The organism is Methylosinus sp., from assembly GCF_036560965.1.
In the GTDB taxonomy this organism is placed as follows: domain Bacteria; phylum Pseudomonadota; class Alphaproteobacteria; order Rhizobiales; family Beijerinckiaceae; genus Methylosinus.
Genome location: NZ_DATBQF010000022.1, coordinates 1 through 55556 on the forward strand (window position 1 = coordinate 1; position 55556 = coordinate 55556).

Sequence of the window (55556 nt, forward strand, 5' to 3'; positions counted from 1 at the left end):
CGAATTTCTATCGCCCGGCGGAAGTGGATATTCTGCTCGGCGATTCGTCCAAGGCGCGCAAGGCGCTGGGCTGGGCTCCCGAGACCTCGCTCGAGCAGCTCATCCACGAGATGCTCGACGCCGATCTCGAGCGGCTGAAGCGGGAACTGGCAACGCGATGACCGAGGAAGCGGCGTCCATCCCCGCGGGCCGTTTCGAACGCATATTGGTGACCGGCGGCTCCGGCTTCGTCGGGCGCCATCTGCTCGAGGGACTGGCGCGCGCCTATCCCGACGCGCAACGCATGTCGCTCGCGCGGGCGGGCGAGGCCCCCGCGCCCGGCTGGATTCCGAAAGCCTTCGACCTCCTCGATCCCGCGACGGTCGAGGCGACGATCGCCGAAGCGCGGCCGGATCTCGTCATCCATCTCGCCGCTCAATCCTCGGCGGCGAAATCCTTCACCGCCGCGGAGGAGACCTGGCGGGTCAATTTCATCGGCTCCTGCAATCTGGCCGCCGCGCTCGCGCGTCATGCGGCCGAGGCCGTCGTGATGTTCGCCTCGACGGCGGACGTCTATGGGTCGAGCCTCGGCGAAGGCGCGGCGCAAGAGACGATGATCCCGCGGCCGCTCAACGCCTACGCCCGCTCCAAGCTCGCGGCGGAGGCCATGCTCGCCGACGTGCTGCCGCAGACCGCGCGGCTCATCGTGGCGCGGCCCTTCAGCCATATCGGCCCCGGACAGGACAAGCGCTTCGCCGTCGCCTCCTTCGCCGCGCAGATCGTCGAGATCGAGAACGGCCACGCCGAACCGCGCCTTTCGGTGGGCGATCTGTCGGTGCAGCGCGATTTTTCGGACGTGCGCGACGTCATCGACGCCTATCTGCGGCTCATCGCCATCGCGCGCGATCTTCCCGCGCGCAATGTGTTCGACATCGCCTCCGGAGAAACGCGCTCGCTCGCGTCCCTGGTCGAGAGAATGCGCACGCTCGCGCGCCGCGATTTCGAGATCGTCGTCGATCCCCAGCGGCTGCGGCCGGCGGACATACCCTTCGCCCATTGCGCCGCCGCCAAGCTGCGCGCGGCGACCGGCTGGCGACCGCAGCGGACGATCGACGAGACGCTCGTCACCCTGCTCGATTATTGGCGCGCCGTCGCCGCCGAAGCGCCCAAATGACCGAGAGCGAGCGCGAGCGGCGTCTCGAGGAACGCCTCCGCCTCCTCGAGCATCAGCTCGACTATCTCAGGGCCGAGCTGCTGCATCTCGTCCATGAGCGCGAAAAAAACGTCTATTCCGCCGCTTGGCTGATCTTCCGTCCGCTGCGGCGCGTCGAGGCCGCGCTCGTCGACGCCGTCACGCCGCTGTTGCGCGGCTTCTTCCGCAAGCCCGCCGCGCCGGCGGCCGAGACCATCGTCGGCGCGCCTCCCGCGACGCGGGCGACGACAAAGCCGCAACGCCTGCTCGTCGATGTGACGGCCACCGCGCAGCGCGACGCCGGCACCGGCATACAGCGCGTCGTCAAGAAGATCACCCAGGCGCTCTATCGCGACGAGGCGCTTCCCATCCCGGCGATCGCCGTGCGCTGCGAGGGCGGCCGGCTGCTCACTTGCGAGGCCTTCGTCGCCGCTCTCATCGGCGGGCCGGCCGGCCGGGATCGGGAAATCGAGATCGAGCCCGGCGATCGCTTCTTCATGCTCTCCGACAGCTGGAACGCTTTCGAGGCGTTTCAGCCGGCGTTCGCCCGCATTCGCGCCGGCGGCGGCGAGATCGTCACCTGCATTTTCGATCTCATACCGGTCCTCCACCCGCACGCCTGCCATGAGGTGACGCCGCCGCGCTATGAGGCATGGCTGCGCCGCGCGCTGATCGAAAGCGACGCCTTTCTCGCCATTTCGCGCACTGTCGCCGAGGAGCTCGCGGACTTCGTCGAGCAAAATCGCCTGCCGCATCGGCCCGGGCTTTCGATCGGCTGGTTCCATTGCGGCTCGGACATTGCGGACGGCGCGCCGGCCGCGCCCCGGCCGGAGATCGCCGCGGCGGCCACGGGCGCCATGGTCCTGAGCGTCGGAACAGTGGAGCCGCGCAAGGGCCATCGCGTCGCGTTGCGCGCCTTCGAGGCGCTCTGGCGCGCGGGCCGCGACGCGCGGCTCGTCCTCGTCGGACGGCGCGGCTGGTTCGAGGAGGCGATCACCGCCGAAATCCGCGGCCATGCCGAATTCGGGCGACGCCTCTTCTGGTTCGACGACGTCGGCGACGCCGAGCTGGCCTTTCTCTACGATCGCAGCGCGGCGGCGCTGGTTCCCTCCTATGCGGAGGGTTTCGGCCTGCCCATCGCCGAGGCGGCGCGCCGCGGCCGCCCGGTGATCTGCAGCGACATTCCGGTGTTCCGCGAGGTCGGCGGCGCCGGGGCTCTCTATTTCCGCGTCAATGATCCGCACGCCCTGGCGGAGCGGATCATCGACGTCCTCGACGGCCGCGTCATCGCCGATCCTTCCGCCGTCAGCCGCTCCTCCTGGGCGGAGGCCGCACATCGCGTCGCGCAAGTGATCGCGACGGAGGATTGGAGCCGCAAGCTGCCGTGAGCCGTCGCTCACGCGCGGCGCGGGTCCTTGTTCCGCCGCGCCGGAAAGCATGATAGAGATGCGGTTGCGGCGGCGGCGCCTGCGGCTCTCTCGAACCGCAGGCTTCGCCGCTTTTGCGCCAGCGGGGGCGCCTGTCGCGACCCTCCGCCGACCAGGCTCCAACCCGATAGGCCGTTATATGTCGATCTCGTCGTCCATAAGCCTGCCGCCGACGCCCAAAGCGCTCCTCGACCTCATCAAGCTCGAGGCCGGCCCGGCGCCTCTGCCGGCTTCCCGGCTGGCGTTGTGGATCAGCCTCGGCGCCTATGTCGTCACGGAAGCCGGCGGACAGTTGCTCGCCAACGACATTCTTCTCCCCTCGGTCGTCTATGGGCTGCTGAGCGCCGTTCTGCTGGCCGCTCTGACCTTCGGCGCGCTGACCCTCGCCGGTACGCGCGACCGTTTCCAGCAGACGCTCATCGCCCTCGCGTCCACGGGCGCGATCATCGGCCTCGTCTCCATCGTGCTGTCGGCCGCCGTCGCGCAGATATTTCCGCCGCCGATGCCGGCCATGAAGCTCGTCGGCTTCGTGCTATTTCCGCTGGTGATGTGGAAGTTCACCGTCTATTTGTGGATCTTCCGCCACTCCGCGCTTCGCTTCATCCCGGCCTTCGCGCTCTCGGCGATCTATATCGGCTTCATACTGCTGATCCTGTCGCCGCTTCTGGTGCGCCTCTTCAGCTTCCTCTGACGGCTCGGCGCCCCCCGCCGCGCACGGTCGCGGCGGGGGCGCATTAAGCAAGCATTAAGTATAATCGCTTACTCATCGTTCATCACCCGCGTCGCGGCCCGCTCGAGGCCGCCCGGCGCGAAGCGAGGATGAACCAATGAGATTTTCCGGTTCCAGCGCCGGGGCGGGGCTTTTTTGCGCGGCCCTGGGCCTTTTGAACGCCAGCCCCGCGGCGGCCGCGGACATGCCCTTCCTCTCCCCGCCCGAGCAGGAATACGAGCCCGTCGAGCTGGGAACCGGCTGGTATCTGCGCGGCGACATCGCCGCGGTTCGCTCGCCCGTGCTGAACATAGACGGCTCCCAGACCTCGAATAATTTCGTCAACAATTGGTCGGCCGGCATCGGCTTCGGCTATCGCTACAATTCCTGGCTGCGCACCGACCTCACCGCCGATTATCAGCCGCTCTACAACCGCTCCAGCGGGTCTGCCGTCTCCACGCCCTGCCAGATCGGCGCCGTCGGCATGCCCGCCGGCGGCCCCTACTCCGACTCCGTCGGGGTCTACACCGACTGCTACCCCTTTTCGCGGAGCCGCGCGACGACCTCGGTCTTTCTCGGCAATGTCTATGTCGACCTCGGCACCTGGGGCGGGATCACGCCCTATATCGGCGCCGGCGCCGGCGTCGACGTGATGTTCCAGAAGTCCCAGGTGCAATGGTCGCAGGGCAATCTCGTCCCCTATGCGGGCGTGACCTGGACCGACCCCTACACGCTCGGCACCTATATGGCCAATTGGGATCGCAGCACCTCCAACACCTATCTGAAATTCGCCTACGCCTTCATGGGCGGCTTCGCCTATGACATCACCGACCATTGGACGGTCGATATCGGCTATCGCTATCTCAATCTGGGCACGATCTCCGGCAAGGACGCGCTCGGCGTCGCCCATTCGCGCAAGCTCGACATTCAGCAGGTGCGGCTCGGCTTCCGCTATCTGATCGACTGACGGTCCGCCGAAATCCTCCATCGCGGCGCCCCTGCGCCCTCCCGCGCCCCGCGGGAGGCCCGCCTCCCCGCTTCGCGCGCGCCCCGGGCGGCGGGACGCACGGCCAAGCCCCGGCTCGTGACCGACAGCTCGCGCACGACAGCCTGCCCGACTTGACGCGAAGACGTGTTGCGCGTAGCGCAGGCTCCGAAAATCCATGCCCCGGGGAGGCAGCACAAAAATGCCCATCCAAAAGCCCGGCGTGAAGCCGGCCGATCCGCGTTTTTCTTCAGGTCCTTGCTCCAAGCGTCCCGGCTGGACGCTGGACGCGCTCTCGGGCGCGGCGCTCGGCCGCTCGCACCGCTCCCCTGCGGGAAAAGCGAAGCTGAAGGAAGCCATCGATTTGACGCGCGAGGTCCTGCGCGTGCCGGCGAGCCATCGCATCGCCATCGTCCCCGCCTCCGACACGGGCGCCGTCGAGATGGCGCTGTGGTCGCTGATCGGCGCGCGCGGCGTCGATGTCGCCGCCTGGGAGAGCTTCAGCTCGGATTGGGTCACCGACATCATCGAGCAGCTGAAGCCGGGCGCGGCCCGCAGCTTCGTCGCCCCCTTCGGCGAATTGCCCGACCTCTCGAAGATCGACTTCGACAATGACTTCGTCTTCGCCTGGAACGGCACCACCGCCGGCGTGCGCGTGCCGAACGCCGATTTCATCCCCGCCGATCGCAAGGGGCTGACGATCTGCGACGCGACCTCGGCCGCCTTCGCGCAGCCGCTCGACTTCGCCAAGCTCGATGTCGTCACCTACTCCTGGCAGAAGGTGATGGGCGGCGAGGCGGCGCATGGCATGCTCATCCTCTCTCCGCGCGCCGTGGAGCGGCTCGAGAGCTACACGCCCGCCTGGCCGCTGCCGAAGATTTTCCGCCTCACCAAGAGCGGCAAGCTCGTGGAGAGCATTTTCGAGGGCGACACCATCAACACGCCCTCCATGCTCTGCGTCGAGGATTATCTCGACACGCTGAAATGGGCGAAATCGATCGGCGGGCTGGACGCGCTCTTCGCGCGGGCGAACGCCAACGCCGCGGTGGTCGCCGATTGGGTCGAGAAGACGTCCTGGTTCACGCATCTCGCGCAGGATCCGGCGACGCGCTCCAACACCGGCGTCTGCCTCGTCTTCGCCGACCCCGCCATTGCGGCCAAGTCGCGGGCGGAGCAATCGGCGCTCGCCGCGCGCATCGTGGGCCTCGTCGAGAAGGAAGGCGCGGGCTTCGACTTCGGCGCCTATCGCGACGCCCCGCCCGGCCTGCGCATCTGGTGCGGCGCGACAGTGGAGGCGAGCGACGTCGCCGCGCTGACCCGATGGATCGACTGGGCCTATGCCGAGGCGGTGGCGCAATCGGCCAAAGCGGCTTGAGACGAGGACCGCTCGTCACGATCTAACGAAGGGGACGGGCGCCGCGTGAGCGCGGCGCCGAGGGGGCGTGTTCTCGTGGCGAAGTCTCGGGCTCGGCCCGAGGGAGGCCCCTCATGCCCATACGCGTGCTCGTTTCCGACGCGCTCTCGCCCGCAGCGCTGGAGCTCTTCCACTCGCGCGGGATAGAAGCCGACAGCCGGCCGGAGCTGGGCAAGGACGCAACCGCGCTGGCCGCCGCCATCGGCGCCTATGACGGGCTCGCCCTTCGCTCGACGACGCAGGTCGACAAAGCGCTCCTCGCGCGAGCGGAGCGGCTGACGGTCATCGGCCGCGCCGGAGTCGGCGTCGACAATGTCGATACCGCCGCGGCGACGGCGCGCGGCGTGATCGTGATGAACACGCCCTTCGGCAATTCCATCACCACCGCCGAGCATACGATGGCGCTGATGCTGGCGCTCGCCCGCCAGATTCCCGCCGCCGACGCCTCCACCCGCGCCGGCAAATGGGAGAAGAGCCGCTTCATGGGCGTCGAGCTCGCCGGCAAGACGCTGGGCGTGATCGGCTGCGGCAATGTCGGCGCCAATGTCGCCACGCGCGCGCTCGGTTTCGCCATGCGCGTCATCGCCTATGACCCTTTTCTCACGCCAGAGCGCGCGCGGCGGCTGGGCGTCGAGCCGGTCGATCTCGACACGCTGCTCCAGCGCGCCGATTTCATCACGCTGCACACGCCGCTCACCGCCAAGACGCGCCACCTGCTGAACGCGCAATCGCTGCAAAAGACCAAGCGCGGCGTGCGCATCGTCAATTGCGCGCGCGGCGGGCTCGTCGACGAGGCCGCTCTCGTCGCGGCGCTGGACGAGGGCCATGTCGCGGGCGCGGCGCTCGACGTGTTCGAGACCGAGCCCGCGCGCGAGAATCCGCTCTTTTCCCGCCAGACTGTCGTCTGCACGCCGCATCTCGGCGCTTCCACCGTCGAGGCGCAGGAGAAAGTCGCCGTGCAGATCGCCGAGCAAATGTCGGATTTTTTGACGCGCGGCGCGATCGTGAATGCGGTGAACTTCCCGTCCATCGGCGCCGAGGAGGCGCCGAGGCTCGCGCCCTTCGTCGATCTCGCCGAGAAGCTCGGCTCCTTCCTCGGCCAATCGACCGAATCGCCGATCGAGCGCATCACCGTCGCCTATGAAGGCGCGGCGACGCAGCGCAATGCGCCGGCGATGACGGCGGCGGCTGTCGCGGGCGTGCTGCGGCCGGCGCTCGCCGAGGTCAATCTCGTCTCGGCGCTGGCGATCGCCAAAGAGCGCGGCATAGCGATCGACGAAGCCACCAGCTCCGGAACGAGCGATTATGATTCGCTGATCGCCGTATCGGTGAAGACGCGCGAGGGAGAGCGAAGGCTCGCCGGCTCGCTGTTTCACGACGGCAGGCCGCGCATCGTCGCCGTGGAGGGCGTCCGCGTGGAGACGGAATTCTCCGAGCGGATGATTTTCGTGTCCAACGCCGACAGACCGGGCTTCATCGGACGTTTCGCCGGGCTGCTGGGCGCGGCGGGCGTGAACATCGCGACTTGCGCGCTGGGACGGGACCGGCCGGGCGGCTCCGCCGTGGCCCTGGTCGCGATCGACGAGCCGGCGCCGCGCGAGACGATACGAGAAATCGCCGCGCTCGCCGGCGTGCGCTTCGCGGCGACGCTGCAATTTTGAGGATGCGGGAAAGGGAGAGAAGCGGCGCTGTTATTTCGAGGCGGCGCTCTATGCCTCGCGCGAGGAAGCCGATGCTCCTGCGCCTGCTCGTCCCCCTCACTCCGCCTCATTGTCGCGACAACGAGGCGGAGGAGGCGGATCGAGTGTGACTTTTTTTGAAAGTCGGCGATCGACGCCAAGCCGCGAGCTCCACGAGAAGGATGGGCGAAGCTGCAGGCGAAAGGCGGGAGATCGTCGAGCTTTACTGAATCATCTTGACGGTGCGGCCGACGCCCGGGTCGCTGCCGTTGCCCGTGCCATTGGTGCCGGCGGGGGAAATCCAGTCCGGAACCTTCGTCAGCGCGATGATGACGAAAGCGACGATAGCGACCATCCACAGAACAGTCTTGCCGATCTCAGCGCTGCTGTGTCCGATTGTTGACATGTGACGATCCTCCGAATGTTGGTGCTTTATTTTGCTTTTTTTGCACTAGATGCGCGACAAAGCGTCGCATCGGCGTCAGCCTACACCAACTTTTTTCGGGATACAATGCGGCATGTGCGCGCGCGACAAAATTAGTCAGGGTCCAAAAAGAGAAGCGAAAGCGCGACGCGAAAAGGCGACGCCGGGAGCCCGACGGCTTCCGGATCGCCTCGCCTGTCTCGGCGAATCGCGTCAAATCGAGATGGAGGGGATCAGTCCCGGCGGGTCAGATAATATTCGAGCATGGCCACGGCCGCCTTGCGGTCCGCCTCGCTCGCCCGCGCCAGAGCCCGGGAATGCAGCTCGACGATCCATTGATCGGTCGGCCGATCGCCGGCGGCCTCGCGCGCCAGCGTGAGATACATGAGGCCGCGCGCGCGCTGCGGCGGGCCGCCGGCCTCGCCGTTGAACATCAGATGGCCGAGCAGCGCCTGCGACGGCGCATGGCCCTTGCGCGCGGCGAGATCGAGCCAATTGGCGGCCTGGCGCGCGTCCTTGGAGACGCCATTGCCGTCGAGATACATGCGCGCGAGATTATATTGAGCGTCGGCGTTGCCGAAATAGGTGGCGGCGTAGCGGAAGAGATCGAAAGCGCGGCCGGCGTCCGGCATGATCTTCGCGGCGGTGATCCCCTCGAGATAATAGACGCCGACGGCGACGAAGGCGCCCGCCGCCATCAGCCGCTCGCGCGGGCTCGGCTCGTCCTCGCCGAAATGATCGACGAGCTTGGCGAAATAGGAATAGGCCTTGGCGTCGTCGCGGGCGACGCCGTCGCCATCGGCATACATGCGGCCGAGCTTCCATTGCGCGAGCGATTCGCCGCCGTCCGCGGCGTAGCGCAGCGCCTCCACCGACTTCTTGGCGTTTCCGGCATGGTAGCTCTCGAGCCCGGCGCGCAGAGCGGCCTGAGGGTCCTTGAAGATGGTCAGCGGCTGGGTGGCGGCGGCGAGGGAGCGCGGCTCCGACGCGTCGAAGGCGACGGCGTGGCCCGCCAAGAGAGATCCGACTGTCGCGCAGCCCAGCGCGAGAAGCAGCGTCGAACGACGCCCGCGCGGCTCTACCGTCGACGCAATCGCCTGGAGAAACACGATCATCGAGGATCTGACTTTCTCAACGCCGCCGGCGTTCCGAGAACGCCGCGCAAAACACCGCCATGCGTCACCGCCGAAAATCGGCGACAGGCGTTCGGAAACGAGAAGAGCGTTCTCCCGCGACGAGCCGGCGCGGAAAGCCTCTCCCTTGTCTTCGATGACCTTGTGACGGGGCGAGATTAGCGCAGCGTTTATGGCTGAAAAGGGGCATCTCGCCCTTTGCGCGGCTCGCGGAAAACTATCTCGACGACTGTTGCAACAAGGTCACAAATTTTAGCGTTTCGCCGCATGCTCGGCGCCCCTGCGACGCATCCGGCTACGCATTGCGACATAGAAACGACCCAGTCCATCGCATCGCCGGACGGGACCGCGCCGGCGCAGGCGCCCGAGGCGCTCCTCGGCGTGCTCCTCCTTATGCTGCTCCTCCCCCTGCTGCGCCCCGGCCTGCTGGCGCTCGTGGCGCGAGGGGCCTATATCCTTCGAGACGCATGCCTCGAACCGAGGCGGACGGAACAGAAAGTCTTTGGAATGCGCGCCGGCTCGCCCGAGATTTCGGCCACGCTCGTTTCGGCGCGCGGCGACATGCGCGGCTCGGTGCGCGTCCCGCGCGAGACCGTCGGCTTTCGCCGCCTGTTCATCTTCCTCGGCCCCGGCTATCTGGTCGCGACCGGCTATATGGACCCCGGCAATTGGGCGACAGCGCTCGCCGGCGGCTCCAAATTCGGCACGGCGCTGCTCTTCGTCGCCGTTCTGTCCAGCCTCATGGCGATCGTGCTGCAATCGCTGACGGCGCGGCTCGGCCTCGCCACCGGCCTCGATCTCGCCAGCGCCTGCCGCCGCCGTTTTCCGCGCTCCGCCTCCGTGGCGCTGTGGCTGCTGGCGGAGGCGGGCATATTGGCGACCGATCTCGCCGAGGTCATCGGCACGGCGATCGGCCTGCAATTGCTGTTCGGCCTGCCGCTCGCTCTCGGCGTCGTCGTCACCCTGCTCGACACTTTCCTCGTGCTCGCCTTCGAGCGCCTCGGCTTCCGCAAGATCGAGCTCTTCGTCGTCGCCATGCTCGGGATCATCGCGCTGGCCTTCGGCGGCCAGCTGCTGCTGGCGCGGCCCGATCTCCACGCGGTCGCCGCCGGCCTCGTCCCCAGCCGCGCGCTCATCGAAAATCCCGAGATGCTCTATATCGGCCTCGGCATTCTCGGCGCGACGGTGATGCCGCACAATCTCTTCCTGCACTCTTATATCGTGCAGACGCGCGACGTCGGCGCCTCCTCGGCGGAGCGCCGCGAGGCCATCGACTTCGCCATTTTCGACAGCACTCTGGCGCTGATCTTCGCGCTCGTCATCAATGGCTCGATCCTGGTGCTGGCCGCCGCCGCCTTCCATGCGACGGGCCATACCGATGTCGTCGAGCTCGGTCAGGCCTACACGCTGATCGCGCCGCTGCTCGGCGCGCCGATCGCCGCCAAGCTGTTCGCCATCGCGCTCATCGCCTGCGGGCTCAACTCCACGGTGACGGCGACCCTCGCCGGGCAGATCGTGATGGAGGGCTTCATCGAGCTGCGCATGAAGCCGACGCTGCGGCGCCTGGTGACGCGTCTCATCGCCATCGTCCCGGCCGTCGCCGTCACGCTGCTCTCGGGAGAAGAGGCGACCGGCCGGCTGCTGGTGCTGAGCCAGGTGGTGCTGAGCTTCACGCTGCCCTTCGCGGTCGTGCCGCTGGTCTGGTTCACCGCCTCGCGCCGACTGATGGGCGAGCTCGCCGCGCCGCGCGTCACCACCGCCGTCGCCGCCGTCATCGCCTTGGCCATTGTCGCGCTGAACGGCAAGCTGCTCCTCGACGCGCTCGCCGGCTGATCTTCACCTTCTCTTGACCATGCGGTCCGGCGAGGCGGCGTTAACCATGCGCGCGCCGGAACGATCTTGTTTCGCGTGACGTTCTTCCCCGGCCGAGGCGGCGCTGGGGGCCGCCTCGGCAGAAGGGAAGAGAATGGCATGTTTCGACATATGGTTTATGCGGCGGCCCTCATCGGCGCTCTGATGCTGCCCGGCGCGGCCTCCGCCCGCGGCCACCATCATCATGGCCGCCATCACCACCATCATCATCATCATCACCACCACCACCATCACCACCATCACGGCCGCCATGCCGGGGTTCATCACGGCTGGGGCTACAACGGCTGGGGTCATCATGGCTGGCGTCACGCCGGATGGGGCGGCGGTTACTATGGCCGGTCCTATTATGCGGGATCGCGCTATGCGCCGGCGTCCAACGCCTGCTGGCGCTGGTGGAACGGCCGCAGGCGCTTCGTCTGCTGAGATCGGCTCGGCGCCGGGGGGGCGAGCGAGCCGGCCACCCCCGCGCCTTATATTAAAATTCGACGCCGATCTGCGCCTTCACACCGGCTTGAAAATGGTGCTTGATCAAGGTCATCTCTGTGACCAGATCGGCGATGGCGACGAGTTCCGGCTTGGCGTTGCGACCGGTGACGACGACGTGCAGATTGCCGCGCCGCGTCTTCAGCGTCTCGATCACCTCGTCCAGCGGCAGATGCTCATAGCGCAGCGCGATCGACAATTCGTCGAGCACGAGCAGCCGAATCGACTCCTTCGCCATCAGCTCCTTCGCCTTGTCCCAGGCGCGGCGGGCGGCCGCCTCGTCGCGAGCGCGATCCTGCGTCTCCCAGGTGAAGCCCTCGCCGAGCGTGTGCCAGAAGAGCAGCCCCTCCGAGAGCCCCCCCTCCCCCTTGCCGAGCGTCTCGAGGATGCGGCGCTCGCCGCTCTCCCAGGCGCCCTTGCCGAATTGCACGACGCCGACCGCGAGACCATGCCCCATCGCCCGTAGCGCGAGGCCGAAGGCCGCCGTGGACTTGCCCTTGCCCGCGCCCGTATGGACCATCAAGAGGCCTTTCTCGGCAATGGTCTTGCCGGCGACCTCGGCGTCCTGGACCGCCTTGCGCTTCTCCATCTTCTCACGATGGCGGCGGGCGGCGTCCTCTTCCGCGAATTCCGACATGATTTGCGCCTCCTCGCCATTTGACGGCTCTTGCTCGCCGTCATATGACTGTTGGCGACGGTCCTCCGCAAGGAGGCGAACAGGGAATGCGGTGAGGGGCTCGTCCCCGATGCCGCAGCTGCCCCCGCAACTGTGAGCGGTGAGCTCGCGCCTCGAGGCCACTGGGCGAAAGCCCGGGAAGGCGGCGCGTGCGGCGACCCGCGAGCCAGGAGACCTGCCGTCATGTGACTGCCGTCACGCGAAACCACGAATGCCGCCGGTGGGGCGGCGAGGAGCCGACAATGATCACGAAGACCCTTTCCGCCGACGCGATTCTCTCCGCCAGCCGCCTCGAGTCGCTGCGCGCCGCCCTCGTCGTCTTCACGCTCGGCGCCGGGCTCGTCTATCTCGCCGGCTTCTCCTATCCGAGCGTCGCCCACAACGCCGCCCACGACACACGCCATTCGCTCGGCTTCCCCTGCCATTGACGCAGCGGTGATCCAGCGACTCCTCACGGTCGGTCTTCTGGCCGGCCTTCTCGCTGGGCTCGCCGTCGCGGCCCTGCAGAATGTCACCACGACTCCGCTGATCCTCGCCGCCGAGGTCTATGAGACCGCGGCCGAGCAGGCCCATGCCGGAGCCGCGACGCAAGATCATGTGACGCGAGATCACGCGACACATGAGCACGCGACACCCGAGCACGAGCACGCTGGAGCGCACGAGCAGGCTGGAGCGCACGAGCAGGCCTGGGAGCCGGCGCCCGGCCTCGAGCGCACGGCCGCCACCAGCGTGGCGACCGGCGTCACATCGGTCGGCTACGCCTTTGTGCTGCTCGCTCTGATGCTCGTCGCCGGCGAGACGATCGAGCCCAAGCGCGCCGCGCTCTGGGGCGCCTGCGCTTTCGCCTCGACGGGCCTCGCGACGAGCCTCGGCCTCGCGCCGGAGCTGCCGGGCAGCGCCGCCGGCGATCTCGCCGCGCGCCAGCTCTGGTGGATCGCGACGGCCGCCTCGACCGGCGCCGGCCTGTTCGCGCTGCTGCGCGTCGAGCGGCCGCTGATAAAGGTTCTCGGCGTCGCGCTGCTGATCGCGCCGCATGTCATCGGCGCGCCGCAGCCGCCGGCCCCCGAGAGCACCGCGCCCGCCGAGCTCGCGGCGCGCTTTGCCGCCGCTTCGCTCGCCATTCATGCGCTGACCTGGATTCTCGCCGGCGCCGCGGTCGGCTTCGTCTGGCGCCGTTTCGCCGCGAAAGCCGAAACGGAGGCCGCGGCATGAGCAGCCTCGCCAAAATCCCGACGACGATCGTCACCGGCTTTCTCGGCGCCGGCAAGACGACGCTGATCCGTCATATCCTCGAGACGGCGCGCGGCCGCCGCCTCGCGCTCATCATCAACGAGTTCGGCGACGTCGGCGTCGACGGCGATATTTTGCGCGCCTGCGGCGTCGAGAATTGCCCCGAGGAGAATATCGTCGAGCTGGCCAACGGGTGTCTGTGCTGCACGGTGGCCGATGATTTCGCGCCGGCGATCGAGGCGCTGCTCGCGCTTCCGAACCGCCCCGAGCACATCATCATCGAAACGAGCGGCCTCGCTCTGCCCAAGCCCTTGGTCAAAGCCTTCGAATGGCCGACCATCCGCCCGCATCTGACCGTCGACGGCGTCATCGCCGTGGTGGACGGGCCGGCGGTGGCGGCGGGCCGTTTCGCCGACGATCTCGACGCCATCGCCGAGGAGCGCGCCGAGACCCTCACGATCGATCACGACAATCCGCTCGAGGAAGTGTTCGAGGATCAGCTCCTCTGCGCCGATCTCATCGTGCTCAACAAGATCGATCTGTTGAGCGAGGAGCAAGCGACGCAAGTCGCCGCGCAGATTCGCGCCTCCGCGCCGCGCGCGGCGAAGCTGCTGAGGGCGAGCGAGGGGAAGCTCGACCCCGCCATTCTGCTCGGCCTCGGCGCCGCGGCGGAGGATGATCTCGCCAACCGCCCCTCGCATCACGATACGGAAGAGGGCCACGACCACGACGATTTCGAGAGCTTCGTCGTCGAGATCGCGCCCGCGCGCGATCCGGCCGAGCTGGTCGAACGTCTCGCCCGCGTCGCGCAAGCCCATGACGTGTTGCGCATAAAGGGCTTCGTCGAGATCGCCGGCAAGCCGATGCGGCTGCTGGTGCAGGGCGTCGGCGCGCGCTTTCGTCATCAGTTCGAGCGCCCCTGGCGCGCCGATGAGACGCGCGCCAGCCGTCTCGTGGTCATCGGCGAAAAGGGTCTCGACCGTGCGGGCGTGACGGCCATGCTGACGGACTGAGGGCGCCATGCATCTGCTCGCGCGCGATCTCCATGGCCTCGATGACAATGAGGCGGCGGTCGATCTCGGGCAGACCCCGGCGCAAATCGTCTTTCTGTCCTTCTCCGACGCCGAGCTCTGCCTCGTCGCCGAGCTGCATGAGCAGAACGCCGCGCTTCCTTCTCTGCGCTGCGCCTCGCTCGCCCGGCTGAAGCACCCCTATTCCGTCGATCTCTATATCGACAAGGTCGCGCGCCATGCGCGGCTCGTCATCGTGCGTCTGCTCGGCGGCAAGGAGTATTGGTCCTATGGCGTCGACGAGCTTGCCGTCGCCGCCCGCATGCGCGGCTTCGCTCTGGCGATCGTCCCCGGCGATACGCATTGCGACGAGCGACTGGACCGCGCCTCCACGCTCGCGCCCGACGATCTTGCGCGCATCTGGTCCTTCTTCCGCGACGGCGGGCCGGACAATCTGCGCTCCTTTCTCGGTTTCGCCTCGACGCTCGCCGGAACCCCGGCGCCCTGGCGCGAGAGCGCGCCCGTCCCGCTCGCCGGCCGCTGCGAGGAGGCTTGTCGCGCGGCCCTCTTCCCCAACCCTCCCCCTCATGCCGAGGAGGTCGCGAAGCGACCGTCTCGAAGCACGGGGGGGAGCTCCAGAAAGCCCCGCGTGACGGCTCCCTCGTCCTTCGAGACGCCCACAGCGCGGGCTCGTCAGGATGAGGGAGCCTTCGGCGGAGCGCCGGGCTCTGTCACCGCTCCGCCCCGAGCGCTCATTACCTTCTACCGCTCCGCCTGGCTCGCCGGCGATTTCGCGCCGATCGTCGCGCTCGCCGATGCTCTGCATAAGCGCGACTTCGTCGTCGAAGCGCTTTTCGTCGCGAGCCTCAAGGACCGCGCCTGCGAAGAGCGTCTCGCGCGGACGCTCGCAGAGTTTCGCCCCGATGTGATCCTCAACGCCACCGCCTTCTCCGCGCGCGCGCAAGGCGGCTCCATTCTCGATCGCGCCGACGCGCCCGTTCTGCAGGTCGCGCTGGCGACCGCGACGCGCGAGGCGTGGGAAAGCTCCAAGCGCGGCGCCAATGGCGCCGATCTGGCGATGAATGTCGTGCTGCCGGAGGTCGACGGCCGCATCTTCACCCGCGCCATCTCCTTCAAGGCGCAGACGCGGACGCGCACAGCGAGCGAATTCGACGAAATCCGCCATGCGCCCGAGATTTCGCGCATAGATCATGTGGCGGCGCTGGCGCAGAATTGGGCGCGCTTGCGCCGGCTCGACAATCGCGAGAAGCGCTTGGCCCTCGTGCTTTCCGACTACCCGGCGCGACGCGGACGCGGCGGCTATGCGATCGGGCTCGATACGCCGGCGAGCGTGCTCGCCATCACGGACATGCTGCGCAGCGCCGGCTATGATCTTGCGCCAGGCTCGCATCGAAAGGGCGCGGCCGGGGAAGAGGCCGCAGCCTCCGATCTCGTCATGCGCGCGCTGGAGGAAGGCGCGCATTTCGTCGAGCTGCCGCTCGATGATTACCGACGCCTCTTCGCCGCGCTCCCGTGCGATTTCACGCGCCCGGTCCTCGCCGCATGGGGGGCGCCGGAAGAAGACCCCGCGCTACGGAACGGCGCCTTCCGCTTCTCTTGCATAGAGACGGGAAAGCTTTTCGTCGCGCTGCAGCCGGATCGCGGAAGCCGCGAAGAGCGACGCGAGACCTATCACGACGCCGAGCTTCCGCCGCGTCACGCCTATATCGCCTTCTATCTCTTTCTACGCCATGTCCGAAACATCGACGCGCTGATTCATCTCGGCACGCATGGCACGCTGGAATGGCTGCCCGGCAAATCGGTGATGCTCGGCCCCGCCTGCGCGCCGGAGGTTCTGCTGGGGCCGACGCCGCTCGTCTATCCTTTCATCGTCAATGATCCCGGCGAGGCGGCGCAGGCCAAGCGCCGCGCGAGCGCGGTGACGATCGGCCATATGACGCCGCCGCTCGTCGAAGCGGGACTCGCCGCAGAAGCGCAAGAGATCGAGAGCCTGCTCGACGAATATGCGAGCGCCGCGACGCTCGACCCGCGCCGCGCGCGGCTCATCGCCGAGGCGATTCTCGACGCCGCCGAGCGCAGCGGGCTCACGCAGGAATGCGGCGTCACGCGCGAGACGGATCGCGGCGAGGCGCTGGCGCGGCTCGACGCCTGGCTCTGCGATGTGAAGGAGATGCGCATCGGCGACGGGCTGCATATGTTCGGCGCCGGCGCTTGCGGCGACGCCGAAGCGGAGGGCCTGCTGCGCGCGCTCGAAGGCCGATTCGTCGAGCCGGGTCCGGCCGGCGCGCCGTCGCGGGGACGCGTCGACGTGCTGCCGACAGGCCGCAATCTGTTCTGCATCGATCCGCGCCATGTGCCGACGCGCACGGCCCAGGACATCGGCGTCCGCGCGGCGCGCGCGGTGATGATGCGTCATGCGCAAGAGCATGGCGAATGGCCGCGCGGCATCGTGCTCGATCTGTGGGGCAGCGCGACGATCCGCACCGGCGGCGAGGATTTCGCGCAAGCGCTGGCGCTGATGGGCGTCGCGCCCGTGTGGGATCACGCCAGCGCGCGCGTTTGCGGCTTCGAGACGCTGCCGCTCGTCGAGCGCAATTTTCCGCGCGTCGACGTCACGCTGCATATATCGGGACTATTTCGCGACATGTTTCCCGGCCTCATCGCGCTCTATCACGACGCCGTCGCGGCCGTCGCCGCGCTGGACGAGGACGACGAATCCAATCCTCTCGCCTCCGCCCGGCGCCACGGCCGCTCGCTCGAGCGCGTCTTCGGCGCGGCGCAGGGAACTTACGGCCTCGGCCTCTCGGAAGCGATCGCCCGCGGAGACGCGCGCGACGACATCGGCCGCGCCTTTCTCGAGGCGGGCGGCCACGCCTTTGCGCGCAATGGCGAGAGCGCGCCGGCGCGCGAGGCTTTCGGCGAGCGCGTCGGCGCCGCCGATGCGCTGGTGCATGTGCAGGATATGGCGGAGACGGATGTGCTCATCGGCCCCGCCTTCGCGGAATTCGAGGGCGGTTTTGCCGCCGCCAACGCCACGCTCGGCGGCGCGGCGGAGATCACGCATCTCGACGCGACGCGACCCGCCGCTTTGACGCTGCGCTCTCTCGACCGCGAGATCGCGCGCGTCGTTCGCGGCCGCGCCGCCAATCCGCGCTGGCTCGAGGGGCAGATGCGCCACGGCCATCGCGGCGCGGCGGAGATCGCCGAGACGATCGACAATCTCTTCGCCTTCGCGACGACGACTCCCTTCGTGCGCGACGCGCAATGGGACCTCGTCTTCGACGCGACGCTGGGCGCGCCGAGCGTGCGCGCGTTTCTGCTGCGCGACAATCCGCGCGCGGCGCAAGCGATTCACGATGTTTTCGCGCGCGCCATCGCGCGCGGCTTCTGGCGCACGCGGCGCAACAGCGTCGCAGCGGCACTCGACGGGCCCTCGCCATGACCGCCGCGCCGAAAATCCAAGGCTGGTGCCCCGGCGCGCTGCGCCCCATGCAGAGCGGCGACGGCCTGCTGCTGCGCGCGAAGACCGTTCATCCGCGTCTGTCGGCGCAGCAGACGCGGGAAATCGCGTCGATCGCGCGCGAATGCGGCAATGGCCTCGTCGATCTCTCGCAGCGCGCGCAATTGCAATTGCGCGGCGTGAGCGAGGCGCGGCTCGAAGAGGCGCAGCAGCGCCTCGCCGCGCTCGGTCTGCTCGCCGAGGATGCGGCGACGGAGAGCCTGCTCAATTTTCTCGTCCCGCCTTTCGCGAGCGAGCGCACGAGCGCTCTCGTCGCGCATCTCGCGCGAGCGCTGTCGAATGACGCGGCTTTGCGAGCCTTGCCGGGAAAATTCGGCTTTCTCCTCGACGACGGCGGCGCGCTCGGCCTCGCCGATTCCGCGATGGACATTCGTCTCGAAGCGCATGGCGACAGGATCGCGGTCATCGTCGACGGCGCGCGCGAGCAGGCGTTTCTCGCGGATTTCGATGCAGCGACGGATACGGCGCTCGCGCTGGCGCGCGCCTTTCTCGCATTGCGCGAGGGGCGCGAATTCGAGCTGCGCCGCATGAGCAAAGTCGTCGCGGCGTCAGGCCTCGACGCGCTGGCGAAGCAGGCGGACCTCGCGCCGACGCCCTATCGCTCGCATTGCCGCGCCGCCTCGGCGGCCGAGATTTTCGGGGCTCGCCCCCTCCCCGGCGAACCGACGAGGGACGCAAAAGCGGCCTTCGCCGGAATCGGCGCGCCCTCCGGACGCTTGCATGCGGACGATCTCGCCGCGCTCGCAGAACTCGCCGACGCGCATGGCCTCGGCGAATTGCGCCTCACGCCCTGGCGCGCCATCCTCTTGCCCTGCCCCACGGAAAAAGCGGCGCAAAGCATCGTCGACGCCGCGGCGCGACGCGCCCTGATCGTCGACGCGGATGATCCGCGCCTCGCGGTGATCGCCTGCCCCGGCGCGCCCGAGTGCCCGCAGGCGCTGGCGCCGACGCGCGCGCTCGCGGAGCGCCTCGCCCCGCTAGCGGCGCAGCTTGCGTCCGTGGGCGCGAGGCTGCACATATCGGGCTGCGCCAAGGGCTGCGCTTTTCCCGCTGCGGCGACGCTCGCGCTGGTGGCGACGGCGCAGGGCTTCGACCTCGTCGACGACGGGCGCGCGAGCGACGCGCCGGCGTTGCGCGGCCTCGGCGCGAATGAAATAGAAGACGCAATGAGAGCGCGCATCGCATGCACGACGAAGCAGGAGCCGCCATGGCGGACGAATTCATGTCCGGCGAAATGACCTACATACGCGACGGCGCCGCGATCTACGCCCGCTCCTTCGCCATCATCCGCTCGGAAGCGCGGCTCGAGCGCTTCTCGCGCGAGGAGGAGCGCGTCGCCGTGCGCATCATCCACGCCTGCGGCATGGTGGAGGTCGCCGACGACATCGTCTTTTCGCCCGGCATGGCGGCGGCGGCGAGCGCCGCGCTGCGCGAGGGCGCGCCGATTCTCTGCGACGCCAATATGGTCGCTCATGGCGTCACCCGCGCGCGATTGCCCGCGAATAATGAAGTGATCTGCACGCTCGCGGATCCGCGCGTTCGCGCCCTCGCCGAGGAAATGAAGACCACGCGCAGCGCCGCCGCGATGGAGCTGTGGCGCGAGACGCTCGCGGGCGCCGTCGTCGCCATCGGCAATGCGCCGACGGCTTTGTTCCATCTGCTCGAAATGCTCGACGACGGCGCGCCTCCGCCCGCGGCGATCATCGCCATGCCGGTCGGCTTCGTCGGCGCGGCGGAATCGAAAGAGGCGGCGCTCGCCGACGGGCGCGTTCCGACCGCGATCATTCGCGGCCGCAAGGGCGGCAGCGCCATGGCGGCGGCGGCCATCAATGCGCTGGCGAGCGAAAAAGAATGACCATCGTCGATCCGAATCTACGCGCCGACCACGACAGTCCCGTCACGCTCGGCGCGCTGCTCGGCGTCGGCCTCGGCCCCGGCGATCCGGAGCTGATGACGCTCAGAGCCGCGCGGCTGGTGAGCGAGGCGAAGGTCGTCGCCTATTTCTCCAAGCGCGGAAAGCCGAGCCATGCGCGCGCCATCGCCGCGCGCTTCATCGCCAAGGATTGCGAGGAGATTCCGCTCTTCTATCCGCTGACGACGGAAATTCCCTTCGACCATCCGGACTATATCGCCGCGCTCGCCGCTTTCTACGAAGAGAGCGCGCAGCGCCTCGCGCTGCATCTGTCGCTCGGCCGCGATGTCGCTCTGCTCTGCGAAGGCGACCCGATGCTCTACGGCTCCTTCATGCATCTGCAGACGCGATTGTCGCCGCGCTTTCGCGTGGAGGTTTGCGCCGGCGTCTCCGGAATGTCCGGGTGTTTCGCGGCGGCGCGTCAGCCGATGACATGGGGCGACGATGTGCTCACCGTCATTCCCGCGACATTGCCGCGCGCCGCGCTCGCGACGCGGCTCGCTTCGACGGACGCCGCAGTGGTGATGAAGCTCGGCGGCAATCTGCCCAAGCTCCGTCTCGCGCTCGCGGATGCGCAGCTCCTCGAGCGCGCCATCTATGTCGAACGCGGCACGATGGCGGATCAGAAGATCATGCGCCTGACGGAAAAGCGCGACGATGACGCGCCCTATTTCGCGCTCGTCCTCGTGCCCGGCAACGGACGTCGGCCGTGACGGAGGCAAATCGGAGCGGCAAGCTCTCCGTCATCGGCCTCGGACCGGGCGACGCGCGCTTTCTCACATTGGACGCGCAAGAGGCTTTGCGCGCGGCGCAGGATATCGTGGGCTATGCGCCCTATGTGGCGCGCGTTCCCGTCACGCCGGGCCAGAGGCGCATCGCCAGCGACAATCGCGTCGAGATCGCGCGCGCCGAGGAAGCGCTGCGCCTCGCCGCGAGCGGACGCAGAGTCGCCGTGGTGTCGGGCGGCGATCCCGGCATTTTCGCCATGGCGGCGGCGGTGCTCGAGGCTGTCGACAATGGCGATCCCGCCTGGCGCGCTCTCGACATCGAAATTCTCCCGGGAATCTCCGCCATGCAGGCGGCGGCGGCGCGGCTCGGCGCCCCGCTCGGCCATGATTTCTGCGTGATCTCGCTCTCCGACAATCTGAAGCCCTGGTCGGTGATCGAGACGCGTCTCGAGCTGGCGGCGCGCGCCGATTTCGTGATGGCTTTCTACAATCCCGCGTCGCGCGCGCGGCCGCAGCGCATTCACGACGCTTTCGCGTTGCTGCGCCGCGCGCTGCCGGAGGATCGTCTCGTCGTCTTCGCGAAATCGGTCGGACGCGCGGAGGAAGACATCGCCATCACCACGCTGGGCCGAGCCGACCCGAGCGTCGTCGACATGTCGACTCTCGTGCTCATCGGCGCCAGCGGCACCAAGCTCGTTGCGCGCGGCGATGCGCCGCCTTTCGTCTATACGTCGCGGAAGGCGCCATGAGCGCGGCGCGCTGGCTCTCGTTGATCGGGCTGGGCGAGGATGGCGTCGAGGCGTTGACGCCGGCTGCGCGCGCGCTCATCGCCGACGCTGCGCTGATCGTCGGCGGCGCGCGTCACCTCGAATTGATCGGCCCGCAAAAGGGCGAGACGCTGCGCTGGCCATCGCCGCTTTCCGCCGCCATGGAGACGATTCTTTCGCATCGCGGCGCGCCGACGGTGGTTCTGGCGAGCGGCGATCCGTTCTTCTTCGGCGTCGGCGATATCATCGCGCGCAATGTCGCTGCGGAGGAAATTCTCTGCCTTCCGGCGCCCTCCGCTTTCGCGCTCGCCGCGGCGCGCCTTTGCTGGAGCCAGCAGGATTGCGCGCTGCTGTCGCTGCATGGCCGCGCCTTCGAGCGCGTGACGCCGCATCTTCAGCCCATGCGCAGATTGCTGATCCTGTCCTGGGACGAGACGACGCCCACGCGCCTCGCCGCGCATCTCACCGCGCTCGGCATGGGCGATTCGCGCGTGCATGTGCTCGAGCATATGGGTGGACCGAGGGAGCGTGTCCGCAGCGCGCTCGCGCACGACTTCTCGCTCGCGGACATTGCGGCGCTCAACGCCTTAGGAGTCGAGGTCGTCGCCGGGCCGGATGCGCGCGTTCCGCCGCTGACGCCGGGCCTGCCCGATGATTGGTTCGAGCATGACGGGCAGATCACCAAGCGCGACATTCGCGCCGTGACGCTGGCGGCGCTGGCGCCACGCCGCGGCGAACGTCTGTGGGACATCGGCGCGGGCTCGGGCTCCATCGCGATCGAATGGATGCTCGCCGATCCTGCCAATCGCGCCAACGCGATCGAGCGGAATGCGACGCGCATCGCGCGGATCGCGCGCAACGCCGCCACGCTCGGCGTTCCCGATCTCGACATTGTCGAAGGCGCGGCGCCACAGGCGCTCGCCGAATTGCCGACGCCGGATGTCGTCTTTATCGGCGGCGGCGGCGATACCGCGGTCATCGAAGCCGCATGGGACTCTCTGCCGGCTCGCGGACGCATCGTCGCCAATGCGGTGACGATCGAGACGCAGGCGCTGCTGATCGACGCGTTTCGACGCAAGGGCGGCGAGCTGGTGAACATCGCGATCTCGAAAGCGCGCCCGATCGGCGGCTTTCATGCACTGGAGCCGGCGCTGCCGGTGCTGCAATGGCGCGCGGCGAAGAATTGAGCGCGCTCTACGCCATCGGCATCGGCGCGCGCAGCGGCGTCGACGTGCAGGAAGCCATCGCGCTCATCCGGGAAGCTTGCGAAACCTACGTGCGCGCCCCTTCTCCCGCCTGCGGGAGAAAGGGGCTTCGCATCGCGGAGTCGGATGAGGCCGCCCTGTCACATCTATGTCTCGATGGGAAGCGTGGCGACGGCCCTCATCCGAGCCCGCTTCGCGGGCCCATCTTCTCCCAGGAGTGGGAGAAGGAGCCGCGCACGATGATTGCGCTCTTCACCATCGATGCGAAGCGCGACGACGCCGGCCTCCGCGAGGCCGCGCGGCTGTTGGAATTGCCGCTCGTCTTCCTTCCCCTCGAAGCCCTCCTCGCCCGTAGGGACGAGTTGCTCACCCACTCGCCCCGGGTGGCAGCCCTCACCGGCGTCGGCAGCGTCGCCGAAGCCGCGGCATTGGTCGGCGCGGGGCCGGGAAGCCTTTTGCTCGGCCCCCGGCTCGCCAGCGCGCGGGCAACCTGCGCGATCGCACGAAATGCGCTAGAGGTGGCCCCATGACCATCCATTTCATCGGCGCCGGCCCGGGCGCCGCCGATCTGCTCACGCTGCGCGGCCGCGATATTCTCGCGCGCTGCCCCGTCTGCCTCTATGCCGGCTCGCTGGTCGCGCCGGAGATTCTCGCCCATTGCCCGGAGGGCGCCCGCATCGTCGACACGGCGCCACTCTCGCTCGACGCCATCATCGCGGAGATGCAGACGGCCCATGCCGCCGGTCAGGATGTCGCGCGGCTCCATTCCGGCGATCTCTCCATCTGGAGCGCGGTCGGCGAGCAGACCCGGCGGCTCGAGGCGCTCGGCATCGCCTTCACTATCACCCCCGGCGTGCCCGCCTTCGCCGCCGCCAGCGCCGCGCTGAGACGCGAGCTGACCTTGCCGGAAGTGGCGCAATCGGTGGTGCTCACCCGCACCTCCGGCCGCGCCTCCGCCATGCCGCCGACGGAGACGCTCGCCGCTTTCGCCGCGGCGCGCGCGACCATGGCGATTCATCTCTCCATTCATGCGCTCGCACGCGTCGTGGAGGAGCTCACGCCCTTCTACGGCGCCGACTGCCCGATAGCGCTCGTCTATCGCGCCTCCTGGCCCGACGAGCGCATCCTGCGCGCGACGCTCTCCACCATAGAGGCGCAGGCCGGGGCCGCGCCCATGGAGCGCACCGCGCTCATTCTCGTCGGCCCGGCGCTGGCGGCCGAGGATTTCCGCGAGAGCGCGCTCTATGACGCGGGCTATGACCGCCGCTTCCGCCCCACCGGAGCCGGACGCTGACCGCCCCCGGGCTTCTCGTCGCCGCGGTCCGCTCCGGCGCTGGCAAGACGACCGTGACTTTGGGGCTGATGCGCGCACTGGCGCGGCGGGGCCTGCGCGTCTGCGGCGTGAAATGCGGGCCGGATTACATCGATCCGGCCTTTCACGCGGCGGCGACCGGACGCGAGAGCTTCAATCTCGATTCCTGGACGATGGAGGCCGCGCTTTTAGGCCAGCTCGCGCTACGCGCCGGCGAGGCGGCCGATGTCATTGTCGCGGAAGGCTCGATGGGGCTTTTCGACGGCGCTCCCGGCGCGCCGGCGCAGACGGGCGCCTCGGCCGATATCGCCGCCCATCTCGGCTGGCCCGTGCTGCTGGTGATGGACGTCTCCGGCCAGGCGCAGAGCGCGGCCGCCATAGCGCGCGGCGTCGCGGCCCATGACGCGCGGGTGACGCTCGCCGGCGTCCTGCTCAATCGCGTCGCCTCGGAGCGCCATCGCAAGCTCGCGCAGGAGGCGATCGAGGCGATCGGCATAAAGGTCTTCGGCGCGCTGCCGCGCGATGGTGGGATCGCTCTGCCGGAGCGTCATTTGGGGCTGGTGCAGGCGGGCGAGACCCAGGGCCTCGAAACCCTGCTCGACACGCTGGCCGAGCGTATCGAGACGCATGTCGATGTCGACGCCCTGCTCGCCGCCGCCGCGGGCGGGCTGTCGGGCCTGGCGCGCGCTCCGCTCGACGCTCTGCGGCCGCCGGGCCAGCGCATCGCCGTGGCGCGGGACTCGGCCTTCTCCTTCTTCTATCCGCATCTCGCCCGCAGCTGGCGCGAGTCGGGCGCCGAAATCACCTTCTTCTCGCCGCTGGCCGACGAGGCCCCTCCAGAGAAGTGCGACGCCTGCTGGCTTCCCGGCGGCTATCCGGAGCTGCACGCGGGCCGGCTCGCGGCGGCGGCGAATTTTCTCGAAGGGCTTCGTCGCTTCGCCGCGACGCGCGCGGTCCATGGCGAGTGCGGCGGCTATATGACGCTCGGCCGCACGCTGACCGACGCCGGCGGCGCGGTCCATCCGATGGCCGGCCTGCTCGATCTGGCGACGAGTTTTGCGCAGCGCAAACTGCATTTGGGCTATAGACGCGCCCGTCTTTCCGCCGATTGCGCGCTCGGCGCGGCCGGCGATGCGCTCGCCGGGCACGAATTCCACTACGCCACCATAGCGAGCGAGAAGGGCCTGCCCTTTGCGATGGTTACCGACGCCTATGCGCAGGAGGAGCGGCCTGCGGGACTGCGTGCGGGACTGGTGACGGGAAGCTTCTTCCACGCAATGACAAAAAAAAGGGGCCGCCGGTAACGCCAGCGGCCCAAGTCAAGGGAGGAAACGCCCAAGGAGGGCTACGGAGCGAGAGAAGTTCTCGCTGCGTCGCACTGTTGTATTGCTGCGGCGCACAAGTGTCAAGCGAGAATTTGGAAGACCGCCTCTATGTCGCATCCACGACGAATTTTCGGCGGCATTTTCAAGGGGGCCGCGCTGCCAATAGCAGCGCTCACGGCGCGTCTTTTTCAGATGAATGCAGGCAAAATTGAGACGACCCGCGCGGAGCGGGTCGTCCAATCGCAAAAATATTGGATGCTGGCCGCTCAGGGGCGAGCGGAGATCGGCGACAAACCTTCGCGCAGCGCCGACCCGACGGCCGCCTCGGCGATTTTGGCGGGATGCCCGCCGCCGAGCGAGGCCTGCGGCTTTTTCGCGGGATCGACACGATGCGGAGCCAGGGACGCCGGCCCCTGAGACGACGCCGATTGACGAGCGGCCGCGGTCTTGGCCGGGATGGCCTTCGCGGGCGCCGCCTTCATCGTCTTGGAGTCCTCCGTCTTGGAGACCTCCGTCTTGTGGACCGCTGTCTTGGAGATCGTCGTCTTGGAGACCGCTGTCTTGGCTGACTCGATCTTGACAGGCTCGGCTGCTTTGGCGGCGGTTGCAGAAGCTTCACTCTGGACCGCGGGCGCGGCTGGCGACGCCTTGGGGAAGCCGAGCAAACCGCCGATCGAATCCGTCGCGCCAGCGAAGGCGCTGAGCTTGGCCGGTTCTGCCGGCGCAGATGCGACGGCCGTCGTGGTCGTCGCCGGCTGAACCGCGACCCTCGTCTCGGCCTCTTTCTTCGCCTTGGCGGCGAGTCGGGTCGCGGCCATGGCGATGATCGGGGAACGCGACTTCGAGCCGCCGATCTTCTCGTCGAGCGCGATCTCGAGCGGCGCGACCAGCGTCTCGGGCCGGCTCACCTCGGCGACGCGGGCATAAAAATCCGGATGCTGGCCGCCGTCCTGATAGACGACGCGCACCGGCCGCACGCCGGCCGCCGCCAGCTCCGCCACTCTGGCGTCATCCACCGCGGCCTTTCGCGCGACCTGCGCCTCGATCTCCGCATTGCGCTTGAGCGGCGGACAGGCCGCGCCGGCGTCGAGCGGCTGGCCATTGGCCGAGGCGGCGTCGAAGACATAACGCCGATTGCAGACTCCCACCGTCGGCTCCTTGCCGGCGACCTCGAAATGGTCGGAGCCTTCCTTCAGCTGCTTCCAAAAGCCGATATTGGGGTCGAGCCGATGCTTGGCCAGATTTTCCGCGTTCATCTTGAACGGGTAGGACTGCATCTGGATCGAGCGCTGGCCATTGTTGAAGGAGCTGCGCAGAATGGCGTAGATCTCGCCGATCTGCCGATCCGTCATCGAGAAGCAGCCGGCCGAAGAGCAAGCGCCATGGACCATTATAGAGCCGCCGCCATGGCCATAGGCGCGGTCATAGGCGTTGGGATAGCCGACGTTGAAGGACAGATAATAGGCGGAGTTCGGATTCATCTGGCCGGGGGTGATGGAATAGAACCCCTCCGGCACTTGGCGGTCGCCCTCGCGGACCTTGGGGCCGAGCTGGCCCGACCAGCGGCACATGGGGAAGCTCTTGAGGTAGGCGTAGCGGCCGTCGGGCCGCTGCTTCCAGACTTCGAGCTCGGCTTCTTTCTTATAGGCGCGGATGAGGGTCGGCGATTCCTTGGTGACGCCGGTCTGCTCCATCAGCGCCAGCGTCTCCGGCGGAATGGGGGCCAGCGAACGCTGCGAGCCGGAGCCGAGATCATTGCAGGCGGAGAGCGCGAGCGCCGCGCCGACGAGGCTCCAGGGGCCGAGACGCCCGATGTTTCGGATGAGACTCATTCTCGCCCCTCGATGTCCGCGCCCGCAAGCGCGAATCACGCCTCGGGAAGCCAGCACGACAATAGACGTCGATTTACGAACGTCCTTCTAACGCAAGAGGAAGAATAAGGCCAGAGCGTGACTGTCGCCGCCCCGCAGAGGGCGCCGATCGCTTCCAAGGTTAACGGATGGTTCACGCCGAGAGACCGCGCCGATCGATGATTTACGCCTCGCAAATGCTGAACGGCGTCGACTCTCGTCTGCTCAGACCTTGCGTCCGACCGAGAGAAAGCGCTCGGCCCGCGCATCGACGATCTGCGTGCGGGAGAGATTGGCGAGGCTCGCCAGCGCGTCGTCTATCCCCTCGCCGACGGCGGCGACCGCCGTCTCCGGGTCGCGATGGGCGCCGCCCGCAGGCTCGGCGACAATGACGTCGATGATGCCGAATTTCAGCAGATCCTGGGCGGTGATCTTCATGCTGGTGGCGGCGTCCTGCGACTTGGAGGAGTCGCGCCACAGAATGGAGGCCGAAGCCTCGGGCGAAGCGACCGTATAGACCGAATGCTCGAGCATCAGCACCTTGTTGCAGCTGGCGATCGCGATGGCGCCGCCGGAGCCGCCCTCGCCCACCACCACGGCGACATTGGGCACGCCGAGCGACAGCGAGACGTCGATCGAGCGGGCGATCGCCTCCGCCTGGCCGCGCTCCTCGGCGTCTATGCCCGGAAAGGCGCCGAAAGTATCCACCAGCGAGATGACCGGCAGGCCGAATCGGTCGGCGAGCTCCATCAGCCTCGCGGCCTTGCGATAGCCCTCCGGCCGGGCCATGCCGAAATTATGCTTCAGCCGGCTCTCCGTATCGGAGCCCTTCTCCTGGCCGATGAGGCAGACCGGCTCGCCGCGAAAACGCGCGAATCCGCAGACGATCGCCGCGTCCTCGCCAAAGGCGCGGTCGCCGGCGAGCGGCGTGAACTCGCTGAACAAGAGCCGCACATAATCGGAGAAATGCGGCCGCTGCGCATGGCGCGCGACCTGGATTTTCTGTGTCGGCGTCAGGCTGGCGTAGAGATCGGCGAGCGCCTTGTGAGCCTTGGCCTCGAGCTTGGCGAGCTCGTCGGAGATCGACACGCCGTCGCCCTTGGACGCCAGCGCGCGCAACTCCTCCACCTTGGTCTCCAATTCGGCGACGGGCTTTTCGAAGTCGAGGTAGGAGCGCATGTGGCGAACGACACGGGATTGCGGCTCAGGAGCCTAGCGAAGCGGCGCGGAAACTGGCCGCAACGGCGCGGGAAGTCAAGAACACGCCCTTAATCGCGGCGCGCCCCGCGGAAGAAAACGCCGAATTTTTTCCTCCGCGGCCCCGGATCGAGCGGTTTCTTCTCTCCCACGGGCCGAGAACCGGAGCTGCGTCCTCGCTCCGGCGCAGCTCGAGCAAAATCCTCCCGCGACAAAGGAGCCGGCGGCGCGCGGCGATTTGCCCTTTCTCCCGAAAGCGCGCTATCGCAGTGCGAGGGCGGCTCGACGCGCCACGCCATTGGCGCAATCTCGAGATTACTGCGCCGTGAGGCGACGCCCTGCGCCGATGTGGCGCGATGATTGAGAGGAATTGAGACATGCAGGGACTTGGCGCGGCTGTCGCCGTCTTCGCGGCGCTTTCGCTCGCAGCGGGCGTTCATCTTAGCGACGCCAATCTCTTCCTCCTCGCCGCCGGCTCCGGCCTTTGCGCCTTCACCACCTGGCGCAGCGCCACGATCTCCAGCTTTCTGAAGATATTCGTCTCCATCTTCTCGGTGGAGACGATCGTCTTCGGCGTCGCGCGCCTGCTGAACGTCGAGGGATTGTGGCCCACGGCGCTCGCCAATTACGCGCTGCCGGAGAGCATGTCGCTCACGGTGGCGATCTTCTCGATCATCGTCTTCGCCGTCTCTCACATCCCCGTCGTGCGCGAGATGACGCGCATCGCCGATCTCTATTTCGACAGTCGCGAACGCGGCGAGGCCCGCCTCCTCGGGCTGTTTCGATTCGGCGCGCCGGAGCACAGCATCGCCATCGCGATGATCGTGGGGCTCGTGCTCATCAATCAGGCGCAGGTCGGCGTCAATGTGCGTCTGTCCTATTTCAATCGCGACTTCTTCAACGCGATCCAGGAGAAGAACGCCGACGCGTTCTGGAGCCTGCTGCTCTTTGTCTTCACGCCCTGGGCCTTCACCTACATCATCAGCGCCGTGATCGAATTCGTGGTGCAATCGCTGATGATCATTCGCTGGCGGCGCTGGCTCACCGAACATTACGTGTCCCGCTGGCTCGGCGATCACACGCATTATCGCATGGCGCTCGCCGGCAGTCAGACGGACAATCCGGACCAGCGCATCGCCGAAGACGTCAACCGCTTCATCGACGGCGGCACCGACGGCTATGGCGTCTATTCCTATTCGATCCTGCTGATCCAGACGCTGAGCTCGCTCGTCTCCTTCTCCATCGTCCTGTGGGGACTGTCCGGCAATTACGCCTTCCCGGGCACCGATATCTTCGTTCCCGGCTTCCTGTTCTGGGTGGCGCTGCTCTATGCGGCGATCGGCACGGTGGTGACCCATCTTCTCGGCCGGACGCTGTCGGGCCTGTATTTCGAGCGCCAGCATCGTGAGGCGGACTTCCGCTTCTCGCTGGCGCGCTTGCGCGAATATAGCGAGCAGGTCGCGCTGCTCGCCGGCGAGAAGGCCGAGCGATCCTCGCTGGTGAGCCGCTTCACGGCGATCATCGTCAACTATCTGCGCATCGTCACGACCCGCAAGAAGATGATCAGCTTCACGGCGACCTATGGGCAATTGTCGCCGATCATCCCCTATCTGCTCACCGCGCCCTTCTATTTCGCCGGCAAGATCAATCTCGGCGTGATGACGCAGACCGCCGGCGCCTTCGACAAGGTGCAGGACGCGCTGACCTTCTTCGTCACCTACTACACGTCGCTCGCCAATTTCAAAGCGGTGCTGGACCGCCTCGCCTCCTTCGACGAGGCGATCGAGCGCGCGACGACGATGCGCGCCGCGGCGCCGAGGAGCGAGCGCGGCGCCTCGCCCGAGATCGCCGTCCATGATCTCGCTCTGTCGCTCCCCGACGGGCGGCGCATCGTCGAGGCGCGCGATCTCGTGCTCCAGCCGGCCGAATCGACGCTGCTGACCGGCCCCTCGGGATCGGGAAAATCGACGCTGTTTCGCGCCATCGCCGGCATCTGGCCCTATGGCGAGGGCTGCGTGCGGACGCCGGACGGCGCCAAGGTGCTGCTGCTGCCGCAAAAGCCCTATATTCCCATCGGCACGCTGGCCGAGGCCGTCGCCTATCCGAGCGCGCTCGACGCCTTCTCCCGCCAGGCGATCGAGGAGGCGCTGGTCGCAGCGCGGCTCGGAACGTTCAAATGTCGGCTGGACGACGAGGATTCCTGGTCGCAGCGCCTCTCCGGCGGCGAGCAGCAGCGCGTCGCCATCGCCCGCGCCCTGCTGGCCGAGCCCGATTGGCTGTTCCTCGACGAGGCGACCTCGGCGCTCGACGAGAAGCTCGAGGGCGAAATCTACACAATGCTGCGCGAGCGCCTGCCACGGACGACGATCGTCTCCATCGGCCATCGCTCGAGCCTGCACGCCTTCCACCATCGGCACATAGCGATGGAGCAGGCGGCCGACGGAACCTTCGCTCCGCATGAGGCGGTGATGGCATGACGAAATCCGGCGCCTCTGGACGCGAAGGCGGCCGCTCGCTGAAGGAGCGCGTGAAGACGGCGAAGAAGCGCTCGCTGTCGTCGACGCTCTGGCTCGAGCGCCAGCTCAACGATCCCTTTGTCGCGCAGGCCAAGCGCGACGGCTATCGCTCGCGCGCCGCCTATAAGCTGCTCGAGATGGACGATCGGCACCGGCTGCTCACGCCGGGAAAGCGCATCGTCGATCTCGGCGCGGCGCCCGGCGGCTGGTCGCAGATCGCCGCCACACGCGTGAAATCCGCCGATGGCAAGAGCAAGGGCAAGGTCGTCGCCATCGACCTGCTCGAGATCGAGCCCATCGCCGGCGTCGAATTCACCGTGATGGATTTCAACGACGAGACCGCGCCGGAGCAGATAAAGGCCATGCTCGGCGGCGGCGCCGATGGCGTCATGTCCGATATGGCGGCCAACGCCACCGGCCATAAGCAGACCGACCATCTGAAGATCGTGGCGCTCGCCGAGCTGGCCGCGGATTTCGCGAAGGACGTGCTGGCGCCCGGCGGCTTTTTCATCGCCAAAGTGCTGCAGGGCGGCACCGAGCATCAATTGCTCGCAGCGCTGAAGCGCGATTTCGCGCAAGTGCGCCATCTGAAGCCGTCCGCGAGCCGCCCCGACTCCGCCGAGCTCTATGTGCTGGCCACCGGATTTCGCGGCGGCGGAGCGGCATTGGTCGCCGATGGATGATCAGGCCTATCCGTCGGCCTCGATCGCCACTCGCCCCGTGAGCCCCTCGCCCGCCGTCGGCGCGAGCCCGCGGAAGATCAGGATGGACGAGGCCGACACCGCCGCCACGACGAGAAAGGCCGCGTCGAAATCCGCGAGCCGCAACGCGTCGCCGCCATGCAGCGCACGCGCGCTCTCCAGCGCGCCGGCGCCGAGCGAGACGCCCGCCGACAGCGACAATTGCTGGCCGGCCGAAGCGAAGCTCGTCGCCCGGCTCATCGCCGGATCGTCGATATCGGCATAGCCGATCGCGTTCAACGCCGTGAATTGCAGCGATCGGAAGAAGCCGCCGGCGAGCAGCGCGCTCATGATGAGCCAATGCGGCGTCATGGGCGTGTACAGCGCATTGAAGCAGAAGAAGCCCGCCGAGATCAGCGCGTTGACGATCAGCACGCGCCGGAAGCCGAAACGGTTCAGAATGGGCTGGGCCGCGGTCTTCATCGCTATGGCGCCGATGGCGGCGATGAAGGTCAGCGAGCCCGATTGAAAGGCCGTGAGGCCGAAGCCCGTCTGCAGCATCAGCGGCAGCAGAAAAGGCATCGCCCCGAGCCCCATGCGGAACAGGAAGCCGCCGACGACCGCGGCGTGGAAGGTCGGCACGCGCAGGAGATCGAGATCGATGATCGGATGCGGCGTCCGCCGTGCATGGCGCACATAGAGGCAGAGCGCGGCCGCGCCCGCCGCGACGAGCCCCGCCGCGGCGGGCGCCGGTATAATTCCCTGGCCGAGGGCGCCGAGCCCGAAGACGAGGCTCGATAGACCGAGGCCCGAGAGCAGAAAGCCCGTCACATCGAGCGGCGGAACGCTCTCCTCGCGCAGATCGGGAATATAGCGGGTGACGAGCGCGACGCCGAGAAAGCCGATCGGCACATTGATCCAGAAAATATAGCGCCAATGAAAATAAGTGGCGATGAAGCCGCCGAGCGGCGGCCCCACCACGGGGCCGATCAGCGCCGGAATGGTGAGATAGGCGAGCGCGCGCACGAGATCGTGACGCGGCGCGACGCGCAGCAGCACGAGCCGCCCGACCGGCACCATCATCGCCCCGCCGAGCCCCTGCACGATGCGCGCGCCGACGACGCCGGCGAGCGAGGTGGAAAAGCCGCAGAGGATGGAGCCGAAGGTGAAGACGAGAATCGCGGCGCGAAACACCCGCCGCGCGCCATAGCGATCGGCGACCCAGCCGGAGAGCGGGATGAAAACCGCGAGCGACAGCAGATAGGAGGTGAGCGCGAGCTTCAGCGCGATCGGGTCCTCGTGCAGATCCACGGCCATGGCGGGCAGCGCCGTCGCCAGCACCGTGCCGTCGAGATTCTCCATGAAGAGCGCCGTGGCGATGATCAGCGGCGTGACGGCGAAGGAAGGCAACGGACCTCGTGATAAGCGTTGGTGGGATAAGCCCAGCCCCGCGAGTCTCCCGACCGTCTGTTTAGCTGAGTTTCGCGCGCGTCAACAAGGACCGTCACCGCATCCACGCTCATATTGGCGGTGTTTGCGTATCCGGCACAATGACGCTCGGAGAGATGTTCGAGCCTGGAGGAGGAGTGACGACATAGCCTCCTGCACCGATCTGGTTGCTAACCTGCGTTCGTTCTGGCTTATACGGGCTCAGACCGGCAAGACCAACCATAAAGCCGGAAAGCGCAGCCATAACAATCGGGGCAACCGCATCCCCGGCGACTTTCTGCACTTCCGCATTGAACACCGAGGATATAAGGAGGACGCTGCTGGCAAACGTCGACGCGTTGTACAATACTGAAAGTTTTTCGCTAATGTGTGCAATATGAAACGGCGGAGTGTGCGGTGATCGCCAGTCCCATACAAAATTTATCGCGACATAAAGCCCAATCCAAAAGAAATAGAACATACCCAACTGGTTCGTATTTATGGGCTTTATAGAGGCGCTAAAAAATTCTGGCATTTTATGACAAAGCGCCTCTATTTTGCAGATCTAATTTTACCGAGTGAAAATTTTCAACGCAGCCCCAATAACTCCGCCTCCTAGAGCGAAAGCGTCCAGTGTGTAGGCGTGTTGCACAGACACGATCCAATCATGCGCCGTGATCGCAGCAGCGACATTATAGGCACCCAGAATGGCAAGCGCCAACCCTGCCCCGCCAATTGCAGCCTTGCAGATTGCCACGACCATAAGAAACTTCTGCCATGACATGGGAATATTTTCTTCTCTTGCCATCATGACACGCTCCTCGGATAAGCCTCAGAGCACCACAACAGCGGGAACTTATTCACAAACCTAAACCGGTGCAAGAGTGACAATGTTTCATTTTGAAATTCGCCTGCTATCGTTTTGGAAAAGCAAGATGTAAATTCTGAGCACAGGCTCGGATGCCAGTTCCACACATAATGGTGCGCTTCCATTTTGCACATTTTTGCGACGGACGCATGGTGATTCGTCCTTTTCAGAAATTCATTCCAGTTGGAGAAGTTCCCCCAATCATGATTCTCCCGAAGCCACCGCCTCAAATGAACTTCAGCCCCTTCAGACTCGTATGCCCGTTCCTCCCCACGATCAAATGATCATGCACCGCTATGCCGAATGGCTGCGCGATGGCGATGATGTCCAGCGTCATGCGAATGTCGGCGGTCGACGGCGTCGGGTCGCCCGAAGGGTGATTATGCGCCAATATCAGCGCCGACGAGCCCAGCTCCAGCGCGCGGCGCACCACCTCGCGCGGGTAGACGGGCGTATGGTCCACCGTGCCGACGCCCTGAACCTCGTCGGCGATCAGCGCATTGCGCTTGTCGAGAAAGAGGACGCGGAACTCCTCGCGCTCGGCATAGGCCATCGCCGTGCGGCAGTAGTCGATCACGTCCATGAACGACGAGAGCACGGTCCGCTTCTGCAGATTACCGCGCGCCAGCCGCAGCGCCGCCGCCTCCACGAGCTTGATCTCGCAGATCGCCGCCTCGCCGAGCCCGTCGATCTCGCGCAATCGTTCAGGCCGCGCGGCGACGACCTCCGAATAGGAGCCGAATCGCGCGATCAGCGCCTTGGCCAGCGGCTTGACGTCGCGGCGCGGTATCGCGCGATAGAGCACGAGCTCCAGCAGCTCGTAATCGGCGAGCGCGATCTCGCCCGCCTCGAGGAAACGGTCGCGCAGCCGCTGCCTGTGTCCATGAAAATGCGGCGCCTCCTCGCGTAGACCGTCGGCGGCTTTCTCGCCGTCTGGCCGCCGCCGGGGAGCGCGCGGCTCGCTCATTCGGCGCTAGCGGCCGCGTCCGGCGAGGCTCCGTTGGGCGAGTCGCCGTTGGGATTGTCGAGCCCGGCGGGCGAGGCGGTGAAGATTTCGACGCCGGTCTCGGTCACGCCGAGCGAATGCTCGAATTGCGCCGAGAGCGAGCGGTCGCGGGTGACGGCGGTCCAACCGTCGCCGAGGACCTTCACCTGCGGCCGGCCGAGATTGATCATCGGCTCAATGGTGAAGAACATGCCCGGCCGCAGCTCGACCCCCTGCCCCGGCGAGCCGTAATGCAGAATATTGGGCTCGTCGTGGAACAGCCGGCCGAGCCCATGCCCGCAGAAATCGCGCACCACCGAGCAGCGCTCGGCCTCGGCGAATCGCTGGATCGCGGCGCCGATATCGCCCGTCGTCGCCCCGGGCTTCACCACGGCGATGCCGCGCATCAGGCTCTCATAGGTCACGTCGATCAGGCGCTGGGCGCGGCGCGGAACCTCGCCCACGGCGAACATGCGGCTCGAATCGCCATGCCAGCCGTCGATGATGAAGGTCACGTCCACATTGACGATGTCGCCCTCGCGCAAGGGCTTGTCGTCGGGAATGCCGTGGCAGACCACATGATTGATCGAGGTGCAGATGGATTTGCGATAGCCGCGATAATCGAGCGGGGCCGGATAGGCGCCGTTGGCTATGGCGAAGTCGAAGACGAGATCGTCCAGCGCCTTGGTGGTGACTCCGGGCTTCACATAAGGGACCAGCATGTCCAGCGCCTCGGCCGTCACCCGGCCAGCGAGACGCATGCCCTCGAAATCCTCGGGGCCGTGAAGCTTGATCTGGCCGCTCTTGCGGCCCGAGCCCGCGAGATGGGACTCGACGAATGTCATGCTGTGCTCTCTGCTTGGTCGTGGCCTGCTTTAGCTTATAAATTAAGAAATTGGCGGCGCAAAGCAAGATGCGCGCGCCAAATGCCGGGGGCAGCTCGGACCGAGCCGGAACGCCCGGCTGGCCTGAGCGGCGGCCCTGTCATAGAATTTGGGCGAGACTGACCCTCGAGGAGCGGCCATGGAGCGCGAAGACATAATCACGGCCGCCGTGCTCGTGATCGGAGACGAGATCCTCTCCGGCCGCACGCAGGACCTCAACACCAATTATATCGCCAAATATCTGGGCGAGCTTGGAATCGACCTGCGCGAGGTGCGCGTCGTGCCCGACGTGGAGGAGGAGATCGTCGCCGCGCTGAACGCGCTGCGGGGACGCTACAGCTATGTCTTCACCACCGGTGGAATCGGCCCCACCCATGACGACATCACCGCCGACGCGGTCGCCAAGGCCTTCGACGCGCCGATCGGCGAGGACGAGCGCGCCATCGCCATGCTGCTGGAACGCATCGCCCCGCAGGACCTCAATGCCGCCCGCCGGCGCATGGCCCGCATTCCGCAAGGCGCCGAGCTGATCGAGAACGCCATCTCCAAGGCGCCGGGCTTCATGATCGGCAATGTGATCGTCATGGCCGGCGTGCCGATCATCATGCAGGCGATGCTGGACGCCGCCGCCGGCCGCATCGTCAAAGGCGTGCGCGTGCAGGTGGCCACGGTCGACGCGCATGGCATAGCGGAGGGCCGCTACGCCGCCGATCTCGAGCAGATCGCCAAGGAGCATGAATGCGTGACGGTCGGCTCCTATCCGTCCTTCTCCAGCGCCGGGGTGCGCAATCAGATCGTGCTGCGCAGCCGCGACGGCGCCGAGCTCGAGGCCGCGGCGCAGAAGGTGCGGGCGCTGATCGTGCGGCTCACCGCCAATGGAACGCCGCTCTGACGGCCGAGAAGACCACTCTCGAGGAGACCGCCCTATGGAAGACAAAGCTTTTCCGGTGTCCTGGGACGCCTTCCACCGCGATGCGCGCGCGCTCGCCTGGCGGCTCTCGGGGGTCGGCCGCTTCTCGGCGATCGTCGCGGTGACGCGCGGCGGGCTGGTCCCCGCCGGCATCGTCGCGCGCGAGCTCGGCATTCGCGTCATCGACACCATCGGCGTCGCGAGCTACCACGAGGAGACCCAGCGCGGCGAGGTCCATGTGCTGAAGCCGCTCTCCGAGACGATTCTGGCGCGCCCGAGCGAGGACGTGCTGATCGTCGACGATCTCGTCGACACGGGCGCGACGGCGAAGGTGGTGCGCGCCCTGCTGCCCAAGGCGCATTTCGCGACCGTCTACGCCAAGCCGCAGGGCCGGCCGCTGGTCGACACTTTCGTCACCGAGGTCTCGCAGGACACATGGATTTATTTCCCCTGGGACACCGGCCTCACCTTCCAGGCGCCGATCGCCAGAGGATCGTCCTGATCGCGCCTATCCCGCCGGCCGATAGGCCGCGCAATCGAAGATCGCGTAATGCTCGATCGGCGTCCATTGCGGCGCCGCGCCGGAAAGATGCAGCGAAAAGCGCATCGGGCCGCGCCAGAAGCGCGCCTCGAGCCCCGGCGGGAGCGCATTCGGCGATTCGACCGCCCCCACGACGAAGGCCGGCGCGTCGGCGCGCCCGCACAGCCTCTCCAACGCGCCGCGCGTGAAGGGCGGAAAATCGACGCCGTCGCCGGGGCGCGGCGTCAATGCGCCATCCGTGACCCAGCCGAGATCGTGCAAAAAACCCATTCGCTCGCGCCAGACCAGCGCCAGCCCGCGCGAGAACAGGCCTCCCGCCCCTTGTACATGCGACGCCCAATTGGCGCGGCCGAGCCACACCCAGGGCGCGAGCTTGTCGTTCAGCCAGAGAACCTCGCCCTCGTGCGGAGCCACGATCGCCTCCAGCGCCTGTGGCCGCACATCCGCCGAGCGGAGTGGGAAAGGCTCATTGGCCCAGCAGAAGACGGCGAGCGGCGCGGCGACAGCCGTGGCGCAGACGGCCAGCAGCGGACGCGGCCGCCGAGCGGCGACCAGAATGGCGAGCGCGATCAGCAGAAGCGGGATATAGGCAGGCTCGCCGGCGCGCAGAACCGAGGGCAGGACCGAATCCGCACTCGGCGCCGCGCGAACATATTCGCGCGCGAACCACAGCGCCGCGCCGAGCACGCAGAGCGCGCAGAGGCCGCAGAGCGTGAACAGCGCGCGTTCCAGCAGCGCGAGCGAGATGTGGCTCCAGCGCGCCCGGCTCCACCAGGCGAGAGCCGCGACGAGAGCCAGAAAGGCGCTCTCGGGCGCCGCCCGCAAAATCCAGCTCGTCACGAGAAGGACGAGGACGATGCGGCCCTGCGACCCCTCGCGCCACAACGCCGGCGCGGCGAGGCCCAGCGCCAGCGGCGCAAAGGCGGCGGCGAGCCACAGACCGCGCCAGCTCTGCGCCTGCGCCGCGAGCTCGCGCATGAGCAGATCGCCGAGCAAATAGCTGGCGGCGAGGCCGAGGCCGACCGCCCCCGCCACGCAAAACAGCAGTCGCTGCGCGCGGCGCGGCGCGAGGCTCGCGGCGAGCAGCAGCGTGCTGGCCTGCCGGAGGATCGCGATCCATGCGCCCGCCGGCCATTCGGTGAGGAAAATATAGTCGCTCCGCACCGAGATGATCGCCGCCCATTGCGGATCGATGCGCGCGGTCAGTCGCTCGAGCAGCGGCGCGCCGGCCAGCGCCGCGACCAGCAGCCCCGCCCCGCCGAGAAGGGCGGCCACGAAAATGCGCCGATCTTTCAGCCCCTCATACAATAACGCGACGAGACAGCCCGGCGCGGCGATGATCGGGTGAAAGCCCACGGCCGCCACGAGGCAGAGACCGGCCGTCCAGCGCCGATCGGAGAGCAGCGCCGCGAAAGCCGCCAGGACGAAAGCCTCGGCGAAAGGCCGCGGCGTCGCGAAAGGCTCTGCGAAATGAAAGACGCCGAATCCGCCATAGGCGCTGTCGAAGCAGGCGACGAGCAGCAGCAGCGCCCAGAGCGCGCTCGCGCATGCGAGGCGCGACGCCAGCGCCGCCAGCGCCGCGAACCAGAGCGCGCAGCCGGCGAAAGCGAGAGATTTTGCCGCGGCGGCGAGGCCCAGAGCCGGGATGAGACCATCGACGAGCCGCGAGAAGACGCTGAATCGCGATTGGCCGTCGAAGCGGAACATGATGTCGCGGCCGACGCCGTCCGGATCGAGATCGGCGAGGCCGCGGCCCATATAGATCACGGCGTCATGGTCGAGGCCGTAATAGGGCCGCAGCAGCAGGAAGATCGCCGCGCAGGCGGCGAGCGGCGCGAGTGTGGAAAGAGCGATCGGAAAAGGGCGCGCGTCTGGCTCTCTGTCGCTGTCGCCATACGGCTCCCGGACGGCGCCGCTGTCGCGCCGCGAGACGAGATCGAGCGAGGTGAGCAATCGACTCTCCGGCGATTCGCGCCCGATCGACGCGGCGCATCGCCGAGACCTATCCATCTTACGGTTAACACGCAGTTGCGTCCACGCCGACAACGACGCAAATCCCGTCGCAAATCCCGGTTTGCCGCGTCCGCGACATTGCGCTATCAGGACTCGCGACAGTGGCGAAGCACGAGCGATGCGTCAGCGCATCGGCCGATCCACGAGGGCGGACGTGGCGGAACCGGTAGACGCAAGGGACTTAAAATCCCTCGGGCCATGCCCATGCGGGTTCGATCCCCGCCGTCCGCACCAGCTCAGCTCGTCACGCGCCAGCCGCCGTCCGGCTTCTTGCAGGCCTGACCCTTGGCCTGCTGCGGACGGCCGTCGATGAATATCTTATGCGTATAGTCCCGGCAGCCGCCCAATGCGGCCTCGGGACCAGGCTCGATGAAGCCATAGGCGCCATGGGCGCCGCGCCAGCTTCTGCGTTGACCGGAGGCGACCGCCTCCTGCTGCGCGGCGACGGCCGAGGCGCGATCCGCCGCGTCGAGATCACGACCGATCGCGGCGCCGATGACGCCGGGCGCGGGCGGCTCGGGCGCGACGACGACGGCGGCGGGCGCAGAAGGCGCGGTCGAATTGCAGCCGGATGCGGTCAGCGCCGCGCCGAACAGTCCTGCGGCCATCGCGATTCTGACGATCGCCGAGCTCGCCTGCGCCGACATATCCTCTCTCCGCTCTCGCAATTTTCTCTCCTCTTGCCGGAAGCGCCCCGCGCTGTCAAAGGCCCGGCAGGCGCGCCTGCGCCCGCAGCCCGCCGAGCGGGCTGTCGTCGAGCGCGAGCGAGCCGCCGTAATCGGCGGCGAGATGCGCGACGATCGACAGGCCGAGCCCGGTCCCCGGCTTGGTCTCGTCGAGCCGCTGGCCGCGCCGCGTCGCCTGGGCGCGAAACTCCGGCGCGAGGCCTGGGCCGTCGTCGTCTATGGTGAAAACGAGACGGCTGCGTCCGGCCTCCGCATTCTCCAGCGACACCGACAGCCGCACCTCGCTCGCCGCCCATTTGCCGGCATTGTCGAGCAGATTGCCGACAATCTCCTCGAGGTCCTGCCGCTCGCCGAGAAAGCGCAGCTCCGCCGCCGCCTCGCCGGAAAAGGCCACGCCGCGCTCGCCGTAGATTTTGCCGAACGTGCGCAGCAGCGCCGCCACCACGGGCGCGACCTCCGTCGTCGCGCCTATGGCGCCGGCGCGCGCCGCGGCCCGCGCGCGCTCGAGATAGAAGGAAATCTGATCGCGCATCAGCGTCGCCTGCTCGCTCACCTTGGCGGCGAGCGGCGAAGGCGCGGCGTCCGCCTCATTGACGATGACGCTGAGCGGCGTCTTCAGCGCGTGAGCGAGATTGCCGACCTGCGTGCGCGAGCGCTCCACAATGTCGCGATTGGCGGAGATCATCAGATTGAGCTCCTCGGCGAGCGGCGCGACCTCGGTCGGATAGGCGCTCTCGATGCGCCCGCGCTCGCCGCGGCGAATGAGCGACAATTCCCGCTGCAGCAGCTTCAACGGTTGCAGCCCGACGCTCACCTGCACCGCGGTGGCGAGCGCCAGCGCTATGGCGAGCAGCGAGAAGGCGACCATCAGCGACCAGCGAAAGCGCGCGATCTGATTCTCCGTCTCCTCCGTCGTCGCGGCGACCTGCACGAGATAGACGCCGAGATCGCCGACATCGATGACGCGCTCGACGATGCGCAGCCAGCGCCCATCCGGCCCCAGCGCGACGCCGCGCCGCACGCCGCCGGTCTCCGCCGGCACATGCAGATCGGAGAGCTTCGGCAATTTCGCGGCGAAGAGCGAGCGCGAGGCCTTTATCTCATGCGCTTCATCGTCGAGACGGGTGATCTGCCAATACCAGCCCGAGCGCGCCAGCTCGAATTGCGGATCGCCGAGCTGCCCGGGCCCGCTACGCCCATCCTCGCCGGATTCGGAAACATCCGCGACGATGGCGCGCAGATAGACGCCGAGCCGCTGCTCGAACACCTCTTCCGCCGTGCGGCGATAATATTCGGTGAGGGCGAGACCGGCGATCATCAGCACGACGGAACTGAGCGCCGCGGCGGCGAAGAACAGCCGCGCCGCGATCGATCGCCCCGGAAAGCCCAATCGCCGCATCGCGCCCCGTCAGCGCTCGGCCGGTTCCGGCGGCGCCGCCATATAGCCGAGCCCGCGCACCGTCTGGATGAGATCGACGCCGAGCTTCTTGCGCAGCCGACCGACGAAGACCTCGATCGTGTTGGAGTCGCGATCGAAGTCTTGATCGTAGAGATGCTCGACGATCTCGCTGCGCGACACCACGCGCCCCGAATGATGCATCAGATAAGCGAGCAGCCGATATTCATGCGAGGTGAGCTTCACCGCCGCGCCATCGACGACGACGCGGCCGGCCTTGGTGTCGAGCCGCACCGGGCCGCAGACGATCTCGCTGGTCGCATGGCCGGCGGCGCGGCGCAGCAGAGCGCGCAGCCGCGCGAGCAGCTCCTCCATATGGAAAGGCTTGGCGACATAATCATCGGCGCCGGCGTCGAAGCCTTGCACCTTGTCGCTCCAGCGGTCGCGCGCGGTGAGGATCAGCACGGGCATGATCCGCCCGCCGGCGCGCCATTCCTCGAGCACGGTGACGCCGTCCTTCTTCGGCAGGCCGATGTCGAGCACGACGGCGTCATAGGGCTCGGTGTCGCCGAGGAAATGCCCTTCCTCGCCATCGAAGGCGCGGTCGACCGCATAGCCCGCCTGCTCCAGCGCAGAGACGAGCTGCCGGTTCAAATCCTTGTCATCCTCCACGACCAGAAGCCGCAAATCCTATCCCCCCGATCTCCGACCGAATCGTCTTTTTAGCGTTCTTTATGGCCAGCATGGGGCTGGCCGGTCGCGGCGTCGAGATAAATCCGCACCACCCGCCCGTCGCGGCGCAGCAGGCTGATCTCATAGACCAGCTCGTCATGGTCGCGGCAGAGCCTGGCGTTGATCGGCTCGGCATGAGCGGCCAGGCTCGCGGCCTGCATCAGCGCGAAAGGATCGCCGAGCCGCCGATCCGCGATGAGATGGCGTGTTTCGGCGATCGGCAGGCACCGCAACGCCGGCCCGTCCCCGGCCCAGGCGAGCGCAGATGACGGAATGGCGACCATGAGCGCCAATATTTTCGACAAGGTCCGACGCATTCTCGGCTTTTCCCCGCCAACTCTATGCGATGCGCCTGCTGAACGCCGAGTGAACGCCGCATAGGACGGCGTCGGAAACCCCTCCGACGCCGCCCGAAGCGCGTCAGTCCGGCTTTTTCTCGGGGATCACGACCGCGACCAGACCGGCGGCGGCGGCTCCGACCGCCAGCAGGCTATCGCCGAGCGCTCCCGGCGCGAGCGAATGCACCACCGCGGCCAGGACGCCGGTCCCGGCCCAGGTGCTCGGCTCCTCCGCGCGCGCGAGCAGCCAGCCGTAAGCCGAAGGAAAAGAAAGACCCATGAGCATCGTCCTTTCGTCTGGCCGGGAGACCGCCCGGCGCGGCTCGTGACGCGCGACGCGGCGCCGCGCGACGATCACGGATAGAGCGCGAACGGCAGCTGATAGTGCGGCCCGTCCTTCAGCGTGCGCCAATCGCCGCCCCATTCGACCGTCACATGCTCGGCCTGCGCGGCCGCCTTCATCGCACGCGCGATCGGATAGATCTGCGGCCACGACCATTGCGGCCGCCCCTCGACCAGCGGAACGAGATCGACCGCATGTCCAATGAGACCGAATTTCGGGTCCAGCGTCGGCACATGCCGACAGCGGAAGGGGTTCTTCAAAGCAGACGCCCCCCGCGCGATCAGCGTGCGCTCACGCGCGATCGTGCGCACGCCTTCGAAGACGACGAATGTCTGCTCGCAGCGCGCGGCGGCGGCTCGCACCACGCGCACGAGATCGGGATGGACGCCCGAGAGCTTTTCCTTCGAGCTTTCGTCCAAAGCAAAGCCGGCGCGCGGCGCATGGCGCGCCGCGACCTTGGTGTCGATCATGACGAAGGTCCTTTCATTCGAGAAAAAGCCACGAAAGCACGCGGCGTCAGACGGGCCATCCCGTCTCGATGTCGATCGCCGCGAGCGCGCCGATCTCGGACGCCGCATCGATCGCCGCGACGAGCGTCGCCTCGCGATCGAAGCAGCCTTGCACATGGGCGCGCACGCCCTGCGCCACGGCGATCAAAGTCGCATGGTCGAAGCTCGCAAAGGAGCCGTCCGCGAGCTTCCAATTCACCGCGTAATTATTATCCAGCACGCTGGCGACGACGGCGGCGGTGAGCTTCGCCTGCGTCTTCTCGTCGGTCGGCAGGCGCATGCCGTCGACGACTGCCCCCGCCGTCTCGGCGCGCCAGCGGCGCTCGGCCAGCGCGGCGAGCTTTGCGGACTTGGCTTGACCGAGCGTCGGCGCCGGGAGCGGCGTCGGCGAATTGCCGGCGGCGAGCCATTCGCGATAGGCGAGGCCGTCGGCGCTGCCGGATTCGATGGGTATGACAGCGCCATCGATGTCGCGCCGCACGAGATTTTCCTTCAGCGCCGAATATCCCATTTCATAGCTCCGAAATCGCAAATAGCCGCCCGTTGGCGGTAATAGCGCAGGGCTCGCCTGCGCTGCCGGATGATGTCGTCACATCGAGGTATCCGCCCGTATTGTCTGTGGCGACGGCGTCGATCGATGAGATGTTGTGAAAAGTTATGCCAAACTGGACCATCATCCCTGTGCCGATGACGAGCAACGCCGTCGGCGTGGAATACATGGGCACGACATAGCGGCCGGCTACCGTCGCCACGGTACTCGATCCACCGCGCCATGCGCCGACCCATCCGACGATCCGCTGGATGTAGCGCTGGCACAGTATCCATTCGACGCTGAACGGCCGCCGCTCGAAATCCGTCGCATAAACGCCCGGCTCCAATTGCGGCCGCAACAACGTCCCGCTCGAAACCTCGATATTGGTCTGCGCATTCGCCGTCAGACCGGAAACGAGAAGCGGCGCGCCTCGCGACGCCGTCGCATAAGAGCCCGAGCCCGCATAGCCTGTCCCTTGCCAGACGCGCGCCTGCGCGGTTCCGTCATGCGCCAGCGCATAAGTCCCGCCTTCGATCAGCGCCGCTTCGATCGGCAGGATCAAGGAGCCGGCGGAAATCGACAGACTCGTATCGATCCCGCTCGTCGAGAATGTGTAGGTCGCGCCGGAGGCGCCGGCCTTCACGCCGTCGTGGCCATAGACGCCGGCGGCGAGCGTCACGGTTCCCGAAACGCCGCGCTGATTGATTGCGAAATCTGCGTTGCGCAGGCGGTTGCGAAACGCCGACGGCGCGCCATCGCCCATCCCGCTCGGAAAGGCGACGCGGCCTGTCGATCGGTCGACGATGAGCGCCTCGCGCCATGTCGTCCCATCGGCGGAGACCTTCACATGGAAATCGTCGTCGCCGATGAGGCCCGTTTCCGCACGACCTGACCAATTGGATTGATAGAGTTGCGAGACCGTATTGCCAGCGGCTTCCTTCTCGAGCGCGACGCGCAGATCACCTGCGCCGCCCTCGGCGATGGTTCGCGCCGCAAACAGAGCCGCATTGGCTTTGACCGAGAGCGGATTGGCCGCATCCGCCGTCGTTCCGAGCCCGAGCAGCGAGAGATTTTGGAACTCGCGCAGAGCGAGGCCCGCGTCGACCCAGGCCGAACCATCGTATACCAACGTGGCCTGCTCCGCCGCCACATAGGCGAGCCATCCGGCATTGGGCGCGAGGAACAGCCAGGCGCCGGCGAGGCGAAGCGCGATATTCTGCTCCTTGCCCGCGAAGGCGCCTGTCGCCGCCGCGGCGACGAGATAGCGATCGCCTTCGGCGGGCGAAGCGGGAGACGAAGCGCGACGCTCGATGACGGAAAGCTGCGTCATCGCATCGAGCAGCTGCAGCGCCTCATTGTGCGTCACATGCTTTTGCGCCTGCGCCGCATCGATGCAGGGCAGAGCGAGATGAATCGTATCGGTCATGGAAGCTCACTCGATGGGAAGCGTCGCGGCGAGCGGAAAGCCCCGCCCGACGCGCGCGCCGATTTGAAATATCTGAACTGCGAGGCTCGTCTGCGGAGCGCCGAAATCGGCGAGCTCGTCACTCGCCGCATAGAGCGCGCTATTGGTCGCCGCGCTCAGCGCGCGCGCGCCGCCGCCCGGAAGCGCCACGACGATCTCATAGGCTTCGCTCGCCTCGCCGAGTGGAATGTCGAAGGACTCCCATGCGTCCGCATCGATGCGCCCCCGTCGCGTGAATGAAATCGCCACCCCCTCCGCCGTCCGACGCGCGCGGGCGCGAGTCGGCGAATAGGGCAGCAACGCCTTGCGCGTCGCGGCCACCTCGAGCTCGACATAGGTCGGATCGTCATGCCCGCGATCGGCCGGCCCGACGCGATAGATCCGCGCCGACTCGATCTCCGCGACATCGACGGCCAGCGGCGCGATCGCATCGTCGAGCAGCACGACGATCGCCCCCGCCGCCACGCTGCGCGAAGCGAGCGCGTCTTCACCGCCGATTCCACGCAGCAAGCGCGACAAGCGATAGGTGTTGGTCGCGACGAGCTCCGCGCGTGTGAAGGCGAAAATCTCCCAGGCGCCGTCCTCCCCCCGTATCGCCATCGCCGAGCGCAGCGCGAAAGCGCTGGAATCGTCCACAGACGCGAGCCCGCCAGACCCGAGCTTCACAGTGACGCTGGCGCCGCGATCGAAGCGCCCGAGCGGCCCGGGCGCGAGCGCGTCCAGCGTCTGGCCGATCGTCGCGCGCTTCTCGATCAGACCGATCGACTCGAAAGACGACCCGATCTTGCGCCAGATCGCGAGCGCGCCCGGCCAAGGATCGGCGAAGCCCGCGATACGCGACAACGTCGTCTCGCCGTCCTTGGCGATCGCGAGATCGAGCACGACGACCCGTGGCGGACCGATCACGCCGGGCGAAGCGAGCGCTCGCCGCGGGACCGCGCGCGCCCCGACGTCATAAACGCCGGGATCGACGGCTCGCGCCTCGATCTCACGCACGGCGCCATCGGTGATCTGCGTGATCTGCAGCAAACGCCCCGGAGCATTCGCCAGCGTGACGATATCGCCCGCCTCCAACGTCACGAGCCCGGGCCGCACAGAAAATCGCGCCGTCTCGCGTCCCACCCAAATATCTTGCAGCCAGACGTCGGCCAAACGCTGCGCATAGGCGCGCCCCGTCATCACCGCCGCCTGCGCCTCGCTGCGTCGTGACGAATAGCCTTCGAGCCGCCGCGACAGCACGCGGCCCGTGCGATAGTCGAACTCCGAATCGCAAAAGGACAATGCGATCTCATGCGGCAGATCGCTCTCCTGAGCGCGCCGCAGCTCGACCAGCGTTCCGTCCTTGCCGGGAACGAGATCGTCGTCGCCGATCTCCCACACGCTCTTCGACGCATGCCAGACGAAGCGCAGCGCGCCGCCGGAAACGACCGCGTCGAAGCCGAACAGAGAAGCGAGCGGATCGATCGCCTCACGCGGCGACATGGCGCTGTCGAGAACGTAGCCGTCGACGAAGCCTATGATCGCCGGACGTTCGACGACGAGCGCGCTCGTCGTGATCGTGGAAGCCAGCGTCGCGACCAGACGATCGAGAGGCGCGCCCTCGAGCCGACCGTTCAGCCAGTGTCCCGTCTCCCAATTCGCCGCGTCGGCCCACACATCCGAACAACCGGGAAAGGCGGGAAACGGCCGCGCATCCCAGCACCAGACATGGATGCGCGAAGCATCGACCATGCGCCCGCCATAGACGACCGAGACCGGATTGCGCGCATCGCCCCCAGCCGCCATCGGATCGAAATGCGCGATCATCGCCTCCAGGAAGCGCGCCTGCATCAGATCGTCGCGTCCGCCGCGCGAGAAATGCGGCAAGCCGCCCTCCGACGAATGCGCATCGGGGAACACATTGGGCGCATTGGCGCCGCGATCGACGGCCGGACAGCCTGTCTCGACGATCCATATCGGCTTGCCCTGCGGCGTCCAACCGGTCGCCGCGTCCAGCTCCGCGCCGCCGACACGCTCGTAATGCGCATTGGACCACCAGGCGACGAGATCCTTGACGCGGAACGTCCACGGCTTGCCGAGCGCATCGCCGATCGGCGTGCGCGTCTGCGAACGCCGATCCGCGTCGCTCGCATAGAACCAATCGAAACCCTCGCCCCCGCCGACCCGCGCCGCGAGATAATCGACGTCATGGACGCTCGATGCGATCTGCGCATCGAGATGATCGGCGCCGTCCCGCCAATCGGACAGCGGCCAATAAACATCGATCCCGACGAAATCGATCGCCGCCGACCCCCACAGCGAATCGAGCGGAAAGCGAAGCTCCCCGGCCGTCGGAACATGCGCGCCATATTCCGTCCAATCCGCGGCGTAGCCGATCTTCGTTCCGCTCGAAAGCGCGAGCTTCACCTCCGCAGCGAGCGACTCCAATGCAGCGACGGCCGGATAGACGCCCGCAGCCGAGCGAATGCGCGTCAAATCCACCAGCTCCGAGCCGATGAGAAAAGCGTCGACGCCGCCTGCCGCCACGCAAAGATCCGCATAATGCAGAATGAACCCGCGATATTGCGTGAAGAAGGCCGCGACCTGAGCGGCCGCTTCACTGGTTCCGTCAACCGTGCCGGCGCGTCCGGGCGCAGGATCGCAAGCAATGCGTCCGCGCCAGGGAAACGCGGGCTGCCCGATTGTCCCCGTATGAGGATCGGGCAGAGAATTGCCCGGCGGCACATCCATCATCAAGAAAGGATAGAAGACGACCGACAGACCGCGCGCACGCAAATCCACGATCGCCGCGCGCACGGAAGCGTCGCTGGGCGTGCCGCCGAAGGCCGCGCGCCCAGCGATTTGCGACACCAGACGCGCCGACGCGCGGCTCAATCCCGCGACCGACCAATCCGCCGGCCAATAGGGACTGTAAATATAGTCGAATTCGCCGATCGTCTTGAAGGTCGCGTCGACGCGCGGCTCTATGGCGCAATGGCCAGCGCGCAAATCGTCGCCGAACCAGGCCACGACTAGCGCGACACTCTCCAGATTCGGACACAGCGCTTGCAGCGCGTCGATCGAAGCGGTCCAATCGCTCGCCGCGGTCAGCTGATGCCGGTTCTCCGCGCCGGTCACGCCGGGCGAGTAGAAGTTCAATTGCAACGAAGGCTGATAGCCAGCCTCCGTGGCGCCGGGAATGAGGTCGATCGCGCGGATCGACTGGCCCAATCCCGCGATCGGCCGCGTCACCTCGAATGTGAATTGCGGAATGCGATTGCCGAAGGCCGCCAGCGCCAATTGCTCGAACACGATATAGGCGAGCCCACGATAGGCCGGCGCATTCTCGGCGCCCTCCTTGGCGACGATCAAAGGATCGGGAAGCTGCTCCTCATCGCCTTTGTAGATGCGAATCGGCAGGCTCGTCATGTCGAGCTCATTGCCATCCGCAAAAATGCGCCGCACGAAAGCGATCGGCCCCTCGCAGAGGCCGATCGCGAAATTGGCGTAATAGGCATAGGAGACATTGACCGTCTGCGCCGAACCGCCGCCGCCCTTGCCGGCATTGCTCGCGCCGCCGTCGAGCGAGACATTCGTCTGCTCGAGGAAGCGCGTCGCCCAGATCATCTGCCCACCGATGCGCGCGCGGCCATAGACGCGCGGAATCGCAGCGCCCTCCGTGGAGGCGACGCCGTCCATCGCCTTAAGGCGCGGTCCGACTTCGTAGCGCGTCGACGCGCGCGGCTGCAGCGCGGCGTCGACGAGGGCGCCGCCGACGCCGGCGAAGACATTGCCGAGAATCGACCCGACTGGTCCGATCGCAGCGCCCGCCGTCTGCAATAAAAGTGTGGCCATCTGGTCCTCGAAACGTCAGTCCGTCACATCGGGAAAGGCGAAAGCGCCGGCCAATTTTCTGCGCCACGATCCGATGGGCGCCTCGACGACACAGGCGCCGCCATGCGCATGGACCATATGCGTGGCGCTGGTCGCTATGCCGAGGTGCTTTGCCGGCGCATGGTCGCGGAACCGAAACAACAGCACATCGCCGGCGCAAAACGCATCCTGCTCGACGCGCGCGAAATGCCGATGCGCAGCGAGAGCCAGCGTCTCCACGCCCTGCGTCTCCGCCCAATCCGGCGAATAGGGCGGCGCCTCCTCGGGTTCCGGCCCGACGAGCGCACGCCACACGCCGCGCACCAGGCCGAGACAATCGCAGCCGACATGAAGCAGCGACGCCTGATGCCGATACGGCGTGCCGATCCACCGCCGCCCCTCGGCGACGATCGCCACACGCGCGAGCCCCCTCATCGAAAGAAGCTCCCGCCATCCATCGTCGGCGCGAGCGCGCTCGGATAGGAAATGACGACATCATTGCCGGGCATATGCGGAAACCCGCGAAAATTCACAATATTCGAAAATTTGCTTTCGCAGCTCGCCGAGCTCTTGTCGCATCCGGCGACCAGCGCGACGGACTCTCCGGCAACGATAGCGCCCGCGGGCTGCGACCACAAAGCGAGACTCGCGTTTTCATCCGAACGCCGATGCGATTTGACCGTCGCGCGCACGCCCTCATTGGCGCCGCTGGCAAATGTCAGCGATCCGCCAGTGAAAAAACCGTCACCGAAATCGCCGGCCAGAGCCACGGTGATCGCGCCCTGTGAGACCGCGAGCACGACGCCCGTCGTGTGAAAGACCGCGGCGCCGAGCTCCACCTTGCAACGCGCGTCGCCGAGATCCGCCGAGCAGCCGCGCTGAAAGCTGTCGCCACGCGTCTCGTCGAAAAGATGCGCGAGCGAACGCAGCTCCGCGCGAAAAGCGAACTCACCATGCGTCACCTCGCCGATCGTCGTCGCGTCGACGAGCAGGCGATTGTCGACATCGGACCAATCGACGAGCCATATCTCGACGCCGGCGCCGTCATAGAGACCATCGGCGAGATCACGTTCCGCAAGGCCGTCCGCTTGCAGCGCGCCGATCACCTCGCCGCTTCCGACAGCGAGGCCGACACTCGCCTCGATCTGCGTGGCCGTGAACCCCGATGCCGCGCGATAGGTCACGCCGGCGAAAGCGAGGTCGCAGTCATGATCGGTAAATCCCATAATCGTCCCATCCTTGCGCGCGAGCCGCCAGCAGTTGCACAAGGTCGACGTGCGAGCGTCGAGACGCTCCCGCATAGGCGTAGACACAGAGCGCATCGGCTTTCTCCTTCACGGAATGATTTCGATGATCGGGATTTTCGGAATCGCTCCGGCCTCGAAGGACGACACATCGATTTCGAGATAATCCGTGTCGAAGCGCGCGGGCACATCGAAGAGAAATCCGGCGGTCACCGCCGCCGCGCTCGCTGGCGCGCAGGACGCCGCGAAGCTCACCACGCCGGTCGTCGCCTCGACGTCGAAATGCACGCCTCTCGTCTTTTCCACTCCGTCGATGGCCACGCGCACGGTCTCTGCGACCGGCTTGACGATGACGCGCGAATAGGGCGCAAAGCTCCCGCCATAGGTCTTGAGCAACGCAAACTGCAAGCGCGCGCCATCGCCTCGGCCGAGCGCTTGATCGAGCGGCGACGGAGCGCCGCCGAGCCGCGCGGAGGAGCAATCGGCGCGATCGCGCCAGCGAAAGCCGAACAGCCGCCCGCGCCTCTCCTCGAAAAATTCGATGACCGCGGCGAGCTGCGCGAGAGATTTCACGCCATAGCCCGCTTCATAGCGCCGACGCGAATGCGCCCATCGAGTATTACGCGCTTCCCGATTGGAGCCGAGCGCGACGACATCGGTGCGCCGTTCCGGCCCGCCGCGCCCATTCACGGACACGTCGAGCGGAAAGCGCGTCTCGTGAAAATCTGTCATCCCGCGATCCCCTCACAAATTGCGCCGGCCACGCGCGACGGCGCGCGCCAACGCCGCCGAAATCTGCCCTTCCGAACGGCGGAAGCTTTCGACATCCTGCGCGGCGATATTGACCGTGACCGCGCCCCGATCGCTCGCGCCCTGCATCGCGACGCCGAGACGTCCGTCCGGCCCGCGCGCGAGCGGCATGATCGCCTCAGCGCCACGCTCGCCCATCAAGCCGAGAGCGCCATTCGCGCCGAAGAAGGTCGGGCTCGCGACGACGCCGCCATCGGCGAAAGGCGCGACCAACACGCCGCCGCCGCCGCCGAGCGCGCCGGAAATGAGCGCGCTCAATCCGCTCGTGACGCCTTGCGTCAACGCCTGCGCGCCCGCGCTGACGCCGAGCTTGGCGATCGAGCGCGCGATCGAGGCGAGCGTCGAGTCGAAGCTCTTCCCGTTCGCCGCCGCGCCGGCGAGGCCGCTGGACAAAGTCTTCGTCGCCGAGCCGGCGATGACATTGATGTCCTGAAGCAGCGATTTCGTCGTCTTCAAATCGAGCGCCTGAAACGGTAGATCGAGCGACGATTGGGAAGCGCTGTCATTGCTCGTGGAATCGGTCACTTTTCGTCTCCATCCGGAAATGCCCGCATCAATGCGGCGAGCGTTGCTCGCGAAGGCGCGCCCGCCGCGCGGCCATAGACGCCCTCCGCCGCACTGGCCAATTCACGCGGCGTCATCGACCAGAAATCACGCGGCGAAAGGCGCAGAACCCCGAGGCCGAACGCCATCGCACGCGCCCAGGGGAAGGGCGCCGGCCTCATCCGCTCGCATTCCGCGACGGCGGAGGGTTTGCGCTTTCACCCTCGCCGAATGTCGCCATCAGAAGCTCCGCGGCGATTTTCACATAATCGCCGAGTCCGCCCGCGACCGTCATGCGCGCGACCACTTCGTCGCTCACCTCATGTCCGCCGCCGCGCAATCCGCACCCTAGGATGCGGATCAGATCGCGCGCCGACAGCCGACGCCCTTCGAAGCGTTCCGCGAGCGCGACGAGATCGTTCGCGCCGAGTCCGCTCTCCAGCTCCGCAAGCGCGCCGAGCGTGAGACAGAGGCGATAGCTCTCGCCATCGAGCCGCGCCACCACCTCTCCACGCTTCCCATTGGCCATGGCGAAATCCTCACGCTGGAGTGAAGGCGATCGCGCTGGCCGATTCAAGCGCGATGTCGAAAGTCATCTCGGCGTTGTGCTCGCCACGATAATCGAGGCTCGTGATCTGGAACGACCCAGCAACGACGCCGAAATCCGGAACGACGATCCGCCAATCGCGCAGCGAGCCATCGAAAAACAGCTGGCGAATGAGGCCGTCCGATGCTTGATCCTTGAAGATGCCGGTTCCGGCGAGGCTCGCGCGCTTCACGCCAGCCCCGTCCAGCAATTCGCGCCACCGTCCGGCCGATTCCGCATCGGTCACATCCACGGTTTCGGCATTGAACGAGAGGCGCCGCGTGCGCAGCCCCGCGACGGAGACGAAAACGCCGCTTCCGTCGTCGAGCTTCAGCAATAGATCTTTTCCCTTTTGTGCGGACATGCGAAGGCTCCCGAAGGAAGAGTGACTGCGTCAGAGGGCTTCTGTGGTGGCGCGAAAGCGCAGATCGACGCGCGCGAAGCGTCCATTCTGCTCGCGGCGCGTATCGCTGCCCTGGTGACGCAGGTCGACGAGATGATGCCCAACGAGAACGAGCGACGCTTCGTCGAGCAGAGCGACGATCATTTCCCCGATGGCGAGCGCCTCCGTCAGACCGCGCTGGAGCGAGACGACCGAAAGCGTGACGAGCTGCTCGGCGCCATGACTGTCCGTGGCGGACCAGTCGCGCAATCTCGCTTCGGCGAACAGCACATAGGGAGCCTCTGGGCCACGCGGCGCCTCGTCATAGATTTTCGCGCCGCCTAGCGCCGAGACGAGGCCCGCATCCGCCGCGAGACGCGCGCGCATCGCTTTGCGCAGAGCAATGATCGGCGACAGAGTCATTTGCGCCTCCTCATGCGATCTCCTCGCAACGACAAGCCAGGAAGCGCCGCTGTCCGTCCGGATCATAGGCCGTTTCGATGCGCAGCCTTCGCGCGCCGAGAACGAGCCGCATCTCGCTGGTCACATCCGCGCGCCACCGGAATTGCGCCAGCCATTCGAGCGCTTGCTCCTGCCTTCCTTCGACGAAGCGCGCTTCGCCGGAGACAGGCGTGAGCTTCACCCAGAGATTGCAAAGGGTCGCATAGCTCCGCGTCATCGCGCCGCTGTCGTCCGCCGTATCCACCGGCGCCTCCAGGCTCATGCGCAAACGCATCTCGCCGATTTTCGGCGCGCTCACGTCAGGCGCTCGCGCCGAAACGGCTTGGCCAGCGCGACAATGAGCGTCGGCAACGGCGCAGCGCTTTCGCCGGCATCGCCGCGATTCTCGTGCCAATGCGCGACGAGTGCGAGAATAGCGCGCCGAAGCGGCTCCGGCGTATCCGCGGCGGCGTCGCCATAGCCCGCGACAATGTCGATCTCGATCGCGTCGCAAGCCCGGCCGGACGCGGGGGGCGGCTCGAGAAAGACGATGCGCCCCGCGTCACGCGCCGGCGCCGCACGATAGGAGGCGTCCGAGAGCGTCTGGGCGACATCGGCGGAATCGTAGACGCGGACCGCCGACACGCTGCGAAGCGGCGCGAAGGGAATGGCGAGAGTCCTGCGCCGCACCGTCTGCGCGGGCCAGGCGTCGAGCCTCATCCGCCAGCTCTGGGTCACGAAGAATCGCCGCGTATAGGCTTCGAGCGTGAGCCGTGCGGAGACGATCAGCGCCGACAGCAGCTGATCCTCTTCGTTCGAATCGAGCCGCAGCCACGCCTTGGCGTCATCGAGCGACACAGGCTCCGTCGCCGGCCCCGAGAGAAGATCCGGAATCATAGGTTCGCCCATTGCACGAGAGGGGAGAGCGACGAGCGCGTCGCAACAGCGCTCGTCGCATGAGGATCGACTTGTCCAGCGTCACGCGGCGCCGAATTTCAACAGCTTCAGCGCCTCGAAATCCTGCACGCCGCCGCCGACTCGCTTCGTCGTGTAGAAGAGGACGTAGGGCTTAGCCGAGTAAGGATCGCGCAGCACGCGCACGCCGAGCCGATCGACCACGAGATAGCCGCGCGAAAAATCGCCGAATGCGACGGAGAAGCTGTCGGCGCCGATGTTCGGCATGTCCTCCGCCTCCACCACGGGAAAGTTGAGCAGCGAGGCAGGCTGATCGAGACTCGCCGGCGGCGCCCAGAGATAGTCGCCGGTCGTCGTCTTGAATTTGCGGATCGTCGATTGCGTTTGGCGATTGAGGACGAATGTGCCGTTCTGGCGATAGCCGGCGCGCAGCGCATAGACGAGATTGAACAGCGCGTCGGAGGGATTGCTGGCCGCGAAGCCGCCGGAAACGCCGGTCGCGACATAGCCGATGCTGCCCCAGCTCCAGCTGGCGTCCGCGACGGCGCTATAGGCGAGGAACCCCTTGGGCTTGTCGGTCCCATTGCCATTGACGAAGGCGGCGCCTTCCTGCTCTGCGAAGACGGTCTGCACCTCCTCCGCGATCCATCGCTCCACATCGATCGCGGAATCGTCGAGCAGCGTCTGCGTCGCGGCCGGCATGGCGTAGAGCTCCATCGCCGGAAAGGTGAGATCGACGATCTGCTGGCTGCTCGTCTGCGGACGCGGATCGGCCTCCGCCACCCATCCGGCCGCCGGGCCCTGCGTGGAATAGGCCTTGCGCAATGAATGGGTGGAAATCTCGCGCACGCTGGCGATGGCGCGAATGGGCGAGATGCGCGCGAGACGGCGCAATATCTCCCGCTCCGCCGGCGTCGGCACGAGATAGCCGCCATCGGGACCAGAGCCCGCCGAAAGCGCCTTCGATTCGAGCGCTTTCAGCCCGACCGCTTCGCCGCTGCGCATATAGAGCGCGAAAGCCGATTTGTGCTCGCGCGCAGGCGCATCGTCCGTCGGCGTGGACGCGAGGCGCGGGCGCGCGACGTCGAGCGCGACGCGATCGATGCGGCGCTTCGTCTCGTCGATGGAGCGATCGATTCGCTGCAGCTTCTCCTCGGTGAGCGCATCGACGCCCATTCGCGTCTCGATCTGCGCGATCCGCTCCTCATTCGTATCCTTGAAAGCCGCGAAGGCGCGATGGAGATCGGCGAGCGCCTCCTCGCCGGAGAGCGTCTTGGTTTCGAGAGACGACATTGGCGAAAGCCTCTTTCTTGCTGGCGTCAAGGCGCACGACGGCGCCGCGCGGAATGCGCGGACGTTCGGGCGCCGGGTGGAAGGGGGAAGCTAACGGAGCGCGCGCGCCGCTCTCCCGTCGGCTCGCCGGCCGGCGCGCGGGACTAATCCGAGATGTAGCGCCGATCGAGCGCCACCGACGCCATTCGCAGCTTCGTCTCGAAGCTTTGCGCGGCGCTCTGCATGCGCAGCCGTGCGAGCTTTTGGCCGAACGCGGTGGCGGCATGGCGCGCGGCGGCGGAGGGAAGCGGCGGCGGCGCCACGATGCGCGCCTGCGGCAACGCGGGAAAGGTGACGATCGATATCTCGATGAGATCGAGCGCGAGCAATCGCCGCGCGCCGGTCTTCGGATCGCTCGCCGCGCGCAGCGTGCGAAAGCCGATCGACAATCCATCCAGCGCGCCGGCGCCGATCAGCGACAACGCCTCACGCGCCCGCGCGACCGAGAGATCGAGCCGCCCACGCACTTTCAGTCCGCGCGCATCCTCGGCGATCTCGGCCCAGACGCCGATCGGCTCGTCGCCGCGATGCTGCCACAGCATTTTGACGCCCGCCGCCCCGCTCCTCCGCAAGCT

General features: G+C 67.2%; 57 protein-coding genes, 1 tRNA gene and 1 riboswitch (1 of these 59 running past the window's edge). Of the genes, 26 read left to right on the plus strand and 32 right to left on the minus strand.

The features are described from left to right. The 7 genes from VIF40_RS07705 to serA all read left to right on the plus strand — a co-directional run. A partial coding sequence (locus tag VIF40_RS07705; RefSeq protein WP_331937025.1) for a GDP-mannose 4,6-dehydratase occupies nucleotides 1-161 on the plus strand: 161 nt, incomplete at its 5' end. Next, the gene (locus VIF40_RS07710) at nucleotides 158-1153 is read left to right on the plus strand and encodes an NAD-dependent epimerase/dehydratase family protein (RefSeq protein WP_331936947.1); all 996 of its coding nucleotides are present in this window, start codon (nucleotides 158-160) and stop codon (nucleotides 1151-1153) included. The genes VIF40_RS07705 and VIF40_RS07710, both read left to right, overlap by 4 nt. Further along, complete coding sequence (locus tag VIF40_RS07715) at nucleotides 1150-2559, plus strand: glycosyltransferase family 1 protein (RefSeq protein WP_331936948.1); 1410 nt, start codon at nucleotides 1150-1152, stop codon at nucleotides 2557-2559. The genes VIF40_RS07710 and VIF40_RS07715 overlap by 4 nt, the downstream gene beginning before the upstream one ends. 178 nt (nucleotides 2560-2737) lie before the next feature. Then, nucleotides 2738-3289: a hypothetical protein gene (locus tag VIF40_RS07720; protein WP_331936949.1), complete on the plus strand. Its 552-nt coding sequence runs from the start codon at nucleotides 2738-2740 to the stop codon at nucleotides 3287-3289. A 136-nt stretch (nucleotides 3290-3425) separates the two neighbouring features. Next, a complete protein-coding gene (locus VIF40_RS07725; protein ID WP_331936950.1) occupies nucleotides 3426-4274 on the plus strand; it encodes an outer membrane protein in 849 nt (282 codons plus the stop codon). Between the two features lie 220 nt (nucleotides 4275-4494). Then, entirely contained in the window at nucleotides 4495-5667 is a 1173-nt protein-coding gene (locus VIF40_RS07730; protein WP_331936951.1) for a phosphoserine transaminase, read from the plus strand. A 113-nt stretch (nucleotides 5668-5780) separates the two neighbouring features. Next, nucleotides 5781-7367: a phosphoglycerate dehydrogenase gene (gene serA / locus VIF40_RS07735; RefSeq protein WP_331936952.1), complete on the plus strand. Its 1587-nt coding sequence runs from the start codon at nucleotides 5781-5783 to the stop codon at nucleotides 7365-7367. Between the two features lie 241 nt (nucleotides 7368-7608). On the opposite strand, the gene VIF40_RS07740 is transcribed toward serA, so the two are convergent. Continuing rightward, complete coding sequence (locus tag VIF40_RS07740) at nucleotides 7609-7791, minus strand: hypothetical protein (protein WP_161912931.1); 183 nt, start codon at nucleotides 7789-7791, stop codon at nucleotides 7609-7611. A gap of 251 nt (nucleotides 7792-8042) precedes the next feature. Beyond that, nucleotides 8043-8924 (minus strand): tetratricopeptide repeat protein, encoded by an 882-nt coding sequence (locus VIF40_RS07745; protein ID WP_331936953.1) that lies wholly within the window; start codon nucleotides 8922-8924, stop codon nucleotides 8043-8045. A 525-nt stretch (nucleotides 8925-9449) separates the two neighbouring features. On the opposite strand from VIF40_RS07745, the gene VIF40_RS07750 reads away from it, so the two are divergent. Beyond that, the gene (locus VIF40_RS07750; protein WP_414684771.1) at nucleotides 9450-10775 is read left to right on the plus strand and encodes an Nramp family divalent metal transporter; all 1326 of its coding nucleotides are present in this window, start codon (nucleotides 9450-9452) and stop codon (nucleotides 10773-10775) included. Between the two features lie 138 nt (nucleotides 10776-10913). Next, complete coding sequence (locus tag VIF40_RS07755; RefSeq protein ID WP_331936954.1) at nucleotides 10914-11237, plus strand: hypothetical protein; 324 nt, start codon at nucleotides 10914-10916, stop codon at nucleotides 11235-11237. Nucleotides 11238-11289: 52 nt separating this feature from the next. Here VIF40_RS07755 and cobO read toward each other — a convergent pair whose 3' ends face one another. Further along, entirely contained in the window at nucleotides 11290-11934 is a 645-nt protein-coding gene (gene cobO, locus VIF40_RS07760) for a cob(I)yrinic acid a,c-diamide adenosyltransferase (RefSeq protein ID WP_331936955.1), read from the minus strand. Nucleotides 11935-11975: 41 nt separating this feature from the next. Then, nucleotides 11976-12170: riboswitch (cobalamin riboswitch) on the plus strand. 45 nt (nucleotides 12171-12215) lie between these two features. On the opposite strand from cobO, the gene VIF40_RS07765 reads away from it, so the two are divergent. Genes VIF40_RS07765 through VIF40_RS07820 form a run of 12 tightly spaced genes read left to right on the plus strand, consistent with a single transcriptional unit; the run spans nucleotide 12216 to nucleotide 24982 of the window. Then, on the plus strand, nucleotides 12216-12401 hold the full coding sequence (locus tag VIF40_RS07765; protein WP_331936956.1) for a CbtB domain-containing protein: 186 nt from the start codon (nucleotides 12216-12218) through the stop codon (nucleotides 12399-12401). A 7-nt stretch (nucleotides 12402-12408) separates the two neighbouring features. Further along, complete coding sequence (locus VIF40_RS07770) at nucleotides 12409-13185, plus strand: CbtA family protein (RefSeq protein WP_331936957.1); 777 nt, start codon at nucleotides 12409-12411, stop codon at nucleotides 13183-13185. Next, nucleotides 13182-14216, plus strand: a complete 1035-nt coding sequence (cobW, locus tag VIF40_RS07775; protein ID WP_331936958.1) for a cobalamin biosynthesis protein CobW — start codon at nucleotides 13182-13184, stop codon at nucleotides 14214-14216. The genes VIF40_RS07770 and cobW overlap by 4 nt, the downstream gene beginning before the upstream one ends. A gap of 7 nt (nucleotides 14217-14223) precedes the next feature. Then, on the plus strand, nucleotides 14224-17676 hold the full coding sequence (gene cobN / locus VIF40_RS07780) for a cobaltochelatase subunit CobN (RefSeq protein WP_331936959.1): 3453 nt from the start codon (nucleotides 14224-14226) through the stop codon (nucleotides 17674-17676). After that, nucleotides 17673-18992 (plus strand): precorrin-3B synthase, encoded by a 1320-nt coding sequence (gene cobG, locus VIF40_RS07785; RefSeq protein WP_331936960.1) that lies wholly within the window; start codon nucleotides 17673-17675, stop codon nucleotides 18990-18992. Before cobN ends, cobG begins: the two co-directional genes overlap by 4 nt. Beyond that, on the plus strand, nucleotides 18977-19609 hold the full coding sequence (locus tag VIF40_RS07790) for a precorrin-8X methylmutase (RefSeq protein ID WP_414684772.1): 633 nt from the start codon (nucleotides 18977-18979) through the stop codon (nucleotides 19607-19609). The genes cobG and VIF40_RS07790 overlap by 16 nt, the downstream gene beginning before the upstream one ends. Beyond that, entirely contained in the window at nucleotides 19606-20379 is a 774-nt protein-coding gene (locus VIF40_RS07795) for a precorrin-2 C(20)-methyltransferase (protein ID WP_331936962.1), read from the plus strand. The genes VIF40_RS07790 and VIF40_RS07795 overlap by 4 nt, the downstream gene beginning before the upstream one ends. Next, nucleotides 20376-21143 (plus strand): precorrin-3B C(17)-methyltransferase, encoded by a 768-nt coding sequence (gene cobJ / locus VIF40_RS07800; RefSeq protein ID WP_331936963.1) that lies wholly within the window; start codon nucleotides 20376-20378, stop codon nucleotides 21141-21143. Before VIF40_RS07795 ends, cobJ begins: the two co-directional genes overlap by 4 nt. Then, nucleotides 21140-22348, plus strand: a complete 1209-nt coding sequence (cbiE, locus tag VIF40_RS07805; protein WP_331936964.1) for a precorrin-6y C5,15-methyltransferase (decarboxylating) subunit CbiE — start codon at nucleotides 21140-21142, stop codon at nucleotides 22346-22348. Before cobJ ends, cbiE begins: the two co-directional genes overlap by 4 nt. Then, nucleotides 22327-22896, plus strand: coding sequence for a cobalamin biosynthesis protein (locus VIF40_RS07810; protein WP_331936965.1), 570 nt, complete (start codon nucleotides 22327-22329; stop codon nucleotides 22894-22896). The genes cbiE and VIF40_RS07810 overlap by 22 nt, the downstream gene beginning before the upstream one ends. Next, complete coding sequence (cobM, locus tag VIF40_RS07815) at nucleotides 22893-23660, plus strand: precorrin-4 C(11)-methyltransferase (protein ID WP_331936966.1); 768 nt, start codon at nucleotides 22893-22895, stop codon at nucleotides 23658-23660. The genes VIF40_RS07810 and cobM overlap by 4 nt, the downstream gene beginning before the upstream one ends. Beyond that, a complete protein-coding gene (locus tag VIF40_RS07820; RefSeq protein ID WP_331937027.1) occupies nucleotides 23657-24982 on the plus strand; it encodes a cobyrinate a,c-diamide synthase in 1326 nt (441 codons plus the stop codon). Before cobM ends, VIF40_RS07820 begins: the two co-directional genes overlap by 4 nt. Before the next feature lie 287 nt (nucleotides 24983-25269). Here VIF40_RS07820 and VIF40_RS07825 read toward each other — a convergent pair whose 3' ends face one another. Together VIF40_RS07825 and VIF40_RS07830 are read right to left on the minus strand one after the other, a co-directional pair. After that, nucleotides 25270-26835 carry a murein L,D-transpeptidase family protein gene (locus VIF40_RS07825; RefSeq protein ID WP_331936967.1) on the minus strand — a complete coding sequence of 522 codons (1566 nt, stop codon included), beginning with the start codon at nucleotides 26833-26835 and terminating at the stop codon, nucleotides 25270-25272. 243 nt (nucleotides 26836-27078) lie between these two features. Further along, nucleotides 27079-28032 carry an acetyl-CoA carboxylase carboxyltransferase subunit alpha gene (locus tag VIF40_RS07830; protein WP_331936968.1) on the minus strand — a complete coding sequence of 318 codons (954 nt, stop codon included), beginning with the start codon at nucleotides 28030-28032 and terminating at the stop codon, nucleotides 27079-27081. Between the two features lie 395 nt (nucleotides 28033-28427). Here VIF40_RS07830 and VIF40_RS07835 point away from each other — a divergent pair, with 395 nt between their 5' ends. After that, a complete protein-coding gene (locus VIF40_RS07835) occupies nucleotides 28428-30527 on the plus strand; it encodes an ABC transporter ATP-binding protein/permease (protein WP_331936969.1) in 2100 nt (699 codons plus the stop codon). Continuing rightward, nucleotides 30524-31249, plus strand: a complete 726-nt coding sequence (locus tag VIF40_RS07840; RefSeq protein WP_331936970.1) for an RlmE family RNA methyltransferase — start codon at nucleotides 30524-30526, stop codon at nucleotides 31247-31249. Before VIF40_RS07835 ends, VIF40_RS07840 begins: the two co-directional genes overlap by 4 nt. A 6-nt stretch (nucleotides 31250-31255) precedes the next feature. Here VIF40_RS07840 and VIF40_RS07845 read toward each other — a convergent pair whose 3' ends face one another. The 5 genes from VIF40_RS07845 to map form a co-directional block, all read right to left on the minus strand. Further along, on the minus strand, nucleotides 31256-32656 hold the full coding sequence (locus VIF40_RS07845; RefSeq protein WP_331936971.1) for an MDR family MFS transporter: 1401 nt from the start codon (nucleotides 32654-32656) through the stop codon (nucleotides 31256-31258). Nucleotides 32657-32765: 109 nt separating this feature from the next. Continuing rightward, the gene (locus VIF40_RS07850; RefSeq protein WP_331936972.1) at nucleotides 32766-33155 is read right to left on the minus strand and encodes a hypothetical protein; all 390 of its coding nucleotides are present in this window, start codon (nucleotides 33153-33155) and stop codon (nucleotides 32766-32768) included. Nucleotides 33156-33245: 90 nt separating this feature from the next. After that, on the minus strand, nucleotides 33246-33485 hold the full coding sequence (locus tag VIF40_RS07855; protein ID WP_331936973.1) for a hypothetical protein: 240 nt from the start codon (nucleotides 33483-33485) through the stop codon (nucleotides 33246-33248). A 283-nt stretch (nucleotides 33486-33768) separates the two neighbouring features. Continuing rightward, nucleotides 33769-34509: a RadC family protein gene (radC, locus tag VIF40_RS07860; RefSeq protein ID WP_331936974.1), complete on the minus strand. Its 741-nt coding sequence runs from the start codon at nucleotides 34507-34509 to the stop codon at nucleotides 33769-33771. After that, a complete protein-coding gene (gene map / locus VIF40_RS07865; RefSeq protein WP_331936975.1) occupies nucleotides 34506-35372 on the minus strand; it encodes a type I methionyl aminopeptidase in 867 nt (288 codons plus the stop codon). Before map ends, radC begins: the two co-directional genes overlap by 4 nt. Nucleotides 35373-35550: 178 nt before the next feature. On the opposite strand from map, the gene VIF40_RS07870 reads away from it, so the two are divergent. Beyond that, nucleotides 35551-36303, plus strand: a complete 753-nt coding sequence (locus VIF40_RS07870; RefSeq protein WP_331936976.1) for a competence/damage-inducible protein A — start codon at nucleotides 35551-35553, stop codon at nucleotides 36301-36303. A gap of 34 nt (nucleotides 36304-36337) precedes the next feature. Then, nucleotides 36338-36823, plus strand: coding sequence for a xanthine phosphoribosyltransferase (gpt, locus tag VIF40_RS07875; protein WP_331936977.1), 486 nt, complete (start codon nucleotides 36338-36340; stop codon nucleotides 36821-36823). A 6-nt stretch (nucleotides 36824-36829) separates the two neighbouring features. Here gpt and VIF40_RS07880 read toward each other — a convergent pair whose 3' ends face one another. Beyond that, nucleotides 36830-38815: a hypothetical protein gene (locus VIF40_RS07880; RefSeq protein WP_331936978.1), complete on the minus strand. Its 1986-nt coding sequence runs from the start codon at nucleotides 38813-38815 to the stop codon at nucleotides 36830-36832. Between the two features lie 208 nt (nucleotides 38816-39023). Between VIF40_RS07880 and VIF40_RS07885 the strand changes: the two genes are divergently transcribed. Beyond that, nucleotides 39024-39109 (plus strand) — tRNA-Leu (locus VIF40_RS07885). A gap of 2 nt (nucleotides 39110-39111) precedes the next feature. Here VIF40_RS07885 and VIF40_RS07890 read toward each other — a convergent pair. The 21 genes from VIF40_RS07890 to VIF40_RS07990 all read right to left on the minus strand — a co-directional run. After that, nucleotides 39112-39543, minus strand: a complete 432-nt coding sequence (locus tag VIF40_RS07890) for a hypothetical protein (protein WP_331936979.1) — start codon at nucleotides 39541-39543, stop codon at nucleotides 39112-39114. Nucleotides 39544-39577: 34 nt separating this feature from the next. Next, the gene (locus VIF40_RS07895; RefSeq protein WP_331936980.1) at nucleotides 39578-40960 is read right to left on the minus strand and encodes a sensor histidine kinase; all 1383 of its coding nucleotides are present in this window, start codon (nucleotides 40958-40960) and stop codon (nucleotides 39578-39580) included. 9 nt (nucleotides 40961-40969) lie between these two features. Beyond that, entirely contained in the window at nucleotides 40970-41644 is a 675-nt protein-coding gene (locus VIF40_RS07900) for a response regulator transcription factor (protein ID WP_331936981.1), read from the minus strand. 35 nt (nucleotides 41645-41679) lie between these two features. Beyond that, on the minus strand, nucleotides 41680-42006 hold the full coding sequence (locus tag VIF40_RS07905; RefSeq protein WP_331936982.1) for a PepSY domain-containing protein: 327 nt from the start codon (nucleotides 42004-42006) through the stop codon (nucleotides 41680-41682). A 103-nt stretch (nucleotides 42007-42109) separates the two neighbouring features. Continuing rightward, nucleotides 42110-42307, minus strand: a complete 198-nt coding sequence (locus VIF40_RS07910) for a hypothetical protein (RefSeq protein WP_331936983.1) — start codon at nucleotides 42305-42307, stop codon at nucleotides 42110-42112. A gap of 74 nt (nucleotides 42308-42381) precedes the next feature. After that, nucleotides 42382-42840 (minus strand): M15 family metallopeptidase, encoded by a 459-nt coding sequence (locus tag VIF40_RS07915; protein WP_331936984.1) that lies wholly within the window; start codon nucleotides 42838-42840, stop codon nucleotides 42382-42384. A 46-nt stretch (nucleotides 42841-42886) separates the two neighbouring features. Beyond that, on the minus strand, nucleotides 42887-43390 hold the full coding sequence (locus tag VIF40_RS07920; RefSeq protein WP_331936985.1) for a DUF4376 domain-containing protein: 504 nt from the start codon (nucleotides 43388-43390) through the stop codon (nucleotides 42887-42889). A gap of 1 nt (nucleotide 43391) precedes the next feature. Continuing rightward, nucleotides 43392-44837 carry a DUF2793 domain-containing protein gene (locus VIF40_RS07925; protein ID WP_331936986.1) on the minus strand — a complete coding sequence of 482 codons (1446 nt, stop codon included), beginning with the start codon at nucleotides 44835-44837 and terminating at the stop codon, nucleotides 43392-43394. Between the two features lie 6 nt (nucleotides 44838-44843). Further along, complete coding sequence (locus tag VIF40_RS07930; protein WP_331936987.1) at nucleotides 44844-48710, minus strand: baseplate multidomain protein megatron; 3867 nt, start codon at nucleotides 48708-48710, stop codon at nucleotides 44844-44846. A gap of 15 nt (nucleotides 48711-48725) precedes the next feature. Continuing rightward, nucleotides 48726-49163: an NlpC/P60 family protein gene (locus tag VIF40_RS07935; protein ID WP_331936988.1), complete on the minus strand. Its 438-nt coding sequence runs from the start codon at nucleotides 49161-49163 to the stop codon at nucleotides 48726-48728. Beyond that, nucleotides 49160-50050, minus strand: a complete 891-nt coding sequence (locus VIF40_RS07940; protein ID WP_331936989.1) for a DUF2163 domain-containing protein — start codon at nucleotides 50048-50050, stop codon at nucleotides 49160-49162. The genes VIF40_RS07935 and VIF40_RS07940 overlap by 4 nt, the downstream gene beginning before the upstream one ends. A 12-nt stretch (nucleotides 50051-50062) precedes the next feature. Beyond that, the gene (locus tag VIF40_RS07945; protein WP_331936990.1) at nucleotides 50063-50704 is read right to left on the minus strand and encodes a DUF2460 domain-containing protein; all 642 of its coding nucleotides are present in this window, start codon (nucleotides 50702-50704) and stop codon (nucleotides 50063-50065) included. A 12-nt stretch (nucleotides 50705-50716) separates the two neighbouring features. Next, complete coding sequence (locus VIF40_RS07950) at nucleotides 50717-51307, minus strand: phage tail tape measure protein (protein ID WP_331936991.1); 591 nt, start codon at nucleotides 51305-51307, stop codon at nucleotides 50717-50719. Beyond that, complete coding sequence (locus VIF40_RS07955) at nucleotides 51304-51507, minus strand: rcc01693 family protein (protein WP_331936992.1); 204 nt, start codon at nucleotides 51505-51507, stop codon at nucleotides 51304-51306. The genes VIF40_RS07950 and VIF40_RS07955 overlap by 4 nt, the downstream gene beginning before the upstream one ends. Further along, nucleotides 51504-51854, minus strand: a complete 351-nt coding sequence (locus VIF40_RS07960; protein WP_331936993.1) for a gene transfer agent family protein — start codon at nucleotides 51852-51854, stop codon at nucleotides 51504-51506. The genes VIF40_RS07955 and VIF40_RS07960 overlap by 4 nt, the downstream gene beginning before the upstream one ends. A 10-nt stretch (nucleotides 51855-51864) precedes the next feature. After that, entirely contained in the window at nucleotides 51865-52275 is a 411-nt protein-coding gene (locus tag VIF40_RS07965; protein WP_331936994.1) for a phage major tail protein, TP901-1 family, read from the minus strand. A gap of 30 nt (nucleotides 52276-52305) precedes the next feature. Continuing rightward, nucleotides 52306-52716 (minus strand): DUF3168 domain-containing protein, encoded by a 411-nt coding sequence (locus VIF40_RS07970; RefSeq protein WP_331936995.1) that lies wholly within the window; start codon nucleotides 52714-52716, stop codon nucleotides 52306-52308. A gap of 10 nt (nucleotides 52717-52726) precedes the next feature. Then, nucleotides 52727-53053 (minus strand): phage head closure protein, encoded by a 327-nt coding sequence (locus tag VIF40_RS07975; RefSeq protein ID WP_331936996.1) that lies wholly within the window; start codon nucleotides 53051-53053, stop codon nucleotides 52727-52729. Next, entirely contained in the window at nucleotides 53050-53631 is a 582-nt protein-coding gene (locus VIF40_RS07980) for a head-tail connector protein (RefSeq protein ID WP_331936997.1), read from the minus strand. The genes VIF40_RS07975 and VIF40_RS07980 overlap by 4 nt, the downstream gene beginning before the upstream one ends. Nucleotides 53632-53712: 81 nt before the next feature. Beyond that, the gene (locus VIF40_RS07985; RefSeq protein ID WP_331936998.1) at nucleotides 53713-54942 is read right to left on the minus strand and encodes a phage major capsid protein; all 1230 of its coding nucleotides are present in this window, start codon (nucleotides 54940-54942) and stop codon (nucleotides 53713-53715) included. A gap of 143 nt (nucleotides 54943-55085) precedes the next feature. Then, nucleotides 55086-55556, minus strand: partial view of an HK97 family phage prohead protease gene (locus VIF40_RS07990; protein WP_331936999.1) — the 3' portion only. It continues 174 nt past the right edge of the window; 471 of the gene's 645 nt are visible here — the last part of the coding sequence; its start codon lies beyond the right edge, outside the window; it ends in the stop codon at nucleotides 55086-55088.

Bases quoted from the DNA above. Each gene is read 5' to 3' on its own strand.
- VIF40_RS07755 (WP_331936954.1), top strand. From the start codon at position 10,914: ATGTTTCGACATATGGTTTATGCGGCGGCCCTCATCGGCGCTCTGATG.
- VIF40_RS07790 (WP_414684772.1), top strand. From the start codon at position 18,977: ATGTCCGGCGAAATGACCTACATACGCGACGGCGCCGCGATCTACGCC.
- VIF40_RS07840 (WP_331936970.1), top strand. From the start codon at position 30,524: ATGACGAAATCCGGCGCCTCTGGACGCGAAGGCGGCCGCTCGCTGAAG.
- VIF40_RS07905 (WP_331936982.1), bottom strand. From the start codon at position 42,006: ATGCGTCGGACCTTGTCGAAAATATTGGCGCTCATGGTCGCCATTCCG.
- gpt (WP_331936977.1), top strand. From the start codon at position 36,338: ATGGAAGACAAAGCTTTTCCGGTGTCCTGGGACGCCTTCCACCGCGAT.
- VIF40_RS07980 (WP_331936997.1), bottom strand. From the start codon at position 53,631: ATGATTCCGGATCTTCTCTCGGGGCCGGCGACGGAGCCTGTGTCGCTC.
- VIF40_RS07740 (WP_161912931.1), bottom strand. From the start codon at position 7,791: ATGTCAACAATCGGACACAGCAGCGCTGAGATCGGCAAGACTGTTCTG.
- VIF40_RS07810 (WP_331936965.1), top strand. From the start codon at position 22,327: ATGGCGCGCGGCGAAGAATTGAGCGCGCTCTACGCCATCGGCATCGGC.
- cobM (WP_331936966.1), top strand. From the start codon at position 22,893: ATGACCATCCATTTCATCGGCGCCGGCCCGGGCGCCGCCGATCTGCTC.
- VIF40_RS07965 (WP_331936994.1), bottom strand. From the start codon at position 52,275: ATGTCCGCACAAAAGGGAAAAGATCTATTGCTGAAGCTCGACGACGGA.
- VIF40_RS07915 (WP_331936984.1), bottom strand. From the start codon at position 42,840: ATGATCGACACCAAGGTCGCGGCGCGCCATGCGCCGCGCGCCGGCTTT.
- radC (WP_331936974.1), bottom strand. From the start codon at position 34,509: ATGAGCGAGCCGCGCGCTCCCCGGCGGCGGCCAGACGGCGAGAAAGCC.
- VIF40_RS07825 (WP_331936967.1), bottom strand. From the start codon at position 26,835: ATGAGTCTCATCCGAAACATCGGGCGTCTCGGCCCCTGGAGCCTCGTC.
- VIF40_RS07850 (WP_331936972.1), bottom strand. From the start codon at position 33,155: ATGTTCTATTTCTTTTGGATTGGGCTTTATGTCGCGATAAATTTTGTA.
- VIF40_RS07930 (WP_331936987.1), bottom strand. From the start codon at position 48,710: ATGGCCACACTTTTATTGCAGACGGCGGGCGCTGCGATCGGACCAGTC.
- map (WP_331936975.1), bottom strand. From the start codon at position 35,372: ATGACATTCGTCGAGTCCCATCTCGCGGGCTCGGGCCGCAAGAGCGGC.
- VIF40_RS07855 (WP_331936973.1), bottom strand. From the start codon at position 33,485: ATGATGGCAAGAGAAGAAAATATTCCCATGTCATGGCAGAAGTTTCTT.
- cobW (WP_331936958.1), top strand. From the start codon at position 13,182: ATGAGCAGCCTCGCCAAAATCCCGACGACGATCGTCACCGGCTTTCTC.
- serA (WP_331936952.1), top strand. From the start codon at position 5,781: ATGCCCATACGCGTGCTCGTTTCCGACGCGCTCTCGCCCGCAGCGCTG.
- VIF40_RS07940 (WP_331936989.1), bottom strand. From the start codon at position 50,050: ATGCGCTCTGTGTCTACGCCTATGCGGGAGCGTCTCGACGCTCGCACG.
- VIF40_RS07910 (WP_331936983.1), bottom strand. From the start codon at position 42,307: ATGGGTCTTTCTTTTCCTTCGGCTTACGGCTGGCTGCTCGCGCGCGCG.
- VIF40_RS07920 (WP_331936985.1), bottom strand. From the start codon at position 43,390: ATGGGATATTCGGCGCTGAAGGAAAATCTCGTGCGGCGCGACATCGAT.
- cobN (WP_331936959.1), top strand. From the start codon at position 14,224: ATGCATCTGCTCGCGCGCGATCTCCATGGCCTCGATGACAATGAGGCG.
- VIF40_RS07830 (WP_331936968.1), bottom strand. From the start codon at position 28,032: ATGCGCTCCTACCTCGACTTCGAAAAGCCCGTCGCCGAATTGGAGACC.
- VIF40_RS07945 (WP_331936990.1), bottom strand. From the start codon at position 50,704: ATGACAGATTTTCACGAGACGCGCTTTCCGCTCGACGTGTCCGTGAAT.
- VIF40_RS07795 (WP_331936962.1), top strand. From the start codon at position 19,606: ATGACCATCGTCGATCCGAATCTACGCGCCGACCACGACAGTCCCGTC.
- VIF40_RS07730 (WP_331936951.1), top strand. From the start codon at position 4,495: ATGCCCATCCAAAAGCCCGGCGTGAAGCCGGCCGATCCGCGTTTTTCT.
- VIF40_RS07750 (WP_414684771.1), top strand. From the start codon at position 9,450: ATGCGCGCCGGCTCGCCCGAGATTTCGGCCACGCTCGTTTCGGCGCGC.
- VIF40_RS07745 (WP_331936953.1), bottom strand. From the start codon at position 8,924: ATGATCGTGTTTCTCCAGGCGATTGCGTCGACGGTAGAGCCGCGCGGG.
- VIF40_RS07895 (WP_331936980.1), bottom strand. From the start codon at position 40,960: ATGCGGCGATTGGGCTTTCCGGGGCGATCGATCGCGGCGCGGCTGTTC.
- VIF40_RS07935 (WP_331936988.1), bottom strand. From the start codon at position 49,163: ATGAGGGGGCTCGCGCGTGTGGCGATCGTCGCCGAGGGGCGGCGGTGG.
- VIF40_RS07925 (WP_331936986.1), bottom strand. From the start codon at position 44,837: ATGACCGATACGATTCATCTCGCTCTGCCCTGCATCGATGCGGCGCAG.
- VIF40_RS07870 (WP_331936976.1), top strand. From the start codon at position 35,551: ATGGAGCGCGAAGACATAATCACGGCCGCCGTGCTCGTGATCGGAGAC.
- VIF40_RS07765 (WP_331936956.1), top strand. From the start codon at position 12,216: ATGATCACGAAGACCCTTTCCGCCGACGCGATTCTCTCCGCCAGCCGC.
- VIF40_RS07710 (WP_331936947.1), top strand. From the start codon at position 158: ATGACCGAGGAAGCGGCGTCCATCCCCGCGGGCCGTTTCGAACGCATA.
- VIF40_RS07970 (WP_331936995.1), bottom strand. From the start codon at position 52,716: ATGACTCTGTCGCCGATCATTGCTCTGCGCAAAGCGATGCGCGCGCGT.
- VIF40_RS07955 (WP_331936992.1), bottom strand. From the start codon at position 51,507: ATGAGGCCGGCGCCCTTCCCCTGGGCGCGTGCGATGGCGTTCGGCCTC.
- VIF40_RS07720 (WP_331936949.1), top strand. From the start codon at position 2,738: ATGTCGATCTCGTCGTCCATAAGCCTGCCGCCGACGCCCAAAGCGCTC.
- cobG (WP_331936960.1), top strand. From the start codon at position 17,673: ATGACCGCCGCGCCGAAAATCCAAGGCTGGTGCCCCGGCGCGCTGCGC.
- cobO (WP_331936955.1), bottom strand. From the start codon at position 11,934: ATGTCGGAATTCGCGGAAGAGGACGCCGCCCGCCGCCATCGTGAGAAG.
- VIF40_RS07725 (WP_331936950.1), top strand. From the start codon at position 3,426: ATGAGATTTTCCGGTTCCAGCGCCGGGGCGGGGCTTTTTTGCGCGGCC.
- cbiE (WP_331936964.1), top strand. From the start codon at position 21,140: ATGAGCGCGGCGCGCTGGCTCTCGTTGATCGGGCTGGGCGAGGATGGC.
- VIF40_RS07985 (WP_331936998.1), bottom strand. From the start codon at position 54,942: ATGTCGTCTCTCGAAACCAAGACGCTCTCCGGCGAGGAGGCGCTCGCC.
- VIF40_RS07960 (WP_331936993.1), bottom strand. From the start codon at position 51,854: ATGGCCAATGGGAAGCGTGGAGAGGTGGTGGCGCGGCTCGATGGCGAG.
- VIF40_RS07835 (WP_331936969.1), top strand. From the start codon at position 28,428: ATGCAGGGACTTGGCGCGGCTGTCGCCGTCTTCGCGGCGCTTTCGCTC.
- VIF40_RS07715 (WP_331936948.1), top strand. From the start codon at position 1,150: ATGACCGAGAGCGAGCGCGAGCGGCGTCTCGAGGAACGCCTCCGCCTC.